The organism is Sphingomonas sp. HITSZ_GF (assembly GCF_029543155.1).
GTDB lineage: Bacteria > Pseudomonadota > Alphaproteobacteria > Sphingomonadales > Sphingomonadaceae > Sphingomonas.
In genome coordinates this window covers 168506-224644 of the sequence record NZ_JARQXA010000004.1, presented here as the reverse complement: position 1 = coordinate 224644, position 56139 = coordinate 168506, and the positions used below count along the sequence as shown (strand labels likewise).

The window sequence follows — 56139 nt, the reverse complement described above, 5'->3', positions numbered from 1 at the left end:
GTACTGGTCAGGAAGCGGAACTGGCTGCGCTACCTGAGCTGGGCGGTGGCGGGATTCATCCTGCTGTTCTTCCTGGCGGTCGGCTGGCTGGCGCTGACCGCACCGCTCTCCAAGTCGCTCCAGCCGCCGGCGCCTCCCTCGATCACCCTGCTCTCGGCCGAGGGCAAGCCGATCGCGCGGCGCGGTGCGGTGATCGCCGAGCCGGTCGACGCGAGCAAGCTGCCCGCGCATGTGCGCAACGCGTTCGTCGGCATCGAGGACCGGCGCTTCTACAGCCATTGGGGCGTCGATCCGCGCGGCATCATGCGCGCCTTCGTCCACAATGTGACGAGCGACGGCGGCTCGCAGGGCGGCAGCACGATCACCCAGCAGCTGGCGAAGAACGCGTTCCTGAACTCGCAGCGCACCTTCGGGCGCAAGGCACAGGAAGTGCTGATCGCCTTCTGGCTGGAGGCCTGGCTGAGCAAGGACGAGATCCTCTCGCGCTATCTCTCCAACGTCTATTTCGGCGACAACGTCTATGGCCTGCGCGCCGCGGCGCGGCACTATTTCAGTGTCGAGCCAGAGGATCTGAGCCTGAGCGAGGCGACCCTGCTCGCCGGCCTGGTGCAGGCGCCGAGCCGGCTGGCGCCGACGGGCAATCTGAAGGGCGCGCGCGATCGGCAGAAGCTGGTGATCGCATCGATGGTCGATGCCGGGCTGATCACCAAGGCACGCGCCGACACGATCCGCCCCGCCGTGCTCCACGTCACCAAATCGAAGGACGACCTGCCCAACGGCACCTATTTCGCCGACTGGGTGCTGCCCCAGGCGCGCGACCAGGCGGGCGGGGTGAGCACCGAGCAGACGGTGCAGACCACGCTCGAGCTCAACGCCCAGCAGGCGGCCGAGCGCGCGGCGAAGAATGCCGGGCTGCGCAAGTCGCAGATCGCGATCGTGGCGATGCATCCCGATGGGCGGGTGATCGCGATGGTGGGCGGCAAGAGCTATGGCGAAAGCCCGTTCAACCGCGCCACCCAGGCGCGGCGCCAGCCGGGATCGACCTTCAAGCTGTTCGTCTATCTGGCGGCACTGCGCGGCGGCATGGACCCGGACAGCATTGTCGACGACAGCCCCGTGCAGATCGGCGACTGGAAGCCCGAGAATTCGCATGGCAGCTATGCCGGGCAGATCACGCTGCGCCAGGCCTTTGCCAAATCGTCGAACGTGGTGGCGGCGCGGCTGACCCAGAAGTTCGGGGTGCGCGCAGTGACCCAGGCGGCGCGCGACCTGGGCATCTCCACGCCGATCGGCGACGACGCCTCGATCGCGCTCGGGACCTCCACGGTGTCGCTGCTCGAGCTGACCGCGGCCTATGCCTCGGTCGCCAACGGCTCCTATCCGGTGCGGCCGCAGGGACTGAGCGACGACGAGGCGGCGAGCGACTGGCTGGCGAAGCGGCTGGGCGCGCCGACGCGCTTCAACGGACGCCAGCTCGACGACCTCAGGAGCCTGCTCGGCACGGTGGTGGAGGACGGCACCGGGCGCGGCGCGGCGCTGCCGATCCCGACCTATGGCAAGACCGGCACCACCCAGGACAATCGCGACGCGCTGTTCATCGGCTATGCGGGCGGGATCGTCTGCGGCGTGTGGCTGGGCAATGACGACAATTCGCCCAATCCGGGGCTTTCGGGCAGCGGCCTGCCGGCACGCGTCTGGCGCGACTTCATGGCCCGTGCGCTCGACCTGCGAATCCCGCCGCCCGAGCCGACGGTGGAGCCCGACGGCAATGAAGTGACGCTCGACGACGTGCTCAACGGCGTGGGCGACTTCATCCAGGGGACGGGGATCGAGACGCAGGTGGTGCCCGAGGGCGTCGATCCCGACGAGCAGGGCGAGGCGCCGATCGATCGCCCGGCCGACCGCCGCCCGCGGCGCGACCCGGCGCCCGACGGCGCACCGCCGCCGGATCGCTTCCGGCCGGACGACCGGCGCGGCGAGGAGCGGTGAGCTCTTAGATCTTAGATCCTCTCCCGGAGGGAGAGGGGGACCGCGCCCGCAGGGCGTGGTGGAGAGGGAATGCGGCAGGCGGTGCTGCTTGGGGCTGGCCCCCTCCACCGGCTTCGCCGGTCCCCCTCCCCCTCCGGGGGAGGATTTTGGCTCAGTCTGTTGACGCAATGATCCCGCCCCCGCATGGACCCTTGCATGCGCTTCTTCTCCGACAATGCCGCCGCCGTCTGCCCCGAAGTGCTTGCCGCGCTGGGAAGCGTGAACCAGCTCGATACCGCCTATGACGGCGACAAATGGTCCAAGTCGCTCGACGGCGCCTTTTCCGAGCTGTTCGGCACGCAGGTGCGCGCGCTGTGGGTGCCGACCGGCACGGCGGCGAACAGCCTCGCCTTGGCCGCGCTGTGCCCGCCCTATGGCGGCGTGGTCTGCCACCGCGACGCGCACATCAATGTCGACGAATGCGGCGCGCCCGAATTCTACACGCACGGCGCCAAGCTGCTGATCGGCGAAGGCGAGGGATCGAAGCTGACCCCCGACGCGATCCGCGCGGTGATCGACCCGATCCGGCCCGACGTCCACCAGGTCCAGCCGCACGCGATCTCGATCACCAATGCCACCGAATATGGCCTGGCCTATACCCCCGACGAAGTCGCGGCGATCGGCGAACTGGCCAAGGCGCGCAAGCTGGGGCTGCACATGGACGGCGCGCGCTTCGCCAATGCCGTGGCGCATCTCGGCTGCCATCCGGGCGACGTGACCTGGCGCGCGGGCGTCGATGCGCTGAGCCTCGGCTTCGTCAAGAACGGGGGGATGAGCGCCGAGGCGCTGATCTTCTTCAAGCCCGAACTGGCGGACGCGACGCTGATCCGCCGCAAGCGCGCCGGGCTGCTCTTCTCCAAGGGCCGCTATCTGGCCGCGCAGATCCTGGCGATGCTCGAAGGCGATCTGTGGCTGAAGAACGGGCGCGCCGCCAATGCCGGTGCGGCACTGCTGGCGCAGGCCGCGGGGGATCGGCTGGTGCATCCGGTGCAGGCGAACGAAGTGTTCCTGAAGGTGAGCGCCGAGGAAGCCGCGAGCCTGCGCGCGCTCGGTTTCGACTTCTACGACTGGGGTGTCGGCGAAGCGCGGCTGGTGATCAGCTGGGACCAGAGCGAGGATGCGATACGGCCGCTGGCCGACGCGATCGCGCGGCTGTGAGGGGCTTCTCCACATTCCTCTCCCGGAGGGAGAGGGGGACCGCCGCCAAAGGCGGTGGTGGAGAGGGCACGCCGCAGGCGATGCAGCTCGTGGCAGACCCCCTCCACCGGCTTCGCCGGTCCCCCTCCCCCTCCGGGGGAGGATTTGAATGAACGAAGCCGCCCCGCGCTCCACTCGCCTTTCGGTGCTGATTCCCTTCGCGATCGTCACGCTGATCTGGGGATCGACCTGGATCGTCATCCGCGACCAGCTTTCGGTGGTGCCGCCGAGCTGGTCTGTGACCTATCGCTTCACCGTGGCCGGCGTGACGATGCTCGCCTGGGCGCTGCTGCGCGGCGAGAAGCTGGGCATGGACGCACGCGGCGTGCGCTTCGCGGTGCTGCTCGGGCTCGCCCAGTTCGTGCTCAACTTCAACTTCGTCTATCGCGCCGAGCAGCACATCACCTCGGGCGTGGTCGCAGTGGTCTATGCGCTGCTGCTGGTGCCCAATGCGGTGCTGGCACGGATCTTCCTGGGCCAGCGGATGGGGCGGCAGCTGATCGTCGGATCGGCGATCGCGATGGCCGGCGTGGCGCTGCTGTTCGTCCATGAGGCGCGACTGAGCCCGGTGGGGCCGCAGGCGGCGATGCTCGGCATCGGCATCGCGCTGGCGGGCGTGCTGTGCGCATCGGTGGCCAATGTGATGCAGGCGACGAACACCGCCAAGGCCTATCCGATGGCGACGATGCTCGGCTGGGCGATGCTGAGCGGCGCGGCGATCGACGCCGCCTTTGCACTGGCGACGGTGGGGGCGCCGGTGTTCGACGCGCGCCCGAGCTATGCCGGGGGTATCCTCTATCTCGGCGTGCTGGGATCGGCGGTGACCTTCAGCATCTATTTCCAGCTGATCCGCGCGATCGGGCCGGCCAAGGCCGCCTATACCAGTGTGCTTATCCCGGTGATCGCGATGCTCTTCTCGACGCTGTTCGAAGGCTATCGCTGGTCGGTGCTGGCGGCGGGCGGCGCGGTGCTGGTGGTCGCCGGGCTGGTGGTGGCGCTCAAGGCGCGCAGGCCCAACCGGTAATCGGCATAAAGCGGGCGCCAGCCCAGCACGCGCTTCGCCTTGCCGTTCGCGATCCGGCGGTTCTCGGCATAGAAGGCGCGGGCCTTGGGGCCGAGGTTCGCTTCTTCGAGCGCGAGCAGCGGCGGCACGGGCAGGCCGAGCAAGGTGCAGCCATAGGCGATGACGTCGCTCTGCGGGGCGGGCAGGTCGTCGGCAAGATTGTAGGCGCCCGGCGGGCCGTCGAACCCGGCGACCACGCCCGAGACGATGTCGTCGACATGGACGCGGCTGAAGACCTGGCCGGGCAGATCGATCCGGGTGGCGGCACCGGCGCGGATGCGATCGAGCGGCGAGCGGCCGGGACCATAGATGCCGGGCAGGCGGAACACGCGCGCGCCGGGCAGCGCCAGCCAGGCGGCATCGGCGGCGCTGCGCGCGGTGCGGCGGCCGGTGCCGGTGGGTGCGGTCTCGTCGACCCAGGCGCCGCCAGTGTCGCCATAGACGCCGGTCGAGGAGAGATAGCCGATCCAGGCACCCGAATACGCGATCTCGTCCTTATAGGCGGCAAGGACCGGGTCTTCCTCGCCGGGCGGGACAGTGGAGAGGATGTGCGTAGCCGTCACGATCTCGAAGCCGGTACGGCTGCGATCTTCGAAGGTTTCGCGAGTGACGGTGGCGATGACGGCGCGATCGGCCAGCCGGGCGATCAGATGGCTGGCGGTGTAGCCGGGGCCGAAGATCAGCAGGCGCATTCCCTAATTCCTCCCCCGGAGGGGGAGGATTTTACTCCGCCCCATAGCCTCCGAACTGCACCCCGAAGAAATCGCCCTTGTTCCAGCGCGGGCGATCGGGGGCATCGGTGAGGGCACGGGCGACGGCATAGTTCACCCGCATGTACTTCGCCGCCGACGCCCAGTCGAACGGCAGGTCGATCTGGTCCGAGGGCTTGTGGTAATTCTCGGCGAGGAACTTCTTCTGCGCCTCGGCGCCCTGCCCGCCCGGCCCGGTATCGAGCGACACCGCCGGGATGCCCGACTTGACGAAGCTGTAGTGATCCGAGCGGACGAAGAACATCTCCTCGGGCGCCGGATCGGGGACGACCTGGAGCCCCTCGCCCGCTGCCGCCGCGGCGATCACCGGGCCGAGGCTCGAGCGCTCGCCGCCCAATGCCACCAGATCGACCAGCGGATAGGTGAGGATCGGCATGTCCATGTTGACGTCCGCCACCAGCCGGTCCTTCGGCACCGGCGGATAATGGGCGAAATAGTCCGAGCCGATCAGCCCCTTCTCCTCCGCCGCCAGCGCCACGAACAGCATCGAGCGCTTCGGCTTCTCGCCCGATTCGATGAACTTGCGCGCGACTTCGAGCATCGTCGAGACGCCGATCGCATTGTCCATTGCGCCGTTGTAGATGCGATCGCCGTTCACCGGATCGCCGATCCCGACATGATCGAGATGCGCGGACAGGACGACATACTGGTCCTTGAGCGCAGGATCGCTGCCGGGGATCAGCCCGACCACGCTGCGGGTGGTCTGCGCGACGATCCGCGTCTTGCTGGCGACCTTCAGCGTGCCGACCAGCGCGCCGGTGGGGATACGCCCGTCCTTGCGCTGCGCGGCGAGTACGTCCGCCCATTTGATCTTCGCGCCCTGGAACAGCTTCTCGGCGCCGGCCGGGCCGACATAGCCGATCGCCGGCGCGCCTGGGGCAAGCGCGAAGGCAGTGCCGTCGGGCCGCGCCCAGCCGCTGCGCTCATAGTCGTAATAGCTGGCGAAGGTCTCGAAGGGGAATTGTTCGCGCTGCGCCAGCGATTCGATCACGATCACCGCGACCGCACCCTTTTTCTGGGCAATCAGCGCCTTCTGGTCGTCATCGCCGAAATGCGCCTCGACTTCATTGGGCAAACCCTTGGGAACGCCGGGCAGGATCGCGACGATCTTGCCCTTCACGTCGAGCCCCTTGTAGTCGTCGCGTTTCCCCTCGGGATAGACGATCCCGTAGCCGGCGAACACCACGCCGCCTTCCGCCTTGAAATCGGGCGTGGCGGGCGCCGGCGTGTTGGCGAAATCGATGCCGAACTGGAGCGGGATCTCGGTGCCGCCACGCACCAGGCTCCACTTGGCCTTCTCCGCCGGCTTGTAGCCGATCAGCTTGAACGGCTGGAACCAGCTGCCGCCCTCGGCGCCGGGCTGCAGCCCGAGCCGGAGCATCTCCGAGGCGACATATTCGGCCGCCACGTCATAGTCGCGCGTCCCCGCCTCGCGCCCGCGCAGGACATCGGAGGCGAGGAACTGGACATGGCTCTTCAGCGCCGCCTGCTCGGGCGGGAGCGGCTGGGGCGCCATCTGCGCCTGGGCGAGCGGCGCCGCGAGCAGCGCGGCGGCGAGGAGGAAGCGGCGCAGGATCATTTGGCCATCGGCCCCTTGTACAGCGTGCCGAAGAAGTCGCCCTTGTTCCACACCGGCCGATCCTCGGCATCGGCAATGGCGCGGGCGATCGCATAGTTGAGCCCGACGAAGCGCAGCCCCTGCTTCCAGTCGATCAGGCCGATCTCGTCCGAAGGCTGGTGGTAGTGCTTGTCGAGAAACTCCTTCGAGGCGGCCGCCCCCGCGCCGCCCGGCCCGAGATCGAGCGAGACCGCGGGAATACCCGCCTTGACGAAACTGTAGTGATCCGAGCGGACGAAGCTCGCTTCCTCCGGCGCGGGATCGGGGACGAGCTTGACGCCCTCGGCCGCCGCCGCCTGCTCGACGATCCTGCCCACCGTGCTGCGATCCGCGCCGTACGCGACGAGATCGACGAAATCATAGGTGAGGATCGGCATGTCGAGATTGACGTCGGCGACGATCGAACCCTTGGGCACCGTGGGATTGGCCGCGAAATATTCGGAGCCGACCAGGCCCTTTTCCTCCGCCGTCACCGCGACGAACAGGATCGAGCGGCGCGGCGCCTTGCCCGCCGCCTGGAAGCGCTTCGCCACTTCGAGCATCGAGGCGGTGCCGACGGCATTGTCCATCGCGCCATTGTAGATCGTGTCGCCCTTCGCATCGGGCCGGCCGACGCCGACATGATCGAGATGCGCGGAGATCACGACATATTCGCCCGCCTTGTCAGTGCCCGGCAGCACGCCGGCGACATTGTTGGCGGTGAGCGTACGGATCGCGGTGTTGGCGGTGCCGGTGACGGTGGCGCCGAGCGGGCCGGTGGGCAGCTTCCTGTCCGCCTTGTCGGCGGCGAGCACCGCGTCCCACCGGATCTTCGAACCGGCGAACAGCCTGGCCGCGCCATCGAAGCCGATATAGGCGAAGGGCGGCGCGCCGGCGCCGGCATCCGAACCCTGCCAGGTCATCGACTCGCTCTGGGCATAGCCGACGCTCGCCGCGAACGGGAAGATCGCGTGGCGGGCATTGCCCTCGATCAGGATCACCCCGATCGCACCGTGGCGGGCGGCGACCGCCGCCTGCTGATCGGGCTGCGACGAATGCGCGCGGATGTCGCTCGGCTGGTCGTGCGGCGAATCGCGCAGCACCGCGACGATCGCGCCCCTGGCGTTCAGCCCCTTATACTCGCCCTCGCTGCCATAGCCGGCGAAGACGACGGGCCCCGACACCGCGACCTTGGGATTGGACGGCACCGCGCGGGCGACATAGTCCTTGCCCCAGACGAGCGCAGTCTCGACGCCGCCGCGGGTGAACGACAGGCTGCCGTGATCGGCCGACTTGTAGGCGACGAGCGGCACCGGCTGGAGCCAGCCTCCGCCCACGCCCGCCGGCTTGAGCCCGGCCGCCAGCATCTGCGCGGCGACATATTGCTCGGCGATGGTCAGTTCCGGCGAGCCGGTGTCACGGCCCTTCATCGCATCGGAGGCGAGGAACTGGACATGCGCCTTGAGCGCCGCTTCATCCTTGCCCAGATCCTGGGCAAGGGCGGGAGTCGCCGCCAGCAGCGTGGCGGCGAGGAGCAGTGCGCGCTTCATGCTCACTTCGCCCCCGGGCCGTTATAGGTGAGGCCGAAGAAATCGCCCTTGTTCCACACCGGGCGCTGATCGCCATCGGCGATCTCGCGGGCGATGCGATAGTTGACGTCGACGAAGCGCACGCCCGATTCCCAGTCGATCGCCGGCAGCTGGCCGACCTCGTCCGAGGGCTGGTGATAATGGTTCTTCATGAAGTCATCGATCGCCGCGCGGCCCGGACCGCCGGCACCCGGCCACAGGAAGACCGACGGCACGCCCTTGCGGACGAAATTATAGTGGTCCGAGCGGACGAAGATGTTCTCGCCGGGCAGCGGATCGTCCGACAGCGGCACGCCGATCGCCTTGCCGGCGCGCTCGACGATCGGGCCCAGCGTCGAATGGCCGGCGCCGTACACGACGATATCCTGGAACTTGTAGGTGATGATCGGCATGTCGAGATTGACGTCGGCGACGATGTTCTCTGCCGGCACGGTCGGGTGGTTGGCGAAATAGTCCGAGCCGATCAGGCCCTTCTCCTCGGCAGTCACCGCGAGGAACAGGATCGAGCGGCGCGGCTTGGTGCCCGCCGTCTTGAAGCGCTTGGCCTCCTCGATCAGCGAGGCGATGCCGACCGCGTCATCGAGCGCGCCGTTGTTGATCGTGTCGCCGGTCTTGTCCGGACGGCCGACGCCGATGTGATCGAGATGCGCCGAGAGGACGACGACTTCCTTCGACAGCGTCGGATCGCTGCCCGGAATCAGCCCGGCGACATTGTAGCTCTGCACCGGGGTGAGCGCGGTCTTGGCGGCGACGGTGACGCTGGTCGCCAGCGCTTCGGCCTTGAACACGGCATTGTCGGCCTCGGCGGCCTTGAGCACCGCCTCCCACTTCTGCCGGGCGCCGTCGAACAGCCTGGCGCCGCCCGCCATGCTCACCGTGCCGAGCGAAGGCACGCCGGGCGCGGTGATGTGGCCGGTGCCGTCGGCATTGCCCCAGGTGAAGCGCGCGCGGGTGGCGAAATTGGCGAGGACCGCGAAGGGGCGCTGCTTGGCGGTGCGCGGCGATTCGAGCGTGATATAGCCGATCGCGCCGTGCCGGGCGGCGATCTCCGACTTGGCGCCGGCGCCGGAGAAATGCGCGCCGACTTCGCTGGGCATGCTCTCGGGCGCGCCGCCGAAGAAGGCGACGACCTTACCCTTCACGTTGACGCCCTTATAGTCGTCACGGCCTTCGCCGACGATGCCGTAGCCGACGAACACCACCGGCGCGGTGACGGTGTAGTTGGGCGTTTCGGGATTGGGCGAGGAGATGAAGTCCTTGCCGAACTCGAGCGCGACCGGCTGGCCCTTCCTGCGCGTCACTGCCATCGTGCCCGGCGCTTCGAGCTTGTAGTTCACCAGCGGCACGCCCTGCAGATAGCCGCCGTCATCGCCGGCCGGCTTGAGCCCCGCGGCATAGAATTGCGACGCGACATATTGCGCGGCGATGTTGAATTCCGGGCTGCCGGCCTCGCGGCCCTTCATCGCGTCCGATGCGAGGAACATCACATGGCTCTTGAGCGCGGCCTGGTCGGCGGGCAGCTCGGCATTGACGATCGCGTTGCGCTCGGCGGCGCTGGGAACGGGGGCGGGAGCGGGCGCTGCCGTCTGGGCATAGGCGGGTATCGCCAGCATCAGCGCGAGGGCCAGCGGCGTGGTGTTGCGGATCATGTCGGGGGGAACCTCTCGGTCGTATCTCGGTATGTCGCTTCGGTAGCACGGCTTGGCGCAGGCGCAAGCCGGCAGATTTTCGAGGTGGCGGCGTGCGCGCTTGCGCCTATATCCGGGGACATCATGGCAGACGCACGCACCGCACCGCAGGCCCCGCAGATCATTCGCCGCGAGGATTATCGCGCGCCCGACTGGATGATCCCCGAGATCGCGATGGACTTCGACCTCGATCCGACCGCGACCCGGGTGCGCACGGTGCTGAAGGTGGAGCGCAACGGCACGCATGACCGGCCGCTGGTGCTCAACGGCGACGGGCTGGCGGCGGAAGCCGTGCTGGTCGACGGTGCCGAAGCGCAGGGCTGGACGATGGACGGCCCCGACCTGGTGATCCCGCTGAGCGGCAACGCGCACACAATCGAGACGGTCGTGACGATCGCGCCCGAGCGCAACACCCAGCTCCAGGGGCTCTATGCCTCCTCGGGCATGCTCTGCACCCAGTGCGAGGCCGAGGGCTTCCGCCGCATCACCTTCTTCCCCGACCGGCCCGACGTGCTGTCGAAGTACAAGGTGAAGATGACCGCCGACAAGGCGCGCTTCCCGGTGCTGCTCGCCAATGGCGATCCGATCGCCCAAGGAGATTGTGAGGGGGGCGATGCCGAGGGCGGTCGCCACTGGGCCGAATGGCACGATCCCTTCCCCAAGCCGAGCTATCTGTTCGCGCTGGTTGCCGGCGACCTGGTGGCGAACAAGGGCAGCTTCACCACGATGAACGGCCGCACGGTCGAGCTGGGCATCTGGGTGCGCGCCGCCGACCTGCCCAAGACCGATCACGCGCTGCACGCGCTCAAGCTGTCGATGGCCTGGGACGAGACCGTCTATGGCCGCGAATATGATCTCGATGTGTTCAACATCGTCGCGGTGGACGACTTCAATTTCGGCGCGATGGAGAACAAGGGGCTGAACGTCTTCAACAGCCGCTACATCCTCGCCGATCCCGATACCGCGACCGATTACGACTATGACGCGATCGCCGCGGTGGTCGCGCACGAATATTTCCACAACTGGTCGGGCAACCGCGTCACCTGCCGCGACTGGTTCCAGCTCAGCCTGAAGGAAGGCTTCACCGTCTTCCGCGACCAGAGCTTCTCGGGCGACCAGGGCTCGAAGGCGGTCAAGCGGATCGAGGACGTGCGCGGCCTGCGCGCCAGCCAGTTCCCCGAGGATGCCGGCCCGCTCGCACACCCGGTGCGCCCCGACGAATATATCGAGATCTCGAACTTCTACACGGCGACCATCTACAACAAGGGCGCCGAAGTGATCCGGATGATGTCGACCATCCTCGGCCCGCAGAAATTCCGCGCCGCGACCGACCTCTATTTCGACCGGTTCGACGGCACCGCCGCCACCTGCGAGGATTTCGTGCGCTGCATGGAAGAGGCGGGCGGCGTCGACCTCACCCAGTTCCGCCGCTGGTACAGCCAGGCGGGCACGCCGCGCGTCACCGCCAACCTGACCCAGGAAGGCGGCCGCGCCCGCCTCAAGCTCGCCCAGGCCGTGCCGCCGACGCCGGGCCAGCCGGTCAAGGAGCCGATGGTGCTGCCGCTCAAGCTCAAGCTGTTCGGCGGGATCACCGGGCGGCCGATGTGCGAGGAGCAGCTCGTCCTCCTGAAGGACGCGGCGCAGGAGATCGTGTTCGAGAACCTTTCCGAAACGCCGGTGCTGTCGATCAACCGCGGCTTCTCGGCGCCGGTGGTGGTCGAGACCAACCGCACGGCGAAGGACCTCGCCTTCCTCTCGGCGCATGACGACGATCCCTTCGCCCGTTACGAGGCGATGCAGCAGCTGATGCTCGATACGCTGGTCGCCGCAGTGAACAGCGGCAAGGGCGAGCATGACGCCGTGATCGAGGCGGTGCGCGGCACGCTGCTCGACGCCGCGCTCGACAAGGCGTTCGTCGCCGAGGCGGTGCTGCTCCCTTCGGACAGCTTCGTCGGCGACCAGATGGCGATCGTCGATCCCGACGGTATCTTCGCGGCACGCGAGGCGCTACGCGCCGACCTGGGCAAGGCGCTCGAAGCCGAATGGCGCGCGGCCTATGACGGGGCGCAGGCCAACCGCTTCGAATATTCGCCGGCCGCCAAGGGCGCGCGGCGGGTGAAGACGGTGGCGCTCGGCTATATCGCTGCCAGCGGCGCGGCGGACGCGGCCGAGCTCGCCTATGGCCAGTTCGAGGCGGCGGACAACATGACCGATCGCCAGGGCGCGCTGACCACGCTGGTCAACGGCAGCTCGGAAAAGCGCGAGGCGGCGCTCCAGGCCTTTTACCAGCGCTACCAGGGCAATGCGCTGGTGCTCGACAAATGGTTCCAGACCCAGGCGCTGTCGTCGCGCGACGATGCCGCCGCCGCGGTCGAGGCGCTGGCCGGGCACAAGGACTTCACCCTGGCCAATCCGAACCGCGCGCGGGCGCTGATCGGCGCGTTCAGCGTCAACCAGCGCGCGTTCCACGACATCTCGGGCCGGGGCTATCGCTTCGTCGCCGACCAGCTGATCGCGCTCGACCGGCTCAACCCGCAGACCGCCGCCAAGCTGGTGCCGCCGCTCGGCCGCTGGAAGCGCTTCGACCTCGCCCGCGCGACCAAGATGCGCGCCGAGCTGGAGCGGATCGTCGCGACGCCGGGGCTGAGCAAGGACATGTTCGAGCAGGCGTCGAAGTCGCTGGACTGACCCCTCAATCCTCTCCCGGAGGGAGAGGGGGACCGCCGCCGAAGGCGGTGGTGGAGAGGGCACGCCCCAAGCGGTATCGCCCGTGGCGAGCCCCCTCCACCAGCTTCGCTGGTCCCCCTCCCCCTCCGGGGGAGGATTTGGTTTTGCTTTGGCCGCAAGGCGCAGGAAGCAACTGGCCGCCGCTGCGCGCATATCAGGGTCAAGGAGACCAGCCATGACCCTGTCGACCAAGACCATTGCCTCGCCCGTCGGCGAACTCACCCTCGTTGCGAGCGGCACGGGGATCGTCGCGATCCTGTGGGAGAATGACTCGCCCGATCGCGTGAAGCTGGATGCCACCACGGAAGATGCCGGGCACCCGGTGCTCGAGGCCGCCGAGGCGCAGCTGCGGGAGTATTTCGACGGCGCCCGCACCGCATTCGACCTGCCGCTCGATTTCCGTGGCACCGATTTCCAGAAGTCGGTGTGGGCCGAGCTGCTCGCCATCCCGTTCGGCGAGACGCGCTCCTATGGCGAGATCGCCGAGAAGCTCGGCCGGCCCAAGGCCGCGCGTGCGGTGGGCGCCGCCAATGGCCGCAACCCGATCTCGATCGTCGCGCCCTGCCACCGGGTGATCGGATCGACAGGCAAGCTCACCGGCTTTGCGGGCGGGCTGGCGGCGAAGGAATATCTGCTGACGCTCGAAAGCCGCGCCGCCTAGCGGGAGCGTTCCTGTCCCGCCGGCGTTGGCGGGGCATGATCAAGCTGATTGCCGCCACTGCCCGCGACCAGCAGCGGGTGCGCGAGATCGCCGGCGTCGCCACCCGCTTCGGGCTGGGGGTGCTGCTTGCCCGATTGGGCCTGGCCAGCGAAGGCGACGCGCCCGAAGGCGACCTGCCGCTGCCTCGCCGCACAAGGCTGGCGCTCGAGGCGCTGGGGCCGAGCTTCGTCAAGATCGGCCAGATCCTGGCGACGCGCGGCGACCTGCTCCCGCCCGAGTGGATCGCCGAGCTGGAGCAGCTCCACAGCGACGCGCCGACGCTCGACTTCGAGACGATCCGCGGCGCGGTGGAGGAGGCGCTGGGCGAGCCGCCTGAAGCCGCCTTCGCCCGCTTCGATCCCGCCCCGCTCGCCGCCGCATCGATGGCGCAGGTCCACCGCGCGCAATTGAAGGACGGGCGCGAGGTGGTGCTCAAGGTCCGCCGACCGGGGATCCGCAAGGCGATGGAAGCCGATATGCGGCTGATCGCCGAGCTGGCGGCCCTGGTCGAGCGGAGCAGCGCCGAGGCGCGGCGCTTCGAGCCGGTCGCACTTGCCCGGCAGCTCCGCCAGGCCATGCTCGAGGAGCTCGACTTCACCCAGGAGGGCCGCAACGCCGATCGCATCCGCGCCGACTTGGCCGGCCAGCCGGGCGCGGTGGTGCCCGAAATCCATTGGGACTGGACCAGCGAGACCTTGCTGGTGATGGACTATGTCGACGGCGTGAAGCCGCTCTCGCCGCAAGCGCTGGAGGCGCGCGGCATCGATCCGCAGGCGATCGCCGAGCTGGGCGCCGATCTCGTCATCGAGATGGTGCTGATCCATGGCCGCTTCCACGGCGATCCCCATCCCGGCAATCTGCTCTGCCTGCCCGGCAACCGGCTGGCGCTGCTCGACCTGGGATCGATCGGCCATGTCGGGCCGGGGCGGCGCGAGGAATTCCTGGGCTTCGTGATGTCGCTCGCCACCGGCAATCCGCGCGCGCTGGCCGAGACGCTGGCTTTATGGTCCGAGGGGCACGGCGTGCCCCGCCGCACGATCGACCGCGCCGCCGAGCAGATCGTCCAGCGCCATGGCGGCGGGCGGATCGTGATGGCCGAGATGGTGCCCGACTTCCTGCGGCTGCTGCGCGAGGAAGGGCTGGTGATGCCGCCCGACCTGCTGCTGGTGTTCAAGGCGTTCGTGACGATGGACGGGGTACTGGCGCGGATCGCGCCGGGCTTCGACCTGTCGGGCGCGATCCGCCGGGCGCAGGCGCGGCTGGTGGCGGAGCGGTTCGCGCCAGGCCGGCTGGCGGCGAGCGGCGGCATGCTCGCCTGGACGCTGGCAGGTCTGGGCGACGATGCGCCGCGGCTGGTGCGCGCCGCGATCCGGCGGATCGAGGCGGAGCCGGTTGGCGATGCGGCGACGGCTGCGGCGATCCGGGCGGGTGCCGGCTGGATCGCGGGCGCGCTGGTTGGCGGGGCGATTATTCTGGCGGTGACGATGCTCCTATAGCCCTCTCCCCATCGGGGAGAGGGTTGGGAGAGGGGCAGAACTGTGCCACCCCTCCCAACGCTCACGATTCAAAGACACACTGCCCCTCTCCCCGACCCTCTCCCCGATGGGGAGAGGGAGAAGAAAAGTTACGCCATCACATTCCGCCCACGCGCCACCGTCGCCGTGTGGCCCACGCTGGCCTTGAGCGAGCGCTCGGTGATCGTGTCCATCATCACCCAGTCGTTGCTCGCCTTTTCCGGAGTGAGGGTGAGCGCCATGTAGCCGCGGCGGCTGGTGTCGCACCATTTCAGCTCGGGATTGGCGGCAACCAGGCCGGCGGCGACGATCCTGGGATCGACTGCCACCGACTTCTCATAGCCCGGCGAGGTGACGCTGTGCCCGGCGAACTCGACGCCGGCGGGCTTGCCGTCCTGGCCGAGATCGAACGCCCAGGCATTGTGACTGTCGCCGCACAGGACGAGCAGATTGGCGCCGGCCGCCTGGGCCGATTTGAGGAAGCGCGCGCGCGCCGCCGGGAAGCCGCCCCAATTGTCGAGATCCGACGGCAGGCCGAGCTTGCTCGCCATCACGCCCGACTGAACATAGGCCCTGGTGCCGGCCGAGGCATCGGGCCTGAGCCAGTCGCCCGCCTGTTCGGGCATGCGCTGCTTGCCCATGATCGTACCGAAGCCGACGACCTGCCACTTCTGCCCGGCGCGCACCGACTTCTTCAGCGCATGGCCAAGCCAGGCCTCCTGCTCGGTGCCGAGCATGGTGCGGGCCGGATCCTGGAGCGCGCCGTCGCGGAATTCGATCAGCGCCTTCTGCGCATCGGCCGAGCGGAGGATCGCGCCGAGCTCGGGTTCGTCGCTGCGATAGAGGAGGCGGCTTTCGGTGCGGAACAGCGTGGCGAGGCCGCCGATATCGTAGCTGCCCCAGGGCGTTTCGGAGACGGGCATCCATTCCTTGAACGCCTGCATCGCCGCCGCCTTGCGATCGTTCCAGTCGGCCTCGCCCGGCTGATTGTTCTGCGCGCTCATCTCGCGGCTGTTATTGGCGCTCTCGTGATCGTCCATCTGGACGAGCATCGGCTTGACGCGGTGCAGCTCCTGCAGATCGGGATCGCTGCGATAGCTGGCATAGCGCAGGCGATAGTCGGCGAGATGGATCATCTCGGTCGCGGGCTCGGGCCAGCGATTGTCGACCGCGCCGTCGGCCGGCGCATAGCCGCCCTTGGCATATTCGTAGAGATAGTCGCCGAGATGGACCCACAGGTCTATGTCCGCACGGGTAGCCGCATGGCCATAGGCGTTGAAGAAGCCGAAGGGCATGTTCGAGCAGGAAAAGACGGCGATGCCGTATTTGCCCACATTGCCCGTCGGCAGCGTCCTGGTCTCGCCAACCGGCGAGAAGCTGCCGTCGGGCGCGACGAAGCGGTAGAAATAGCGCGTGCCCGGCTCGAGGCCCTCGACCGTGATCTTGAGTGTGTGATCGCGCCACGGGCCGGTGATCTGCTCGCCGCCCGAGACGATCCTGGCGAAGTCCGCGGTCTTCGAAATCTCCGCGCGGACCTTCACCGGGCCGCCACTTGCCGGCACGTAGCGCGACCAGAGCAGCATCGTGTCCGGACCCGGCTCGCCGCTCGCCACCGAATGGGTGAAGCCCGTCGCCAGCGTCTGCGCCAGCGCGAAGCCGGGGATGGCAAGCGCGCCGAGTCCGAGCGTGCCGGTGAGCAGGAGCGAGCGGCGATCGATGCGCAGTGTCATTTTGAAGCGTTCCCAAGCTATTTCACCGCAAGCCATGCCCATGGCTGATGTCGGGTTCGTGACAGCGGGCGCGGACGAGGCTAAGCACGCCTCCAGTCGCACGCAACAAGGCCCTGACAGAACCCGATGCCGCATCACCTCCTGCCCGGGGCTCCGCGCTCCTGATGGCAAGCAAGTCCGAAGTGCTGGGGAGCCGGACGACTCGCCTGACCGACTTTACCGCGACGATCGCCGCGCTGCCGCGCTGGTCGATCCTGCTGTTCGCCGCCGTGGCGGTGCGCGCGCTGACCTTTGGAAATCCCGTCGTCCATGTCGATGAGGAATTCTATTTCGTCACCGCGCAGCAGATGCTGCACGGCGCAGTGCCCTTCGTCGATGTGTGGGACCGCAAGCCCGTGGGGCTGTTCCTGATCTACCTGCTGCCCGCCGCCTTCGGCGTGCCGGCGGGAATCTGGATCTATCAGGCGATGGCGCTGGCCGCCGTGGTGGGCACCGCGATGCTGATCGCGCGGCTGGCCGAGAAGGCCGGCTGGGAGCGCGGCGCGCTGACGGTGGCGCTGCTCTACATCTTCCTGATCAACTTCGGCGACGGCCAGGGCGGCCAGGCGCCGGTGTTCTACAACCTGCTGATGGCCTGGGCCTTCCTGCTCGTCGTGCCCAAGCCCGACGATCGCAGCGACGACCATCGCCGCGTGCAGCGCGCGATGTTCGCGATGCTGATCGTCGGCGTGGCGATGCAGGTGAAATATTCGGTGGTGTTCGAGGCGATGTTCCTCGGCCTGTGGCTGATGTGGCGCGAGGTCCGGCTCGGCACCAGCACCGTGCATGTGATCCGCCGCGCCTGCCTATGGGCATCGGCGGTGTGGCTGCCGACCTTCATCGCCTGGGCCGCGTTCATCCTGATCGGGCATGGCGACGCCTGGTTCTACGCCAATTTCGGATCGATCGTCGATCGGCTGAGCGACCCGCCCGCCGTGCTGCTGCGCGCCTTCCTCAAGATCGCGCTGATCCTGGCGGTGCCGCTGATCGTCTCGGGCCTGTCGCGCCATGTGCCGGTGAAGGACCCGAGCGAGCATCCGGTGCGCGCGCTGTTCTTCGGCTGGCTGATCGCTTCGGTGATCGGGCTGCTCGTGTTCGGCAGCTGGTTCAACCATTATGCGCTGCCGGTGATGGTACCGGCGAGCCTGTGCTGCGCGGGCTATCTAGGCGGCACCGCCTTCGGCCGGAAATGGCTGGGGCCGGCGATGCTGCTCGCGGCGGGCGGCGGCGGCGAATATACCGCGTGGAGCGCGATGTGGCACCGCGGCAATGCCGAGCAGCTCGACGCGCTGGCCGACGGCATCGGCCAGGGCAGCGGCTGCATGTACGTCTATTCGGGCAATGCGATCCTCTACAGCTACACCAATCGCTGCACGGTGACGCCGTGGATCTTCCCGAGCCACCTCTCGCGCGAGCGCGAGAATGGCGCGCTGGGCGTCGATCAGCTCGACGAGATCAACCGGATCTTCAACCAGAAGCCCGAGATCGTGGTGATGCGCCCGACCTATTTCGGCGAGCGCATGGCTTCGCACCGGCTGGCCGTGAAGCGGATGGACAAGATGGGCTACCGCCTGCGCGGCCGCTGGCCACTGGGCGACCTGTACATCTCGGTTTACGAGCTGCCCGAAGCGCTCAAGGCGGCGCCGCCGCGCTTCGCTTCCAGCAAGCCCTGATAATAGGCCATCAGCTCGGCCGCATGATCGGCATCGCTGCGCACCTTGCCCGCAGCGATGCGCGCGGCCTTGCGCAGCAGCGTCGGCTCGCGCGCGAACATGCGGCGGATCGCATCGGCCGCCGAATAGGTATCGCGGGCGCGATAGGTCTCGGCGAAGAGCGGATCGGCGATCTCGGCAAAGCCGCCCTCGTCGGGCCCGATCAGCGGCAGGCCCGATGCGAGCGCTTCGGAGGCGACGAGGCCGAAAGGCTCGGCATCCGAGCCGTGGATCAGCGCATCGCAGCTCGCCATGATCCGCGAGAAGCGGACGCGGTCATATACGGGTCTGAAGATCTTGATGTGCGGGCTGCCGGCGATGCGCTGCTCGAGCGCGCCGCGCTGCGGGCCGTCGCCGATCAGCATCAGCCCGACGGGCAGGTCGTTGGCCGCGGCCTCGACCGCGTCGATCACCAGCGGCCAGCGCTTTTCCTTGTGGTGGCGACCCAGGCCGAGCAGCAGATGCCCCTCGGGCGGCAGCCCGAGCTGCGCCAATAGCGCCACGCGCAGCTTCTCGTCGCGCAGATCGGGCGAGAACCATTGCCGCTCGATCCCCAGCGGCATCGACGCATCGACATGCATCCCCCGGCGGCGGAAGCGCTTGGCGAGCGCCGGGCCGTTGGTGACGAACGCGTCGTAATATTTGAGGAAGTCGTTCATGTAGCGGGTGTACCAGGCAAAGGCCTGTTCCACCTGGATCGGCGTCGCCACGCTATCGAGCCAGCGCTGCGGATAGGCGCCGATCTGGTCGCCATGCGCGAAGAACACCTTCACCGCATCGCCCTTCCACTTGCCGACGGTCCAGCCGGGGCGCCAGGGCGAGCTGCATTCGACGATGTCGGGCTTCAATTCGTCGAGCAGGTTCCAGATCGGCTCGTCGAGGACGAAGATGCCGTAGTTGCGGTCGAGGATCAGCGGCGGCGCCTTGACCCAGTAGATCTTGCCGCCGCCCGGGCGCTCCTCGATCGCATTCTGCAGCGCCGGGGCGATGACGATCAGCTCATGGCCCATATCGGCCATGATCCCCATCTTGCGATCGAGATAGGTGCGCACGCCGCCCCCGGTGGGCGAGTAGAACTCGTTGACGTCGACGATGCGCATGCCGCGCTCCCCTTAGTCGTCGAGCGGGCCGAAGCCGCCCAGGCCCCGCAGATATTGGGCACGGATCGTGATCTGTCCACCGCCCGGGCCGACATTGACCAGCGCCTGGCGCACCTTGGGCCGGCTGCGGCCGAGCTTCTGGTTGCTCGGGAAGCCGGCGCCGTCTTCCCAGAAGTTGAACTTGTTCTTGCCGTCGCGGTCGTGCGTGAAGAGCACCGCCCAGGTGCCGGCCTGCGGCGCGCGGATGCACAGGCGGACGGGGCCCGACTGCGGCACCGTCGCCCAGATGCGGCGGAACGGCTTGTTCTCCTTCTTGAGCGAAGTGTCGTCGCGCAGGAAGTCGGTCTCGTTGGGCGGATAGAGCTCGAGCTTGAGCCGGCCGGTCCGGTCCTTGAGGCCGGTGACGTTGACGTAGAGCGAGACGCCGGCGCGGGTGGCGCAATTGCCGTCGACCGGATCCTGCTGCGCGGCAGCGGGCGTGGCGGCGAAGGCGAGCGCAGCGGCAGTGCCTGCGATCAGGGGGCGGATCATTGCTGCTTGTTCCTCGTGAGCAGGGCCTGGACGCTGAAGCCCCCGATCAGCGTGACATGGGCGAGAAGGGTGAGACCGGCGATCAGTGCCATCAGCTCGGACATCGACGAGCCCTGGCCGATCACCACGCCGGTGATCGCGGCGAAGGCGGCCTCCTTGCTCGGCACCAGCGGCAGGCGCCAGACCAGCAGGCGGCCGGCGGCCATCATCAGCCACACGCCGATCGAGACGTTGGGCATCGCCAGATGCCAGGCGATCGCGACCAGCAGCGAGCCGGTGACGATGCGCGCGCAGTGGACGAGGAAGACCCACCACAGCTCGCGGCGCGGCAGCGAGAAGACGCGCTTCGAGAAGATCAGGAAGGGCACCGACATCAGCACCAGCACGGCGACCGAGCCGACCACTGCCAGCTTCCAGCTGGGCGGCACCAGCCCGAGATAGAGCGGCAGGCCGAGGATCATCATGATCAACGTGATCGCGTTGCCGGCGATCGCCGACAGGATCATCACGTCCTTCACCGCGCCGAAGGGCGCCGCCACCATCTGGGTGCGCTGGCGCGCCCAGGCGTAGAAATAGGCCTCGCCCGAATAGCCGAACAGCACTTCGTTCGAGATGCGCTTCTTGTGGAGCGCGGCGAGCCCGGCGAGCGGGATCTGCCAGAGGCGCTTGAAGATGATGTAGTCGAAGGTCGGCGGGCCCACATAATAGAGCGCGAAGACCAGATAGAAGAGCGGGTTGGTCGGCAGGTTGCGATACAGCCCCGCCAGCCCCGAGCCGAACAGCTCGCGGCCCAGCGCCACGATCATGAGGAGTGTCAGCGCGCCGCCGACGATGGCCGGCCAGCGACGCTTGATCTTTTCGACGGGCTCCAGACCCGCAAGGTCGGGCCCGCCCGGGAGGGGGACGGCCTCGACAACGCTCGTGTTCACCGAAGCCTCCAGACTTGGTTCGTTCACCGAATCATATTCCGCAGCTCGAAAATTCGAGCGATTACAGCACTTTATCCGCGCTTCGCGGCGCTCAGCCCCCCAGATCACGCCAACGCGAAAATGGCTGGTGACAGCAGAATGCGGTTTATTGCGGGGGCGATTTGGGCCTAAGAGTGGCAATCCGCAAGGGCTTATGTTGCACCGCACCCATTCCGATACCGCACAGCATATCCTCACCTATGCCCAGCGACTGCAGGGCGGCGGGGTGGAGCGGGCGATGCTGCGCATGGCCGCGGGATGGCTGAAATCGGGGCGCCGGGTGACGCTGGTTCTGGGCAGCCGCGAGGGACCGCTGGCCGCCGAAATCCCGCAGGGGATCGAGCTGATCGAGCTGGGCGACGCGCGCTATTCGGCGCTGCTCTCGCTGGCGAGGCATGTCCGCGCGGTGCAGCCCGACCTGATCTTCTGCGCGGGCAACCACTATAGCGGGATCGCCGCGGCGACCCGGCTGCGGCTGGGCCGCACCTGCCCGCCGATCGTCGCCAAGGTTTCGAACGCGCTGGTCCGCCCCGAGCTCTCGCCGGGCGCGGCGTGGCGCTATCGCCGCTGGCTGCGGCTGCACCCGCGCTTCCTCGACCATGTCGTGGCGATGACCCCGGCGATGGCGGCGGAGGCGGTGGCCGAGATGGGCATGCCGGCGAACCGGGTGAGCGTGATCGCCAATCCGCCCGCCGCCACGATCGCCGATGCCGCGCCGGTGGTGCTGCCCGCGGGCCGCTACCTGATCGGCGTCGGCCGGCTTGAGCCGCAGAAGCGCTGGGACCGGCTGCTCGCCGCCCTGCCCCGGCTCGCCGATCAGGATATCCAGCTGCTGCTGCTCGGCGAAGGCGGCGCCCGCGCGGCGCTGGAGGCGCAGGTGGCGGCGCTGGGGCTCGGCGGCCGGGTGACGATGCCGGGCCATGCCGGCGATCCGCTGCCGGCGCTCAAGGGCGCCGCAGTCGCGGTGCTGACCTCGGACTATGAAGGCGTGCCCGGCGTGCTGCGCGAGGCGCTGTCGGTGGGAACGCCGGTGGTCTCGACCGAATCGAGCGTGGCGGTGCGCGAGATCGTGCATACGCCCGCGCTGGGAACGGTGATCGACCGCGAGGATGCCGACGGGCTGGTCGCGGCGCTGGACCATTGGCTGGGGCCCGAGGCGGCGCGGCCGGAGCCGGTGGTGTCGGGCGGCGATCCGATTGCTGAATATCTCGCGCTGTTCGACCGGGTGGCGGGCGGCCAATAGCCGTCATCCTCCCCCAATCCGTCCCCCGCCCCAATCCGTCATCCCGGCGAAAGCCGGGATCTCAGGCGAAGGCGCGGGGCAGGAGCCGCGCGAGATCCCGGCTTTCGCCGGGATGACGGCTATTGGGGATGGCGGTTATTGGGGGTGACGGATTGGGCCGGTACGCGGCCTAGAGCCGCACCCGCGCCCCGATCCACAAGGTCCGCGGCAGCGCCCGCTCGATCACGCCGGGGCCGCTGATCCCCGCCTGCACCTCGGCATCGAAGATATTCTCGGCGCGGGCCTGGAGCGCGAGATGGCGGGTGATCGGCAATGCCGCGGTGGCGTCGAGCGTGAAGGCGCCCTTCAGCACGCGCGTATTCTGGTCGTCCTCGAATTGCGGGCCGGCATAGCGCGCGGTGAGCGACGCCCCGGCATCGCCGCGGTGCCAGCCGAGCGTGGCGCTGGCCTGGTGCCGCGCGGTCTGGGCGGGGCGCAGCCCGTCGAGCGCCGCCGCGGCGCCCGAGGCGGAGACGCGCGAATCGGTGAAGGCATAGGAGGCGGCGAGGCTGAGAGCGCCGGCGCTCCAGCTGCCGTCGAGCTCGACGCCCTTGGCGGTCACCGCGTCGAGATTCTGGCGCTGGCGATAGAAGCCCGCCGCCGAGACCACGCCGACGCCGGGGAAGGTGCCCGGCCCCTGCGCGATCGTCACATTGGCGATAGCGGCGGTGAGGCGGTTCCAATAGCCGGTGGCGCGCAAGGTCAGCGACGGCGCCGGGCGCCAGTCCGCGCCGATCTCGGCGCCGGCAAGCCGCTCGGGATCGAGCGCGGCGTTGGCGGCGGTGGCGTCGGCCCCGACGCGAAAGGGACGGTAGAGCTCGTTGAGCGTCGGCAGGCGCCAGCCGCGATAGGCCGCCGTGCGCAGCGTCACAGCGCCGAGCCGGTATGCCGCGCCGGCGCGGCCGGTGGCTTCCCAGCCATGGCGATCGGGAAAGCGGCTGTCGGTGAGCGCCGCGCCGCCGGCGAGCGGTGTCTCAAGCAGCGCGCCATCGGTGATGTCCCAATGATCGAGCCGCCCGCCCAGGCTGAGCGTGAGCGGGCCGCTTTCATAGCTGGCGTCGGCGAAGCCGCCGAGCGTCAGGCTCTCGCCGCCCGCCACGCGTCGGCGCGTCGGGCTGGCGGAGACATAGGTGTAGAGTTCCTCGGTTCGGCCCGAGACGCGGCGCAGGTCGCTGCCGAGGCGCAGGGTGACGCCGCCGCCCATCGGCGGCGCGATCTCGACGCGGGCGCCGATCCCGGTGGCGGGCACGGCATATTGATCGAGCGTGGCGGTCGCGGTGGTGCGCGTGTCGTTGATGCTGGCAAAACCCGAGGCGAAGCCGCGCGTCTGCAGATAGGCGAGCGCCGACCAGCCCCATTCGCCCTTGCCGACGATGCGCAGGCTGGCATCGGCGCCTTCGCTCTTCACCCGAGTGAAGTCGACGCCGCGATCGCGGTGATCGGTGAAGGCGGAGAGATTGGCCTGGAGCTCGGTATCGCCGCCGAGATCGGTGACAGCGCGAATCGCGACCGCCGCCTGCTCATAGGGGGCAGGCCGGTCGGCTGGGCCGCGGCTGCGTTCGACGATCGGGGTGAAGCCGTCGCCACGCGCATATTGGCCGGCAAGCGTGACGAAGCCGCGCCCGAGCGTCGCCGCGCCGACGCCCGACAGATCGAGGCTGTTGCGGCTGCCATAGAGCGCATCGAGATCGAGGCTGCCGAGCTGGGCGGGGCCGCCGCTCTCCAGCTCGATCGTGCCGGCGAGCGCGCCCGGCCCGGCATAGCCGCTGCCCCCGCCGCGCACGATGCGCGCGCCGGCGAGGCGGCTCGGCAGATAGGCGGGGAAGGCAACCCAGCCGCCGAACGGATCGGCCTGGGGCACGCCATCGAGCAGCAGCAGCGCGCGGCTCGAGGCATTGCCGCCAAGCCCGCGCAGGGTGATCCCCTGCGAAGTCGGGTGCGCCGAGCGCGAATCGGAGCGGCGGAACTGGGCGAGCCCGGCGGCATCGCGCAGCGCATCCTCCAGCCGCCCGCTGGCGGTGCCGGCGATCCGCTCGCGGCCGATCGTCACTACGTCATAGGCGGCGTCGCCCGGCGGGGCTTCGAGCCCGCGGCCGGTGACGACGATCTGCGCTTCGTCCTGGTCCTGCGCGAAGGCGGGGAGCGGAAGCGCAAGCGCCATCGCCCAGATAAAGCCCCTCCCCTTCAGGGGAGGGGTTGGGGTGGGGCCTATCCGCAAGCGCCGGTCTCGATGAGACACCCGCCCCACCCCAAACCCCTCCCCTGAAGGGGAGGGGCTTAAAAGGGCGAGCCTCACTTCGGCGCCACGGCGTCGGGATGGGCGGCGGCGAAGGCCGGCAGCGCGGTGCAGGCGGCGTCGATCGCTACCAGCCGGGGAAAGGCATCGAGTGGCGTGTCGAAACGGCGGGCATTGTACATCTGGGGCACCAGGAAGACGTCCGCGACGCCGGGCGCGTCGCCACCGAGGAACGGGCCGTCGCCCGCCATCGCCTCCAACGCAGCGAAGCCCTCGACGATCCAGTGGCGCGTCCAGTCGTTGCGCCCGGCCTCGTCGACGCCCATCGCCTTGAGCCGCCGCATCACGCGCAGATTGTTGAGCGGATGCGTGTCCGCCGCGATCACCAGCGCGCGCGCCAGCGCCGCCGCGCGCGCATCGGGATCGGCGGAGATCAGCCGCGGCGCGGGATGCCGGGCATCGAGCCAGTCGATGATCGCCAGGCTCTGGGTGAGCACGGTGCCGCCCTCCACCTCCAATGCCGGCACGAAGCCTTGCGGGTTGCGCGCGAGATGCTCGGGGCTGCGCTGCTGGTTCTCGAGCAGCATCACGTCGCGCCGGTCATAGGGCAGCCCCTTCAGATTGAGCGCGATGCGCACCCGATAGGCGGCCGAGGACCGGAAATAATCATAGAGGATCATGCCGCGCCCGTGGGCGGATCGAGCTGGGTCGGTGCGTCCTGCTCATAATGGCGGCGCAGCCGGACGCGCCATTTCTGGCGGGGGCCATGCTCGGACGAGGCGCGGGCGGCGCGCTCGGCCTCGCTTTCCAGCGCGACCTTGATCATCGCGACGATCGGATCGGCAAGCGCCAGGCCGAGCACGCCGAACAGCGTGCTGGCGAGGATCTGCGACGACAGAGTGAGCGCGGGCGGCATGTCGACGGTGCGCTTGGCGACCAGCGGCAGCACGACATAGCCGTCGAAATTCTGCACGCCGAAATAGATGATGATCGCCCAGATGCCGGTATCGGTGCCGGCGCTGAAGCCGACCGAGACCATCAACACGCCCGAGATGAACGCACCGATATTGGGGATGAAGGCAAGCACGCCGGTGATGATGCCGAGCAGCAGCGCCATCGGCACGCCCGCCAGCCACAGGCAGATGGCGGTGAGCACGCCTTCGAACAGCATGCCGAGCAGGCGCCCGGCGAGCAGGCGGCGCATCGTGGTGGCCATGCGGCTGATGGTCAGCGCAAACTGGTCGCGCGCGTCGCTGGGCACCATCCATTGCAGCCCGCGCTCGTAGATGCGCGGCTCGAGCGCCACGAACAGGCCGATGATCACGATCATCAGGAAGCTGGAGACCGCACCGAACACCGAGCCGACCGCCGAGGTGAGCTTGCCGACGCTGCCCAGCGCCTGCTGGACCAGCCCGGTCAGGTCCGAGCGGCCGGGCATCAACCCCAGCTCGGACACCCATTGCGCGACCTTGTTGGCCTGAACCTCAAGCGTGGTGCGGAGCTGCTCGGCCTGGGCCGAGATCTGGACGCCGGTCAGGTAGAAGATGCCGCCGAAGAAGGCGATCACCAGCAGGATGACGATGAAGATGCGCAGCGCACGCGGGATCGGCAGGATGCGGCCGAGCAGGCGCGCACCGCCATCGAGCATTGAGGCGAAGACGAGGCCCCCGAAGATGATCAGCAGCGGCTGGATCAGCAGCACGACCAGCGCGACCGCGATCCCCATGCCGAACCAGACGCTCGCCTTCTTCAGCTCGGCGCGGACCATCGGATCGCGCAGCTCGTTCGGGCCGGGCTCGGTGACGACATGCACCTTGTCGGAGGCGAGCGGATCACTCATCACTGGCTGTCCCGTTGCGGATGGAGCGAGGTGCCGGCGCGGCCGGGGCGGAAGCTCTGCGGCCAGGTCAGCGGGTTCCAGCTGGCGCTGCCGTCGAGGCTGAAGGTGATGAACTCGGCGCGGCCGCCGATATTCTCCCAGGGCACCGGACCGCCCAGCCCATTCTCGGCAAGGGTGAAGCGGCTGTCGGCCGAGCGATCGCGATTGTCGCCCATCAGGAACACCTTGCCCTTCGGCACGCGGATCTCGGGATAATTGTCGCCACGGCCGGGGAAGAAGCCGAGATCGACGGTGTCGTAGGACCGGCCATTGGGAAGCGTCTCGCGGAAGATCGGCAGGCGGCAGTAGAGCCTGTCGCCGCGCATAACCCGGAGGCCGGGATATTGATCCGGGCTGCAACGCGTATTGGCGTCGACGGGAATATAGCGATCGGCCATCGCCCGGCGCGGGACCGGCTGGCCGTTCAGATAGACGATGCCGCCGCGCACGCCGATCGTGTCGCCGGGCAGGCCGATCACCCGCTTGATGTAATCGGTGTTGGTGCCGGGCGGCGTGACGATCACCACGTCGCCGCGCTCGGGCAGCTTGCCGAGGATCCGGCCGGGCATGTGCGGCAGGATGTGGAAGGTCGGCGTCACCCAGCTGAAGCCATAGGGATATTTGGTGACCACCAGCCGATCGCCGACGAGCAGGCCGGGCAGCATCGATTCGCTGGGGATGAAGAAGGGCTTGGCGATCAGGCTGTGGAAGCCGAGCACGGCGATCACGAGCCAGAGGATACCGCGCGCCTCGGCCCACCAATCGGTGTGCGGTCGGGCTTCGGCCTCCTCCTCGAACGCTTCGTGACTCAACGCGAGCTCGTCCGCCCCCATCAACCTTCCTTCACCGCCTCGATCATCACCATGGCGAACGCCCAGGGATGATCGTCCGTCAGCGTCAGATGCACCTTCGCGACGTGACCCGCGGGGGTGATGGCGTCAAGCCTCGCCTTTGCGCCGCCGGTCAGCGCCAGGGTGGGCGCGCCGGACGGCGCATTGACGACGCCGATGTCCTTCATGAACACGCCCGCCTTGAACCCGGTTCCCACTGCCTTGGAGAAGGCTTCCTTGGCGGCGAAGCGCTTGGCGAGCGTGGCGGCATAATTGTGCGGGCGGGTCTTCGCCTTGGCGACTTCGGTCTCGGTGAAGCTGCGCTGCTCGAAACGTGTGCCGAAACGGTCCAGCGAGCTCTGGATCCGCTCGATATTGCAGAGGTCGGAGCCGAGGCCGATGATCATGACGGCTTGACCGTCACCCCGGCGAAAGCCGGGGTCTCGTGCCGCGGGCGGCTCGCCCGCCTCCCTGAGATCCCGGCTTTCGCCGGGATGACGGAAGAGGCAGCGGTCACCGCGCCGCATCCATCAGCGCGCGCATCCGCGCGATCACCGGGGCGAGCCCGTCGAAGATCGCCTCGCCGATCAGGAAATGGCCGATGTTCAGCTCCATGATCTGCGGGATCGCCGCTACGGGCACGACATTGTCGAAGGTCAGGCCGTGGCCGGCATGCGGCTCGAGCCCGGCCTTCACCGCCAGCGCGGCGGCATCGGCGATGCGCTTGAGCTCGGTTTCGCGCGCATTCTCGGCGAGCTCGCAATAGCGGCCGGTGTGCAGCTCGACGACCGGCGCGCCGAGGCGGAGTGCCGCGTCGATCTGGCGCGCATCGGGCTCGATGAACAGCGAGACGCGGCTGCCATTGGCGCGCAGCTGCTCGACCATCGGCGCAAGGTGGTTGTGCAGCCCCGCGGCATCGAGCCCGCCCTCGGTGGTGCGCTCCTCGCGCTTCTCGGGCACGATGCAGACCGCGTGCGGGCGGTGGCGCAGCGCGATCGCCAGCATCTCCTCGGTCGCCGCCATCTCGAGGTTGAGCGGCACCGTGAGCTGGTCGACCAGCCGGGCGATGTCGTCGTCGGTGATGTGGCGGCGATCCTCGCGCAGATGCGCGGTGATGCCGTCGGCGCCGGCCTCGACCGCGAGCAGCGCGGCGCGCACCGGATCGGGATAGCCCGAACCGCGCGCGTTGCGCACGGTGGCGACGTGATCGATGTTTACACCGAGACGGAGCTTTCCGGTCATCGCGTCACACCCTTTCCTTAGTTCGGCCACGTAGGGAGGCGACCTCATGCGGGTCAAGTCCAGCGGAAGGACGCGCGATGAAAACCATCCTGGCCCTCCTCTTCCTTGCCGGCACGCTCGGCCAGAGCGAAGTCGAACTGGGCGAGCAGCGCATGCAGACGCACCGGGTCTATTGGAGCAAGACCCGCGCCTGCGCCGCCACCTACGAACGTAGCTATCCTGTCTGCGACAGCATCAAGGGCATGCGCGCGCTCAGGCAATGCCGCGCGCAGGCGCTGGACGACTTGCACAATTGCCAAGATAGCGCGCGCAAATGGCGCGACCGGGAACTGGTGCAACTTGGCAGCCCAAGGCGCTATCAAGGAGCCTATCGTTAGCCGACTATGCCGTGATCGCCCGGCTGCCCGGCTTGATCGCGGGGATCGCCGCCAGCTCGGGGGGCAGCTGGTCCGCCGGATAGGCGGGCACGTCCATCTTGAGCAGCGAGACCAGCGGCACGCCGACGTCCGCGGTGCCGTTCGAGCGATCGACGATGCAGGCGGCGCCGAGCAGCGTGCCCGGATGCTTGCGGATCGCGGCGATGCATTCGCGCGACGACAGCCCGGTGGTGACGATATCCTCGACCATGACGATGCGCGCGCCTTCGGGGATCTCGAAGCCGCGGCGGAGCTGGAACTCGCCGTCCTCGCGCTCGACGAACACCGCCTTGCAGCCGAGCGCGCGCGCCGTCTCATAGCCCGGGATGATTCCACCGATGGCCGGCGAGACGACCATGTCGACTTCGCCAAAGGTTTCGCGAATCAGCTTTCCTAGTGCACTGCACACACGCTCGGTTCGCGCAGGGTCCTCGAAAATACGCATCTTTTGCAGGAAGATGGGCGAACGAAGGCCAGAAGAGAGGATAAAATGGCCTTCGAGCAACGCACCTGCAGCACGAAACTCATCCAGAACTGCGTTGCCTTCCAATGCTCGCTCCAATCATCGCGGGGACTTGAATTTCCCTTAGGACCACCTCCTATCGACCGCAACGGGCGATCAAAAAGGGTTGAGAATGGATGCATGCCTCGTGTACCCCGGTTGCACTGGGGGCAATCCTTTCCCAGCCCGGGGCTCTCGCGGAACAGGGTGAAAATAGACGATGCGCATGCTTGGGTTGACTTCGACTCTCCTGGCAGCGGGGCTGGCCTTTGCCATGCCCGCTTCGGCTCAGGAGCCTGTTTCCAACGCGGCCGCCCCGGCGGCGACCGCCACCGCCGCTCCGGCAGCAGCCGCCACGCCGGCCGTCGCCGATCCCACGCTCGATGCCAAGGGCCAGCCGTTGACCAAGGCGGCACCCGGCATCGGCCAGCCGACCGCCGATGCGATCACGCTGCAGGAACAGGTGACCCCGACCGGGCGCGAGGCCCACTGGTTCCACAATTCGGTGCTGGTGCCGCTGATCACCGCGATCTCGGTGTTCGTGCTGATCCTGCTGCTCTGGGTGATCTTCCGCTATCGCCGCGCCGCCAACCCGACGCCGAGCAAGACCGCGCACAACACGGCGATCGAAGTGGTCTGGACGCTGGTGCCGGTGCTGATCCTGATCGCGATCGCGGTCCCCTCGATCCGCCTGCTCGCCGCACAGTTCAAGCCCGCGCCCAAGGATGCCGTGACGCTCAAGGCGATCGGCAACCAGTGGTTCTGGAGCTATGAATATCCGGACAATGGCGGCATCCAGCTGACCGCCAACATGCTCAAGGAGCAGAGCCAGGTTCCGGCCGGCCAGCGGTATCGCACCGATGCCGACGGCCCGCGCCTGCTCGCGACCGACCAGCGCGTCGTGCTGCCTTACGGCGTGCCGATCCGCCTCGTCACCACCGCACAGGACGTGATCCACAGCTGGGCGGTCCCCGCCTTCTGGATCAAGCTCGACGCGGTGCCGGGCAAGCTCAACGAGACCAGCTTCATCATCGAGAAGCCGGGCGTCTATTTCGGCCAGTGCTCCGAGCTGTGCGGCGCGCGCCACGCCTATATGCCGATCACGGTGGAGGCAGTGTCGCCCGCCGAGTTCGCGCAGTGGGTGAAGGCGAAGGGCGGCACCATGCCGGCCGAGGTCGCCGCTGCCGCAGCTGCCGAGGCGGCGCAGAACGCTGCCGCGCCGGCCGCCGAAACCAATGCCGCCGCCGAACCGGCCGCCACCAACGAGACCGCGCCGGCTGCCAACGCCGCCGCCGGCAACACGACGGGCAACTGAGACCATGACCGATATCGCCCTCCACGCGCATGACGACCATGCGCATGATCATCACGATGCCGATCACAAGCCGGGCTTCTTCGCCCGCTGGTTCATGTCGACGAACCACAAGGACATCGGCACGCTCTACCTGATCTTCGCGATCGTCGCTGGCATCATCGGCGGCGGCATCTCGGGCCTGATGCGCGCCGAGCTGATGCACCCGGGCATCCAGTATCTGCCCACCTGGCTGGGCATGCTGCACGGCCATGGCAGCTTCGACGACGCCATGCACTTCTGGAACGTGCTGATCACCGCGCACGGCCTGATCATGGTGTTCTTCATGGTGATGCCCGCGATGATCGGCGGCTTCGGCAACTGGTTCGTCCCGATCATGATCGGCGCGCCGGACATGGCGTTCCCGCGCATGAACAACATCTCGTTCTGGCTGCTGATCCCGGCCTTCCTGCTGCTGCTCGCCTCGCCCTTTGTCGGCATCGGCGCGGGCACCGGCTGGACGGTCTATGCGCCGCTCTCCACCTATGGCGAGCCGGGGCCGTCGGTCGACATGGCGATCCTGTCGCTCCACGTCGCCGGCGCCAGCTCGATCCTGGGCGCGATCAACTTCATCACCACCATCTTCAACATGCGCGCGCCGGGCATGACCCTGCACAAGATGCCGCTGTTCGTGTGGTCGGTGCTGATCACTGCCTTCCTGCTGCTGCTGGCGCTGCCGGTGCTCGCCGCCGCGATCACCATGCTGCTGACCGACCGCAACTTCGGCACTGCCTTCTACGATCCGCAATATGGCGGCGACCCGATCCTCTACCAGCACCTGTTCTGGTTCTTCGGCCACCCCGAAGTGTACATCATGATCCTGCCGGGCTTCGGCATCGTCAGCCAGATCATCGCCACCTTCAGCCGCAAGCCGGTGTTCGGCTATCTCGGCATGGCCTATGCCATGGTCGCGATCGGCGTGGTCGGCTTCGTCGTGTGGGCGCACCACATGTTCACCACCGGCATGAGCGTGCAGATCAAGATGTACTTCACGGCCGCCACGATGATCATCGCGGTGCCGACCGGCGTGAAGATCTTCTCGTGGATCGCGACGATGTGGGGCGGCTCGATCAGCTTCAAGACCCCCATGGTCTGGGCGATCGGCTTCATCTTCATGTTCACCGTCGGCGGCGTGACCGGCGTCGTGCTCGCCAATGGCGGCGTCGACGACTATATGCAGGACACCTATTACGTCGTCGCGCACTTCCACTATGTGCTGTCGCTCGGCGCGGTGTTCTCGCTGTTCGCCGGCTTCTACTACTGGTTCCCGAAGATGTCGGGCCGGATGTACAACGAACTGCTCGGCCAGCTGCATTTCTGGGTGTTCTTCATCGGCGTGAACGTGATGTTCTTCCCGATGCACTTCCTGGGCCTGCAGGGCATGCCGCGCCGCTACCCGGACTATCCCGATGCCTATGCGCATTGGAACCAGGTCGCGACCTATGGCTACATGATCATGTTCGTCGGCATGCTGATCTTCTTCTTCAACATCGCCTGGTCGCTGTTCGCCGGCCGCAAGGCCGAGGGCAATCCCTGGGGCGAAGGCGCGACGACGCTCGAATGGACGCTGTCGAGCCCGCCGCCGTTCCACCAGTTCGAGACCCTGCCGGTGATCGAGGACGGCGGCCACCACTGAGCCGCGCCGAAAGGCTGAAACGACAAGCGCCCCGGGGAGGAAACTTCCGGGGCGCTTTCGTTGGCGCGGCGGAACCCTGCGGCAAAGCGTCCACTTCCCCCCAACGCCGCGCGCGCCTATAGCGCTTGCACGACCATGAGTACTTCCGCAGCAACCGTGACCCTGCCCGCCGAATGGCGCGATTTCCTGGCGCTGACCAAGCCGCGGGTGATGACGCTCGTCGTCTTCACCGGGCTGTGCGGCATGCTCGCCGCGCCCGCGCATATCCATCCGATCCTGGGATTCACCGCGATCCTGTGCATCGCGCTGGGCGCCGGTGCCGCCGGCGCGCTCAACCAATGGTATGAGGCCGATCTCGACGCCAAGATGAAGCGGACGCAGGGGCGGCCGCTCCCCGCGGGCCGCATGGAGAAGCAGTCGGCGCTGCACTTCGGCGTCGGCCTGGCCTGTTTCAGCCTGGTGCTGATGTATTTCGCGATCAACCTGGCGGCGACGATCATCCTCGCCGCTTCGATCCTGTTCTATGTCTTCGTCTATACGATCTGGCTCAAGCGCCGGACGCCGCAGAACATCGTCATCGGCGGTGCCGCCGGCGCCTTTCCGCCGATGATCGGCTGGGCGGCCGCCACCGGCGACGTGACGCTGATGCCGGTGCTGCTCTTCTCGCTGATCTTCCTGTGGACGCCGCCGCATTTCTGGGCGCTCGCACTGTTCGTGAAGACCGATTACGCCAATGCCGGCGTGCCGATGCTGCCGGTGGTGGCGGGCGAACGCTCCACCCGCATCCAGATCGGGCTCTACACGATCCCGATGATCCTGTGCGCCGCGGCGCCCTGGCCGCTCGGGCTGGCGGGCCCGGTCTTCGGGATCACCGCCGCAGTAATGTCCGGCCTGTTCCTCGCAATGGCGGTGCAGGTGGCGATCCGCCGCACCGAGCCCGGGGACGACATGGCGCCCGAGAAGCGGCTGTTCAAATTCTCGATCCTCTATCTCTTCGTCGTTTTCGGCGCGCTCGTTGTCGACAGGTGGTTCGCATGACCGATGATCTGATCCAGGCCCCGCCGCCCCCGCCCGGCCCCGCGGAGGAGGCCGAGTTGGTCCGCGCCCGCCAGCGCAGCCGCGCGCTGGTGATGGCGCTGCTGCTCGGGCTGTTCGTGGTGCTCGTCTTCGCCATCTCGATCGTGAAGATCCAGCTGGGCCACGGCGGATGAAGTGGCCGAGCCGCAACCTGCGCGTCGCAATCCTCGCCGGCATCGGCGTGTGTTCGATGACCGGGCTCGGCTTCGCGGCGGTGCCGCTCTACCGGATGTTCTGCGAGGCGACCGGCCTCAACGGCACCACCCAGCGCGGGCTGCGCGCGCCCGGCAGCGTCGGCCAGAAGATCACGGTGGCGTTCGACAGCAACGTCGCCAAGGGCATTCCCTGGAAGTTCCAGCCCGAGCGGCGCGAGGACACGATCGACATCGGCGGGCGCGACATGGCGTTCTTCACCGCCACCAACACCGGCGACCATGAAGTGACCGGCACGGCGACGTTCAACGTCACCCCCATCTATGTCGGCAAGTATTTCACCAAGATCCAGTGCTTCTGCTTCACCCAGCAGACGCTCAAGCCCGGCGAGACGGTACGCATGCCGGTGATCTTCTATGTCGACCCCAAGATCCTCGACGATCCCGATGCGCGCGACGTGCAGGAGATCACGCTGTCCTACACTTTCTATCCCGCCGAATCGCCGGCGATCGCCGCCGCCGCGGCCAAGGCGCATTGAAGCCGTAGCGATCGCCGCATCAGGGTTGTTGCGGGAAGCGAATTGCCGCCCTAAGCTCCGCCGAAAAGCTTAGGACAGGGAAGATCGATGGCCGGGGCAAAGAACCACCAATACCATATCCTTCCGCCCAGCATCTGGCCGCTCTTCGGCGCCTTTTCGGCGCTGGTGCTGGCCGCCGGCGGCATCATGGTGATGCACAGCTATCCCAGCGCCTATTTCGTGTTCTTCATCGGCGTCGGGCTGGTGGCGATCACGATGTTCGGCTGGTGGGGCAAGGTGATCCAGGAAGCGCATGCCGGCGATCACACGCCGATCGTCCAGCTCCACCTGCGCTACGGCATGATCCTGTTCATCGCTTCCGAAGTGATGTTCTTCGTCGGCTGGTTCTGGGCATGGTTCGACTTCTCGCTCTTCCCCAGCCATGTCGAGGCAGTGGGCGGGCAATGGCCGCCCAAGGGCATGGAAGTGCTCAACGCCTGGCAGTTCCCGCTGCTCAACACGCTGATCCTGCTCTGCTCGGGCTGCACCGTGACCTGGGCGCACCACGCGCTGATCCACGGCGATCGCGAGGGGCTGAAGAAGGGCCTGTGGCTGACGATCCTGCTCGGCATCTCGTTCAGCTGCTTCCAGGCGTATGAGTATATGGAGGCCCCCTTCCCCTTCAAGGCGGCGAGCGAGGGCGGCTCGAGCTATGGCGGCGCCTTCTTCATGGCGACCGGCTTCCACGGTTTCCACGTGATCGTCGGCACGATCTTCCTGATCGTGAACCTGGTGCGCGCCTACAAGGGCGACTTCACGCCCAAGCAGCATTTCGGCTTCGAGGCGGCCGCCTGGTACTGGCACTTCGTCGACGTGGTGTGGCTGTTCCTCTTCGCCTCCATCTATATCTGGGGCGGCTGGGGCGCGCCGGTCCACGGCTGACGTGACCGACAGCGACAAGGATATTCCCGGGGGAGGCGGCCCAGTGTCGCCTCCCCCGATCCTTTCGGGGACGAAGGGCGCCTGCCCGCGCTGCGGCGCGCCGACGCTGTTCCGCAGCTTCACCGGCTTTGCCGAAAAATGCGGCGCCTGCGGGCTCGACTTCACCCGCTTCAATGTCGGCGACGGGCCGGTGGTGTTCCTCACCCTCGGCATCGGCGCATTGGTCACCGGCCTCGCGCTCTGGGTCGAGTTCACCTTCCAGCCGGGGCTGCTGATCCACGCGCTTCTGTGGATTCCGATCACCGCCGCGCTGGTCATCCTGTCGCTGCGCGTCTCCAAGGGGCTGCTGCTCGCGCTCGAATATCGCAACCGCGCCGGCGAAGGGCGCATTCGGAGCGAATGATGCCGCGCTTCCCGCTGATCCCGACGATTATCGCCTCCCTTGCCGTCGCGCTGATGATTGGCCTCGGCATCTGGCAGATCGAGCGCCGGGGCGAGAAGCTTGCCGCGATCCAGCGCTACGCCGCCAATTTCGGCAAGCCCGAAATGGCGTTTCCCCGCCTGCCGGTGGGCGACGCGTATCTGTTCCGCCGCGCCAGCGCCTTCTGTCTCCAGGTCGTCGGCTGGCAGAGCCAGGGCGGACGCGCCACGGATGGCAGCAACGGCTATCGCCACCTCGCACAGTGCCGCACCGGCGCCGAAGGCCCCGTGCTGCTGGTCGACATGGGCGTGGCGGCCGATCCCAAGTTCCAGCCGGTGTGGAAGGGCGGCAAGGTGACCGGCACGATCACCCATGCCCCCGATCACCGCCCGATGCTCGCCGGGCTGTTCGACAGCGAACCCAGGCACCTGATGCTGATCTCGGAAACCGCCGCGCCTGGGCTGCAGCCGACGGCGAAGCCCGACCTGTCGAGCGTGCCGAACAACCATCTCTCCTATGCGGTGCAATGGTTCCTGTTCGCGCTGGTGGCGTCGGTGATCTACGTGCTCGCGCTCAAATGGCGGCAGAAGCCGAAGCAGGCGGAGCCGAACCAGGAAACGTCGGACCAATAACCGTCATCCCGGCGCCCCTTTCCGTCATCCCGGCGAAAGCCGGGATCTCGTGCAATGACGCGATGCAGCCGGACAAATCCCTCGTCACCCTGAACTTGTTTCAGGGTCCAACTTTCCACGAGCGGTATCGCTGGAGGAGGGTTGGATGCTGAAACAAGTTCAGCATGACGGAGAAGGCTGACGGGTGAATTGCCAACCGCAGGACGCTGGGGAGGCGCGCAATGGCTATCCTAAACATAGCCTATCTTGTCCGCCTCCCCGCTCCCCGCTAGGCCCCGCCCTCATGCGATACCAGAGCACCCGTGGCAGCGCGCCGCTGCTTGGCTTCCGAGACGTGACCCTTGCCGGCCTGGCCAGCGACGGCGGACTCTATGTGCCGGCCGAATGGCCGCGCTTCAGCCACGAAGACATCGAAGCCCTGAAGGGCCTTTCCTATGTCGAGACCGCCGTGCGGGTGATGGCGCCGTTCACCGGCGACGACCTGAGCGAGGCCGATCTGCGCGCGCTGTGCGAGCAGGCCTATGGCCGCTTCTCGCAGGCCGCGGTGACCCCGCTGGTCCAGCTCGACCATCGCCACTTCCTGCTCGAGCTGTTCCACGGCCCCACGCTCGCCTTCAAGGACGTCGCGCTCCAGCTGCTCGGCCTGCTCTTCGAGAAGTTCCTGACCGGCAGCAGCGAGCCGCTGACCATCGTCGGCGCGACCTCGGGCGACACCGGCAGCGCCGCGATCGACGCAGTCGCCGGCCGGCACGGCGTCGACATCTTCATGCTCCACCCCAAGGGCCGCGTGTCCGACGTGCAGCGCCGCCAGATGACCACGGTGCTGGCGCCCAACGTCCACAACATCGCGATCGAGGGCAGCTTCGACGATGCCCAGGCGATGGTGAAGGCGCTGTTCAACGACGCCGACTTCTCCACCCGCTTCCGGCTGAGCGCGGTCAACTCGATCAACTGGGCCCGGCTGATGGCGCAGGTGGTCTATTATTTCTACGCCGCCGTCCGCTTGGGCAGCCCGGCGCAGAAGGTCGCCTTTGCGGTGCCGACCGGCAATTTCGGCGATGTCTTCGCCGGCTATGTCGCGGCGAAGATGGGCCTGCCGGTCGAGCGGCTGGTGGTCGCAACCAACGTCAACGACATCCTCCACCGCGCGCTTTCGAGCGGCGACTATTCGGCCGGCACCGTGACGCCGACCGCGGCGCCGAGCATGGACATCCAGGTGAGCTCGAACTTCGAGCGGCTGCTCTCCGACCTCGCCGGCGGCAGCGTCGCCGAGCAGATGGCCGGCTTCGAAGCGAGCAAGGCAATGCGCCTGACCAACGCGCAGCGCGAAGGCGCGGCGAAGATCTTCGCCAGCGACCGGATCACGCCCGAGGAGATGAACGAGGCGATGCGCTGGGCCGCGGCCGAAGCGGCGCAGGTGATCGATCCGCACAGCGCGATCGGCCTCGCCGCCGCGCGCCGGGCAGACCTCCCCGCCGATGTGCCCGTCGTCACGCTGGCAACGGCGCACCCCGCCAAGTTCGCCGACGCAGTCGAGCGCGCCACCGGCATGCGGCCGGCGCTGCCGACGCGCGTCGGCGACCTGTTCGACCGGCAGGAGCGCTACGACGTGCTGCCGGGCACGCTCGACGCCGTGCGGGATTACATCGCCGAGCGGGCCAAGCCGCGCACTTGATAATTCCTCCCCCGGAGGGGGAGGGGGACCAGCGAAGCTGGTGGAGGGGGCCTGCCACAGGCGGGTCGCTTGGCGCGTTCCCTCTCCACCACCGCCTTCGGCGGCGGTCCCCCTCTCCCTCCGGGAGAGGAATTGCGGTGGATGACGGCGCCCTCCTCCCCGTCTAAGAGACCCCCCATGGACCTGATCACTCTCACCGGCGAGCCCTGGGCCGATTACGGGCTGGTCGACAGCGGCCATGGCCGCAAGCTCGAGCGCTACGGCAAATATCGCTTCATCCGCCCCGAGCCCCAGGCGATGTGGGCGCCCGCGTCCGAGAATTGGGACGCGCATGGAGAATTCGTCCCCGGCGCGGACGAGGATGGCGGCGGCCGCTGGAACTTCACCAAGCCGGTGCCGCAGGGCGGCTGGCCGCTCGCCTGGGAGGAAGTGCGCTTCACTGCGCAGAACACCCCCTTCCGCCACCTAGCCTTCTTCCCCGACATGTCGCCGGTCTGGCACTGGATGCGCGCGCAGATCGACGGGATGGAGGCGCCCGAGTGCATGAACCTGTTCGGCTATACCGGCGTCGGCAGCCTCGCGCTGGCGGCAAAGGGCGCGAAGGTCACCCATGTCGATGCCTCGAAGAAGTCGGTGGCGGAGGGCAAGGCCAATGCCGCGCTGTCGGGCATGGAAGACCTGCCGATCCGCTGGATGATCGACGATGCCGGCAAGTTCACTGCGCGCGAGGTGCGGCGCGGGCGGCGCTATGACGGGATCATCCTCGATCCGCCCAAATGGGGCCGCGGCCCGAACGGCGAGGTGTGGAAGCTGGAGGAAGGCCTGCCCGGCCTGATCGCCGACACTTGCCGGCTGCTCGACGCCAATTCGCGCTTCCTGTTCCTCACCGTCTATGCCGTGCGCATGTCCGCCCTGGCGATCGGCGAGCTGCTCCGCCAGCATGTCTCGCACCTGCCCGGCAAGGTGGAGTGCGGCGAGCTGGCGGTGCGCGAGGAAGCGCGCGGGCTCGAGCTGCCGACCGCGATCTTCGCGCGCTGGAGCCGCGACTGATGGGCCTCTCGGTATTCCTCGCCACCGCAGTTGCCGACACCGTCGAGGGCCGCCGGCCCGGCGGGCGCCACGCGATGCTGATCTATGTCTCGGCCGACAGCTTCGAGGAAGCCCAGGCCAAGGCTGCCGGGGTCGCGCTCGGTACCGGCTGGATGCTGGTGCGGCTGGAAAAGGGCATGGAAGTCGCCGATCCGGGCGCGACCGAAGACCCGGTGCTGCGCGCCGCGGCCACCGATGCGCTGGCGGATGGTTCGGCAATGGTCGTGTACGGCGACGAGCTGCCGCCCGAGGCGTGACCAATAGCCGTCATCCCGGCGAAAGCCGGGATCTCGTGCGGCTCCTTCCCCGCGCCATTGCCTGAGATCCCGGCTTTCGCCGGGATGACGATGGGCTTGCAATGTAGGATTTCACCTGCTCGGCTTGCCTGCCTTCGGGCCGCTCTTTGCCTTGTTGGAAAGATAGGATCACCTGCGCGCAAGGATGTTGCGAGATGCGGCGCGTTTGCGGGAACTGTGTCACCCTAAGGCCCGCGAAAAGCCGCTCCTGGCGTGACCTTCGTGTCCTTTGCCGAGTCGACCGGCGCGCTGCTGTAGGAACAGCTAGCTCCGCCCCATCCGCACCGCCGCGCCCGCCACGAACGGGCAGCCCGCGACCAGCAACAGGCTCACCGCGCCGAGCAGCTTGAGCGCGCCGGGCTGATCAGCGGTGGCGCCGAAGATCAGCAGCGGCACGGCGAAGGGCAGCATCACCAGCCCGGCCAGCGCCCCGGCCCCGCGCAGCCCGGCAACCAGCGCGGCGGTGGCGACGCCGAGCGCCGCCAGTCCCGGCGTGCCGATCAGCAGCGCGAGCAGCAGCGGCACCAATGCGTCACCGGGAAGCTGGAGCAGGCCCGAAGCGATCACCGTGGCCGCCAGCAGCGCCGGCGCAAAGCCCAGCCAGTGCCCGGCGACCTTGGCGGCGGCGACCCCGGCATCGGGCAGCCCGCGCACCGCCAGCTGATCTAGCACGCCGCTCTCCAGATCGGGCGCCACCAGCCGCTCGACCGGGAGCAGCGCGGCGAGCAGCGCCGCCGCCCAGATCACGCCCGGCGCGATCCGCGCGAGCAGCTCCGCATCGGGCCCGACCGCGAAGGGGAACAGGATCGCGACGAGCAGGAAGAAGACGACGGGCAAGGCGAGCCCGCCGGTACTCCAGGCACGGCGAAGCTCGCGCCAGACGACTGAGAGATATGGGCTCATGACCAACCCTCTCCCCGTTCGTGCTGAGCTTGTCGAAGCACCGCTCTGCTTGTGCAACGGAAGAAGTGCAGCCCTTCGACAAGCTCAGGGCGAACGGAGTTGGGCGCGCTCACAGCGCCACCTCGCGCGCGTCCGGCAGCGTGATCGGCAGGTGCGTGGCCACCAGCGCGATGCCGCCCACGGCACGGTGGCGGGCGATCAGCCCCTCGAGCAGCGCCACCGACGCGACATCCAACCCATTGGCCGGCTCGTCGAGCAGCCAGACCGGAGCGCCGCTCGCCACCACCCGCGCGAGCGCGGCACGGCGGCGCTGGCCGGTGGAAAGCAGCCGGACCGGCACCGGCGCGATGTCGGCCATGCCGACCGCCGCGAGCGCTTCGGCCACGGCTGCGCGCCGCCCGTCGAGCCCGGCCCAGAAGCGCAGCGCCGCGCCGAGCGACTGCTCGGGATCGAGTGCCGGCGCCTCGGCCATCAGTGCGCGCGTGGCATCGCATTCGACCCGGCCGGCAGCAGGTGCGAGCAGGCCGGCGGCGATGCGGATCAGGCTCGACTTGCCGGCGCCGTTGGGGCCGGTGACCAGGGCGGCCTCGCCGGGTGCGAGCGCAAGGTCGAGCCCTTCGAACAGCAGCCGCCCGGCGCGGATGCACGCCACCCCGCGAAGCGCGAGGCCGCTCACTCGGCGCTGTCCTCCAGCGCATGCATGTCGTCGTCGGAAAGCCCGAAATGATGGCCGACCTCGTGCACCACGACATGCGTGATCAACGCTTCGAGCGTGACGCCGCTATGCACCCATTCGTCGAGCAGCGGGCGACGATAGAGATGAATCTCGTCGGGCATGGTCACGCCGTCCCAGGCCGATTTCTCGCCGACCGGGCGGCCGCGATAGAGGCCGGTCAGGTCGAACGGGTCCTCGATGCCCACTTCGTCGAGCGTCTCGTCATCGGCGAAATCCTCGACCACCAGCACGATATCGGCGAGATAGTTCTGGAAGGGCTCGGGGATGCGCGCGAGCGCGGCGCGGGCAAGGCGCTCGATCGCGGCGGCGTCTGGGGCTTGCCCGGTCATGTCGCCGGGAATAGGCCGGGGAACGGAGCTACGGCAAGGAGGCAGTGATGGTGGCGCGGTTGACCGACGGACTTCGCGAGGAATCGCTCGCGGCGCTGCCCGGCTGGACCTGGGAGCCCGGGCGCGACGCGATCACCCGCAAGTTCGCGTTCAAGGACTTCAACCAGGCCTTCGGCTTCATGACCCGCGTGGCGCTGATCGCCGAGAAATCGGACCATCACCCCGAATGGTCGAACGTGTGGAACAAGGTCGAAATCCTGCTGACCACGCACGATGCCGGCGGGCTCTCCACCCGCGACATCCAGATGGCGCAGGCGATCGACGCGCTGCTTTAATTTGTTTCCGCACCGGTCCGCTCCCCCACCCGACCACCCATAGAATACTGGCGTTGGGTGGCCGGGTGGGGGAGCGGGCCGGTGCCGCGTGAAGGCGCGTTACTTGAACGCGCGGCCCTGGAGCTTGCGCAGCGTGCCGGGCAGCCAGCGCTGCATGAACCACAGCCGATGCGCGGTCTTGCCGACGCGGGTGTGCACGTCGCGGCGGATATCGAGCATGTGGCGGACGGTCTTCACCACTTCCTCGACCGGCGTGATCTCAAGCCCCGCCGCGGTCACCGATTCGCGCACGTTGCGGTTCGAGTCCTGCGTCACATGGTTGAGCAGCGGCGTGTCGATGAAGCTCGGCATCAGCGAGCCGACATAGATGCCCTCATGCCCCCATTCGGCGTTGAGCGCCTCGGCAAAACCACGCATCGCGAACTTGCCGGCGCTGTAGATCGCCATGCCGGCATTGCCCGAGATACCGGCCGCCGAGCTGGTGATGATCATCGCCGAGCCGGGCGTCGCCTTGAGCAGGGCGTGCGCGGCGCGGGCGCCGTTGACCACGCCGTTGATGTTGATCGACAGGCCGCGATCGATATCGGCATCGGTCATCGTCTCGAGCTGCCCGCCGACGGCGATGCCGGCATTGTTGAACAGGAAATCGAGCCGGCCGCCGCTCTTGCCGGCAAAATCGGCGAGCGCCGCCTGCCAGGCATCGCGGTCGCGCACATCCATGGTATAGGTCTGGGCGCCGGGGATCTCCGCCCTGGCCGCGTCCAGTCCCGCCGCATTGACATCGGCAAGGCCGAGTAGCCAGCCGTCCGCCGCCAGGCTCTTCGCAACTGCCAGTCCGATGCCCGAAGCGCCGCCGGTGATGAATGCCGCCCTGGCCATTCCGCCTCTCCTGTTCTTTTGACCTTTGCCACTTCATCCCGCACAAACGCGCACGATGCCAGAGCAAAGCCGCTCCGTTACCTTCAAAAATGTCAGCAAGGTCTGGCCGGGGGGCGTGAAGGCCGTGGACCGCGTGTCGCTGGAGGTGGCGGCGGGCAGCTTCGTCGCGCTGGTCGGTGCCTCGGGATCGGGCAAGTCGACATTGCTCAAGATGGTCAACCGGCTGATCGCGCCGAGCGAAGGCCTGGTGCTGGTGGGCGGCGTACCCGTGGACGCGGGGCCGGCACCCGAACTGCGGCGGCGGATCGGCTATGTCTTCCAGAATGTCGGGCTGTTCCCGCACATGGCGGTGGGCGAGAATGTCGCGATCGGGCTGCGGCTGGCCGGCGAGAGGGACAATAGCGGGCGAGTGGCCGAGCTGCTCGACCTGGTCGAGCTTTCGCCCGAGATGGCGGCGCGGATGCCCGATGCACTTTCGGGCGGCCAGCGCCAGCGTGTCGGCGTGGCGCGCGCACTGGCGACGGGGCCGGGCATATTGCTGATGGACGAACCGTTCGGCGCGCTCGATCCGGTGACGCGCGACGGGCTGGGCAAGGCGATCCGCGCGCTGCACGACCGGATGGGACTGACCACGATCCTCGTCACCCACGACATGGCCGAGGCGCTGCTGCTCGCCGACCGGGTGCTGGTGATGGAGAAGGGCCGGATCGTCGCCGATGCGGCACCGCGCGACCTGCTCGCCGGCAAGGGCGGGCCGGCGGCGGACGCGCTGGTCGCGGTGCCGCGCGAACAGGCGCACCGGCTGGCGGAGCTGGAGAAATGAGCGGCCTCGCGCGCGTGCCCGAGCTGCTGGCCCAGCATCTGCTGCTGGCGCTGGCGGCATTGCTGCTGGGGCTGGCGATCGCGCTGCCCCTGGCGATCCTCTCCGCGCGAAACCGGTTCCTGGGCAGGATCGCGCTGGGGTTCGCCAGCCTGGTGCAGACCATCCCGAGCCTGGCCTTGCTCGCGCTCTTCTACCCGATCCTGCTCTCGCTCTCGACGCTGGTCGGCGGCGGCATCCCCGCGCTGGGCTTCCTGCCGTCGCTGCTCGCGCTGTCGCTCTATGCGCTGCTGCCGATCCTGCGGAACGGCGTGACCGGGCTGGCGACGATCGACCCCGCCGTGATCGAGGCGGCGGACGGCGTCGGCATGACTGCGTGGCAGAAGCTGCGACTGGTCGAGGCGCCGCTGGTGCTGCCGGTGCTAATGGCAGGCATCCGCACCGCCGCGGTCTGGACGATCGGCGCGGCGACGCTCTCCACCACGGTCGGCCAGCCGAGCCTGGGCGACCTGATCTTCGCCGGGCTCCAGACGCAGAACTGGTCGCTGGTGCTGACCGGCTGCGTCGCCGCCGCGGCGCTGGCGCTCGCCGTGGACGGGCTGCTGGGGCTGGCCGAGTTCGGCATCTCGAAGCGCCGGCGCGCGCTGGTCTGGGCGAGCCTGGGCACGTTGCTGGTGGCGGTCGCCGTCGCGCTGGTGCCGGCGCTGCCCGCGGCGCGCGGCACCGTGACGATCGGCGCCAAGGGCTTTTCCGAGCAGTACATCCTCGCCCGGCTGATCGGGCACCGGCTGCAGGCGGCGGGATATCAGGTGCGCTACCGCGAGGGGCTGGGATCGGCGGTGGCGTTCAGCGCACTCGCGAGCGGCGATATCGACGTCTATGTCGACTATTCAGGTACGATCTGGACCAACGAGATGCGGCGCAGCGACGTGCCGCCGCGCGACGCGATCGTCTCCGGCGTCGCCAAATGGGCGCGGGACACGCGCAAGGTCACCCTGCTCGGCAGCCTCGGCTTCGAGAACGCCTATGCCTTCGCGATGCGCGGCGACGATGCGAGGAAGCGCGGGATCGCCTCGATCGCCGATCTGGCGCCGATCGCGGGCAGCCTGAACCTGGCGACCGATGTCGAGTTCCTCGAGCGGCCCGAATGGGCGGCGGTGAAGAAAGCCTATGGGCTGAGCTTCAAGTCCGCCCATCCCTATCAGCCGACCTTCATGTACCGCGCGCTGACCAGCGGCACCGCCGACGTGATCCCCGCCTTCTCCTCCGATGGGCGGATCGCGGCAGACAAGCTCGCGGTGCTGCGCGACCCCAAGGGCGCGATCCCCGGCTATGATGCAATCCTGCTGCTCGCCCCCGGCAGGGTCGATGATCTGCGCTTCCAGGCCGCGCTCAAGCCCCTGGTCGGCGCTATCAGCGTAGAGCGGATGCGCGAGGCCAATTACATGGTGGATCGCGACAGTAACAAGGCAAGTCCCGACGAAGCAGCAACCTGGCTCGAGCGTGGACTTGCCCGCTGAATTTCTGTTATCGCTACCAGAATATAAGAACGAGGAGAGTGAAATGCGGCCTGGCCTGAAGCTGTTGCTGTCGACCACGATGATCTGGGCCGCATCGCCCGCATTTGCGCAGCACGCGCCGACAGCGCTGTCGGGATCCAATGTCGCGCACCCCGAGAAGTGGCCGGCTGCCAGGTCGCAGGGGCTGATCGATCCCGCGACCGAAGCATTCATCACCGAGCTGATGGCGACAATGACGCTGGAGGAGAAGGTCGGCCAGATGATCCAGGCGGACATCGGCGCGATCAAGCCCGAGGAGCTGCGCCAATATCCGCTCGGCTCGATCCTGGCCGGCGGTAGCTCGCCGCCGCTCGGCGCGCCCGACCGCTCGCCCCAGGCCGCCTGGGTCGCAACTTCGGAGGCGTTCCGCAAGGTGGCGATGGAGCCGCGCGGCAAGCATGCGCCGATCCCGCTGATCTTCGGCATCGACGCGGTGCATGGCAACAGCAACGTCGTCGGCGCGACGATCTTCCCGCACAATGTCGGGCTGGGCGCGATGCACGATCCCGCGCTGATGCGCCGCATCGGCAAGGCGACTGCCGAGGAAACCGCCGCGACCGGCCCCGAATGGGCATTCGGCCCGACGCTGACCGTGCCGCAGGACGATCGCTGGGGCCGTGCCTATGAAGGCTATTCGGAAGACCCCGCGGTGGTGCGCGCCTATGCCGGCGAGATGGTCCGCGGGCTGCAGGGCGAGCCGGACACGAAGAACCGGATCCAGCAGGGCCTGGTCGCGGCATCGGCCAAGCATTTCCTGGGCGATGGCGGCACGCTGGGCGGTGTCGACCAGGGCGATGCGCAGATCGGCGAGGACGAGCTGATCGCGATCCACGCCCAGGGCTATGTCCCCGCGATCGACGCAGGCACGCTCACCGTAATGGCGAGTTTCTCGAGCTGGAACGGTGCCAAGATGCACGGCAACAAGTCGCTGCTCACCGACGTGCTGAAGGGCCGGATGGGCTTCGAAGGCTTTGTCGTCGGCGACTGGAACGGCCATGGGCAGGTGCCGGGCTGCACCACCACCGATTGCCCGCAGACCTTCAACGCCGGACTCGACATGGCGATGGCGCCGGACGGCTGGAAGGGCCTGTTCGAAAGCACCGTGGCGCATGTGAAGGCCGGCACGATCCCGATGTCGCGCATCGACGATGCCGTGCGTCGCATCCTGCGCGTGAAGGCCAGGCTGGGGCTGTTCGATCCTGCGCGGCCCTATGAAGGCAAGGCCGGGGTGATGGGGAATGCCGAACACCGCGCGATCGCGCGCGAAGCGGTGGCCAAGTCGCTGGTGCTGCTCAAGAACCAGGGCGTGCTGCCGATCAAGGCTTCCGCGAAGGTCCTGGTGACCGGTTCGGGAGCGGACTCGATGGCGCAGCAGACCGGCGGCTGGACGCTGAGCTGGCAGGGCGACGGCAACGACAACGGGATGTTCCCCAACGGCCAGACGATCTTCTCGGGCATTGCCGAGGCAGTGAAGGCGGGCGGCGGCACCGCGACACTGTCGGCGGACGGCAGCTTCGCCGCCAAGCCCGATGTCGCGATCGTGGTGTTCGGCGAGCAGCCCTATGCCGAGATGCGCGGCGACATCGCCACGCTCGAATTCCAGCCGGGCGACAAGCAGGCGCTGGCGACGCTCCGGAAGCTGAAGGCGGCAGGCGTGCCGACCGTGTCGGTGTTCCTCTCGGGCCGGCCGCTCTGGGTGAACCCGGAGATCAACGCGTCGGACGCGTTCGTCGCCGCCTGGCTGCCGGGCAGCGAGGGCGCTGGCGTGGCGGACGTGCTGATCGGCGACAAGGCCGGCAAGCCGCGCCGCGACTTCACCGGCACGCTCTCGTTCAGCTGGCCCAAAACTGCCGCGCAGTTCACGCTCAACAAGGGCAAGCCTGGATATGATCCGCTGTTCGCGCTGGGATACGGGCTGCGCTACGCAAAGCCGGGCACGGTCGCGGCGCTGAGCGAGGAGCCCGGCTTCGACGCCTCTTCGCTCAACACCAGCGTCTATTTCGCCAAGGGCGTGACGCCCAAGCCCTTCTCCTTCGCCACCGAATCCAGGATCACCCGCGCGCCGATCGACGGGCCGCAGACGCAGGAAGGCGCGCAGCAGCTGCGCTGGACCGAGGGCCCGGCGCGGCTGAGCATCGGCGGCGGCGCACCGATCAATCTTTCGCGCGAAACCAATGGCGACCTGTCGCTCCAGATCCTCTACAGGCTCGACAGCGCAGCGACGGGACCGGTGAGGTTGACGATGGGGGATAGCGGAGGCTTCGATGCGACCAGCCTGTTCACCGGCGAGACCGGCACCTGGCGCACGGCGAAAATCCTGCTCAAATGCTATCAGCAGAATGGCGCCGACATGAATGCGGTCGGTGCGCCGTTCGTGGTGCAGGCAGCGGCCCCGCTCGCCTTCAGCCTGGCCGATGTCCGCATCGTCTCCGATCCCGCCAACTCGACCTGTCCCGGCAGCAAGTGATCGAAACGGTTGCGATCGCGCGTGGCCCCTATCGCGCCGAGCTGATCACGCTCGGCGCGGCGCTGCGCGTGCTGCAGGTTCCCGACCGGAACGGCAACCGCGCCAATGTGGTGCTGGGGTTCGCCGATCTCGAAGACTATCGCGGGCCGCCGCGCTTCTACGGCGCAGTGACCGGGCGCTATGCCAACCGGATCGGCGGCGCGCGTTTCGCGCTCGACGGGGTCGAGCATGCGATCACCGCGAATGACGGTGCGAACAGCCTGCATTCGGGCCCGCTCGGGCTCGACCAGCAGCTTTGGGACGTAGTGGCGCTGACCGAGGACGCCGTGACTTTCCGCCATGTCAGCGCGGCCGGCCACAACGGCTTTCCGGGCACGCTGACGGTCGAAGCGCGCTACCGGCTGGAAGAGGACGGCCTGGCCATCCTGCTGACCGCGACGACCGATGCGCCGACGGTCGTGAACCTGACCAACCACGCCTATTTCAACCTGGCCGGCGAAGCGAGCGGCTCCAACATCCTCGATCATGTGCTGCGCATCCCGGCGCACTGGACCACGCCGGTGGACGCCGGGCTGATCCCGACGGGTGCATTGAGAGCGATTGCCGACACGCCCTTCGATTTCCGCACGCCCCGGCGGATCGGCGAGCGGATCGACGCGGACGACGAGCAGCTTCGCATCGGCCAGGGCTATGACCATAATTTCGTGGTCGAAGGCGCGGACAGCGCAGTGCGGCTGGTGGCGACGCTGTTCGATCCTGCATCAGGACGCGTGCTCGATCTCCATTCGAGCGAGCCAGGCCTGCAATTCTATTCGGGCAACCACCTGGCCGGCGGCGCGCCGGGAACGAGTGGTCGCGTCTATGCGGCGCGCGACGGCCTGTGCCTGGAGCCGCAGAAATTCCCCGACAGCCCGAACCAGCCGGGCTTCCCCTCGCCGCGGCTCGATCCGGGCCAGCTCTATCGCCACGACATCGCCTTCCGCTTCCGGACGGCCGAGAGCGCGGACGACGCTTTCGCTTCTTAGCCCCCCTCCCTGCAAGGGAGGGGCTGGGGGTGGGTGGTTGACCGCGATACGGCAGCCGTCACGCTTGGCGCATCCGTATCGCCCGGACCCGACCCACCCCTCACTCCCCTCCCTTGCAGGGAGGGGAAGTAACCTCAGAGCGTCGGCTTGCCGTCGATGCGGCGCGGGACGCCGGCATCGCCGTCGCGCAGCTCGGCCGGGAGCAGCGCCGCCGGCAGGTCCTGATAGGCGACCGGACGCAGGAAGCGATCGATCGCCAGGGTGCCGACCGAAGTGCTGCGGCCGTCCGCCGTCGAAGGGAACGGGCCGCCATGAACCTGCGCATCGGTGACTTCGACGCCGGTCGGCCAGCCATTGGCGAGGATGCGCCCGGCGAGCCGCTCGAGGATCGGCAGCAGCTTTGCCGCGACTTCGGTGTCGGCATCGTCGAGATGCAGCGTCGCGGTGAGCTGGCCTTCGAGCAGCGAGACGACCTTGAGCAGCTCGTCGAGATCGGCACAGCGCACCAACAGCGAGGCCGCGCCGAAGACTTCCTCGGCATGGCTCGGATCGGCGATGAAGTCGGCGCCGGTCATCTCGAACAGCGCGGCGCGGCCGCAACTGGCCGAGCCTTCCTGGCCCCGCGCGACCTGCTTCAGGCCCGGCGCCGAGGCCCAGCGGGCGACGCCGTTCTCATAGGCCTTGAGGATGCCCGGGGTGAGCATGGTCTGCGCCGCAGCGCCCGACACCGCCTCGGTCGCCGCTGCAAGGAAGCGGTCAAGCGCAGGGCTGTCCAGCGCCAGGACGAGGCCGGGATTGGTGCAGAACTGGCCGGCACCCATGGTCAGGCTGCCGATATAGGCCTTGCCCAGCGCCTCGGCGCGCGCTTCGAGCGCGGCAGGGAGCAGGAACACCGGGTTGATGCTGCTCATCTCGGCATAGACCGGGATCGGCACCGGACGGCTCGCGGCCAGCTTCATCAATGCCGTGCCGCCGCCGCGCGACCCGGTGAAGCCCACCGCCTTGATGACCGGATGGCTGACCAGCGCCGAGCCGACCTCGTTGCCGGCGCCGTTGATCAGCGAGAACACGCCTTCGGGCATGCCCGTCTTGGCCACGGCGCGCTGGATCGCCCCGGCGACCAGCTCCGAAGTACCCGGATGCGCCGAATGGCCCTTCACGATCACCGGGCAGCCCGCCGCCAGCGCCGAGGCAGTGTCGCCACCGGCGACCGAGAAGGCGAGCGGGAAGTTCGAGGCGCCGAACACCGCGACCGGACCGAGCGGGATCATGCGCAGGCGCAGATCGGGCTTGGGCGCGGGCTGGCGATCGGGGATCGCGTGGTCGATGCGCGCGCGCAGATATTCGCCGAGACGCAGCTCCTTGGCGAACAGGCGCAGCTGGCCCGAGGTACGGCCGCGCTCGCCGGTGAGGCGGGCGTGCGGCAGGCCGCTTTCCTGCATCGCGCGCTCGGTGAGCGTCTCGCCCAGCGCGTCGATTTCGTCGGCGATCGCTTCGAGGAAGGCGGCGCGCTGCTCGCGCGGCAGGGCGGAATAGACCGGGAAGGCAGCCTCGGCGGCAGCGGTGGCAGCCTCGACATCCGCCTTGGTGGCCAGGGTGAAGCTCGGCTCCAGCGGCGTGCCGGTGGAGGCGGCCACGGCCTGGAAGCCCGGCCCGTCATGGCCGACGCGCTTCGATGCAATGAACAATTCGCCGGTCAGCGCCATGCCTGCTCTCCTGTCGTGCGTTCTAAAAGTTAGCGGTAACATTGCCCGAGGGGCACTTAGGCAGCGCCATGGCAAATTGCAATTGGCGATGCCCCCGAAGTTGCGGTGCGAGGGGATCGGAAGCGCGCGCGCTTCAGCAGGAAATGCGCAGGCGCGGTACCTGGCCGCCAATGGGTTTGCGCGCTTCCATCGTGTCGGCGAAGCCGCGCTCGACGAGCCGGGCCATGGCGGCATGGGCGCGCTCGGCATCCTGCACCTCGATCGCCTCGAGCACTGCCAGGTGCACCGGCAGCGCATCGTGCGGCGCGGGCAGATGCTGCTGCTTGAACGCCGTGGTCAGCTCGATCGCGGCAGCGACGCCGCTGGTCAGCGAAATGATGAAATCATTGCCGGAAGCCTCGAGCAAAGCCGAATGAAAGGCCTCGTCGCAGCACCGCCCCTCCTCGGAATCGAATCCATGCCGATCAACCCCCGCCAACCCTTCCTGCATGCGGGCGAGCTGCTCAGGCGTGCGGCGAAGCGCCGCCAGGCGCGCGGCGTCGGGCTCGACGATGCGGCGCAACTCGAACAGGCTCTCGATCAGCGCATCGTCAGGCTCGCCGGCGAAGATCCAGGCGAGCACGTCGGGATCGAGCAGATGCCATTCGCGGCGCGGGCTCACCTGCGTGCCGATCTTGGGGCGCGAATGGACGAGGCCCTTCGCCGCCAGGATCCGGATGGCCTCGCGATAGGCGGTGCGCGAGACCTTGAACTGCTCGCTCGCGGCGATTTCGCCTTCGAGGATTTCGCCGGGGGCGAGCTGGCCGGAGACGATCCGGATGCCGAGCGTGCGCGCCACCGTGCCGTGCAGACGCAGCGAGCGCGGCCGCGGCTTGCGGGCCCGGGACTTTTTCTCAGTGCGCGGGATCGACGCTTTGCTCTGCCAGCTGGGCATGCGCACTGCCTAGGCGCTTTGCCCCCTACTGCCAAGACCTGCGCGAATCGTTGGAGATGTAGGAAACCTCACCCGCGCAAAAGCGCCGATTTGCGTGCCTCCCCCGGAAAGGAGGTCAATGATTTCAATGGCTTGGAATGATGGCGGAGACGGAGGGATTCGAACCCTCGATACGGTTTCCCGTATGACGCTTTAGCAAAGCGTTGGTTTCAGCCACTCACCCACGTCTCCGGTCAACGGCTTGAAGGGGGGTCCTATAGCAGGGGTTTCGCGGCAATCAACGCCCAGCTTGACGCGAAATCGACTCAATTTGCCGCTCGTTCATTGCCGCGACAGCCGCGCCACCTATAGACGAACCATCTGCTGGGCTGGGGTATTTCGACCATGCGCGTTCGTGATCTGGTGCTGACGGCGGCCGTGGCCGCGCTTGGGATGAGCGCCCTGCCGGCCGCCGCCCAGCAGGAACAGCCCCAGCAGATGACGACGATCGACCCCAACACCGCGATCGATTCGGACCTGAACACGCCCCCGCCGGCCAAGGACCCCTATGCCACCCCGGCGCAGCAGCAGGACGTGCCGCCCCCGCCGCAGGACAACAACTATCCGGCCCAGCCGCAGCAGCAGCCCGGCCAGCCGCCCTACAACCCCGCCGGCGCGCCGCGCGACCAGGCGACCACCTATCGCCAGGACGAGCTGGTCGGCGCAGCCGAGGGCGTGTTCGGCAAGGGCGCATCGGGCCTGGCCAAGCTGATCGAGGACATCCTGAAGGACCAGGGCCAGCCCAACGGCTATATCGCCGGCAGCGAAGCCTCGGGCGCGGTGGGCGTGGGCCTGCGCTACGGAGCGGGCATGCTGTTCCACAAGGTCGAGGGCCAGCGTAAGGTCTATTGGACCGGCCCGTCGATCGGCTTCGACCTGGGCGGCGACGCCAACAAGGTGTTCGTGCTGGTCTATAACCTCTACGACAGCCAGGAACTGTACAAGCGCTTCCCCCAGGGCGAAGGCCGCGCCTATTTCGTCGGCGGACTCTCCGCCTCGTACCTGCGCCGCGGCGACGTGGTGCTGATCCCGGTGCGACTGGGCGTCGGCTGGCGGCTGGGCGTCAACGCCGGCTATATGAAGTTCAGCGAAAAGAAGCGCTGGCTGCCCTTCTAAAAGGGCGCCCTTCCCTCTTCATGCTGCTCCCACGAAACCGGTCGCATATATTACAACGAACCATATAGGCCCTTTTTGCTTGACATCGTCACGCTGATGTGGCACAAGTGGAGCACGCTGAAGAATTGCGAGTCGGGCCGGGGCGGCAACGCCTACCGGCCCTTTTTCTTTTCGGGAGAGGAGCCGTGGAGAAGAAAAGGCGGCGCTGGGTGCGCTGGAACAAGACCAAGCGCGACACTTTCCTCGACCACCTGGCGGGAACCTGCAATGTGCGCGAGGCGGCGGCACTCGCCGGGATGACGGCGCCGAGCGTCTATCATCTGCGCCGCAAGGACGAGGACTTTGCCGAGGAATGGCACAAGGCGCTGCTCGTCGGATACGAGATGCTGGAGACCGAGCTGCTCGGCCATGTGCTGGCCGGCGGCGGCGACACGATCGCGCGCGCCGATGGCCGCATGATCGACGTGGAGAAGGCGATCCGGCTGCTCGGCCTGCACCGCACCAGCCTGCAGGGCAAATGGAAGGGCGGCCCCAAACTGCGGCGCGCGCGGCCCGAGGATACCGATGCGGCAATCCTGCGAAAGCTGGATGCGATCGACAGGGCCCGCGCGCGCGCGGCTGCGGAGAAAAGCGGTGCGCAGTGAGGATGTGTTCGAGCGCCTGCTGACCTATCCGCCCGAGGACCGCGCCAAGGCGATCCGCAGGCTGAGCGGGCCGCAGAAGCGCGAATATGCCGAGCGCTGGTGGCAATGGGCACATGAGGGCCAGTTCGAGCCAAAAGGCGCATGGCGCATCTGGCTGATCCGCGCGGGCCGCGGCTTCGGCAAGACACGCGCCGGCGCCGAATGGGTGCACGCACGCGCCCGCGCCAATCCGGAGGCACGGATCGCGCTGGTGAGCGGCAGCGAGGCGGACGTGGAGCGCGTGATGATCGAAGGCGCGGGCGGACTGCTGGCAGCCGCGCGTGAGGACGAGGAGATGCTGTGGCGCCGCAGCAGCGGCGAACTGATCTTTCCGAGCGGCGCGCGGGCGCATGTCTATTCGGCGGGCGCCGCCGAAGGGCTGCGCGGGCCCGAGCATCATTTCGCCTGGTGCGACGAGCTGGCCAAATGGGGCCGCGGCGGCGAGACGGCGTGGGACAATATGATGCTGGGCATGCGGCTGGGCGATGCGCCGCAGATCCTGGTGACGACGACCCCGCGCCCGGTGAAGCTGATGCGCAAGGTGATGGCGCTGCCAGGCCTGAAGGAAACGCAGGGGCGGAGCGCAGGTAATCCCTGGCTGCCGGCGAGCTTCATCGAGGCGATGACCGCCGAATATGGCGGCACCCGGCTGGGCCGGCAGGAGCTGGACGGCGAGATGATCGACGACGTGCTGGGCGCGCTGTGGACGCGCGCGCTGATCGAGCAATGCCGGGCAGACGCAACGCCGGCGCTGGCGCGCGTGGTGATCGGCGTCGATCCGCCGGCGGGCGTGGGCGGCGATGCCTGCGGGATCGTGGCGGCGGGACTGGGACGCGACGGCAAGGCCTGGGTGCTGGAGGATGCAAGCGTGCAGGGTGCGACACCCGAGGGCTGGGCGCGCGCGGTAGCCGCCTGCGCCGCGCGCCACGGCGCCGACCGGGTGGTGGCGGAGAAGAACCAGGGCGGTGCGATGGTGAAGAGCGTGCTGCTGGGCGCCGACTCCGCGCTTCCGGTGACGTTGGTGCATGCGTCCCAAGGCAAGGCGGCGCGCGCCGAGCCGGTGAGCCTGCTCTACGAAGCGGGCAAGGTGCGGCATCTGGGCAGTTTCCCGGCGCTGGAGGACGAGCTGTGCGGGCTGGTGCTGGGCGGCGGCTATGAAGGGCCGGGACGATCCCCGGACCGGGCGGATGCACTGGTCTGGGCGCTGACAGAACTGATGCTGCGCCGGCGACGACGGGCTGCAGTGCGGGGGTTGTAATGCCCGCTGCCCATCACCGTCATCCCCGAAGGCGGGGATCCAGAGCGAAAGAGCGCCGTCCTTTGTAACCCTGGATCCCCGCCTGCGCGGGGATGACGGCAGAAGAAAACGGGAGAACCACCATGACGGGACCGAATTGGGCCCGGCAGGCGATCGCGCTTGCCGGGATACTGAGCCTGTGCGGCTGCGCGATCAGCGGAGCGGCGTTGCTGCAGGCGGGAGGCAACGCCGTGATCGGGCGCTTCGATGCCGACAAGGACGGCGCGCTCGACGGTGCGGAATTGGCGGCGCTGGTCGCCGCTGCCGTGCCGGGCGAGGGCGCGCCGCTGGACCTGCTGCGTGCGGGACTGCTCGCAGGCTATATGGCGCGCGACTGCGACGCCGATGGACGCGTGACCCCGGCGGAGCTGGCCACGGGGCAGGCATGCGTGGGCACCGGACCATGAACGGTAAAGCGGGATTTGGCACCAGGCGGGCGTGCGATAGAAAGCCCGCATGACCAATCGCACCATGCTCCAGTTCGACTATGCGACAGTCCATGGCCATACCGTGACTGCGGTGCTGGGTGAAACCCGATATGGCGCACCGGGCTGGTGGGCGATCGCGATCCAGCTGGGCAGCACAGCCATCGTGTTGCGCGTCGACGAGGATAGCGACGAGATCATTGCGCTGCTGGATGAGGAGCCGCTGGCGCGGAACGACCGGAAGCCCCTTACAACCGCTCGGTGGGAACCGGTGGCAGCGCTGGCGGAGGCGATCGGATCGACGCTCGGCTGGTGCTGGATCGGCCGCAACTATCTGGGCTATCTCGACATGTTCACGCTGTCTTTCGACGGGCTGGAGCCGCAATTCTGCTTTGTCGGGGTGGCCTCGCAAGTCGAGATAAAACGGATCACCGCGATCCACTGAGCGCGCCTCGGCGAGACCCGGGTCCAAGGACCATAAGCGACACGGCATAGACACGCTGGGCCCCGGCTTTCGCCGGGGAACGGCCAGGAACGTCCGGCAATCAGGAGAGCGAGATGAAATGGTTCGGGCGGAAGTCCGCGCGCGAAGGCGCGCGGCCGGCCTTGTCGCGCGCGGGAAGCTTCGCGGGCACGGCAGGCGAATGGCCGCGCAGCTACGAGGCGCAGCTGCGCGAGGCCTATTGCCACAATCCGGTGGCGCAGCGCGCAGTGAAGCTGGTCGCCGAGGGTGCGGGCAGCGCGGCGCTGAAGGCAAGCGCCCCGGAGCTGCTCGCGCTGGTGGGCGCGCGCAGCGGCGGCCAGGCGCTGATCGAGACGCTGGCGGCGCACCTGCTGCTCCACGGCAACGGCTATGTGCAGATCCTGATCGACGACGCCGGCGCGGTGCGCGAGCTCTATGCGCTGCGCCCCGAGCGCGTGACCGTCGAGCCCGATGCGCGGGGCTGGCCGGTCGCGTATCGCTACAAGGTGGGCGAGAATGTCGCGCGGCTGGCGGCAGAGGATGCGGCGGGGCGGCCGGCGCTGGTGCACATCCGCGCCTTCTCGCCGATCGACGACCATTATGGGCTGGGCTGCCTGGGCGCGGCATCGGGGCCGGTGGCGATCCACAATGCCGCGGCGCGCTGGAACAAGGCGCTGCTCGACAATGCCGCCCGCCCCTCTGGCGCGCTGGTGCATGATCCGGGCGACGGCAGCGTGCTGGCGCCCGACCAGTTCGCGCGGCTGAAGGCCGAGATGGAGACGGGGTTCGCCGGCGCGGCCAATGCCGGGCGGCCGATGCTGCTCGAGGGCGGGCTGAAATGGCAGGCGATGAGCCTGACGCCGGCGGACATGGATTTCGTCGGGCTGAAGGCGGCGGCGGCGCGCGAGATCGCGCTGGCCTTCGGCGTGCCGGCGATGCTGCTCGGGCTGCCGGGGGATGCTGCCTATGCCAATTACCGCGAGGCCAATCGCGCGCTGTGGCGGCTGGCGATCCTGCCGCTCGCCGAGAAGATATTGAGCGCGCTGGCCGAGGGGCTGGCGGGCTGGTTCCCGGAGGCGAGCCTGGCGGTGGACCTGGATGCGGTGACCGCGCTGGCCGAGGACCGCGAGCGGCTCTGGGCGCAAGTCAACGCGGCGATGTTCCTGACCGACGACGAGAAGCGCGAAATGGTGGGGATCCCGGCGCCCTAGAGCTGCACGCCAAGGCTCGCCGCCGTCGCCGGGCCGACCTTGCCGTCGGGATCGAGGCCATGCTGGCCCTGATAGGCGCGGAT

Annotated in this window: 52 protein-coding genes, 1 tRNA gene and 1 pseudogene (2 of these 54 only partly in view); 31 read left to right on the top strand and 23 right to left on the bottom strand. The window is 68.3% G+C overall.

Features of this window, described 5'->3' with window-relative positions; translation table 11 throughout:
• From P6144_RS12830 to P6144_RS12820, 3 genes are all read left to right on the top strand, one after another.
• Nucleotides 1-1989 carry the 3' portion of a PBP1A family penicillin-binding protein gene (locus P6144_RS12830; RefSeq protein ID WP_277768158.1) on the top strand. 342 nt of this gene lie to the left of the window's left edge, so the window shows 1989 of its 2331 coding nt (coding positions 343-2331); its start codon lies off the left edge, out of view; it ends in the stop codon at nt 1987-1989.
• 195 nt (nt 1990-2184) lie between these two features.
• The gene (locus P6144_RS12825) at nt 2185-3186 is read left to right on the top strand and encodes a beta-eliminating lyase-related protein (protein WP_277768157.1); all 1002 of its coding nucleotides are present in this window, start codon (nt 2185-2187) and stop codon (nt 3184-3186) included.
• 148 nt (nt 3187-3334) lie between these two features.
• Nucleotides 3335-4249, top strand: a complete 915-nt coding sequence (locus tag P6144_RS12820; RefSeq protein ID WP_277768156.1) for an EamA family transporter — start codon at nt 3335-3337, stop codon at nt 4247-4249.
• Here P6144_RS12820 and P6144_RS12815 read toward each other — a convergent pair.
• The 4 genes from P6144_RS12815 to P6144_RS12800 are packed head-to-tail and all read right to left on the bottom strand — an operon-like array spanning nt 4159 to nt 9893.
• The gene (locus P6144_RS12815) at nt 4159-4980 is read right to left on the bottom strand and encodes an NAD(P)-dependent oxidoreductase (protein ID WP_277768155.1); all 822 of its coding nucleotides are present in this window, start codon (nt 4978-4980) and stop codon (nt 4159-4161) included. The two genes, P6144_RS12820 and P6144_RS12815, sit on opposite strands and share 91 nt — an antisense overlap.
• Nucleotides 4981-5011: 31 nt before the next feature.
• A complete protein-coding gene (locus tag P6144_RS12810) occupies nt 5012-6637 on the bottom strand; it encodes a M28 family metallopeptidase (RefSeq protein WP_277768154.1) in 1626 nt (541 codons plus the stop codon).
• Complete coding sequence (locus P6144_RS12805) at nt 6634-8205, bottom strand: M20/M25/M40 family metallo-hydrolase (protein ID WP_277768411.1); 1572 nt, start codon at nt 8203-8205, stop codon at nt 6634-6636. The genes P6144_RS12810 and P6144_RS12805 overlap by 4 nt, the downstream gene beginning before the upstream one ends.
• Before the next feature lie 2 nt (nt 8206-8207).
• Nucleotides 8208-9893, bottom strand: coding sequence for a M28 family metallopeptidase (locus P6144_RS12800; protein ID WP_277768153.1), 1686 nt, complete (start codon nt 9891-9893; stop codon nt 8208-8210).
• 123 nt (nt 9894-10016) lie between these two features.
• On the opposite strand from P6144_RS12800, the gene pepN reads away from it, so the two are divergent.
• The 3 genes from pepN (at nt 10017) to P6144_RS12785 (ending at nt 14855) form a co-directional block, all read left to right on the top strand.
• Complete coding sequence (gene pepN, locus P6144_RS12795) at nt 10017-12620, top strand: aminopeptidase N (RefSeq protein ID WP_277768152.1); 2604 nt, start codon at nt 10017-10019, stop codon at nt 12618-12620.
• Nucleotides 12621-12834: 214 nt separating this feature from the next.
• Entirely contained in the window at nt 12835-13320 is a 486-nt protein-coding gene (locus tag P6144_RS12790; RefSeq protein WP_277768151.1) for a methylated-DNA--[protein]-cysteine S-methyltransferase, read from the top strand.
• A gap of 35 nt (nt 13321-13355) precedes the next feature.
• Nucleotides 13356-14855 carry an AarF/UbiB family protein gene (locus P6144_RS12785; RefSeq protein WP_277768150.1) on the top strand — a complete coding sequence of 500 codons (1500 nt, stop codon included), beginning with the start codon at nt 13356-13358 and terminating at the stop codon, nt 14853-14855.
• 128 nt (nt 14856-14983) lie between these two features.
• Here P6144_RS12785 and P6144_RS12780 read toward each other — a convergent pair whose 3' ends face one another.
• The gene (locus P6144_RS12780) at nt 14984-16603 is read right to left on the bottom strand and encodes an alkaline phosphatase D family protein (protein ID WP_277768149.1); all 1620 of its coding nucleotides are present in this window, start codon (nt 16601-16603) and stop codon (nt 14984-14986) included.
• A gap of 164 nt (nt 16604-16767) precedes the next feature.
• Between P6144_RS12780 and P6144_RS12775 the strand changes: the two genes are divergently transcribed.
• Nucleotides 16768-18315, top strand: a complete 1548-nt coding sequence (locus tag P6144_RS12775; RefSeq protein ID WP_277768148.1) for a hypothetical protein — start codon at nt 16768-16770, stop codon at nt 18313-18315.
• Here P6144_RS12775 and P6144_RS12770 read toward each other — a convergent pair.
• The 3 genes from P6144_RS12770 to P6144_RS12760 are packed head-to-tail and all read right to left on the bottom strand — an operon-like array spanning nt 18255 to nt 20914.
• A complete protein-coding gene (locus P6144_RS12770) occupies nt 18255-19454 on the bottom strand; it encodes a glycosyltransferase (protein WP_277768147.1) in 1200 nt (399 codons plus the stop codon). The two genes, P6144_RS12775 and P6144_RS12770, sit on opposite strands and share 61 nt — an antisense overlap.
• Nucleotides 19455-19466: 12 nt before the next feature.
• Nucleotides 19467-19985 (bottom strand): DUF2141 domain-containing protein, encoded by a 519-nt coding sequence (locus P6144_RS12765; protein WP_277768146.1) that lies wholly within the window; start codon nt 19983-19985, stop codon nt 19467-19469.
• Nucleotides 19982-20914 carry a hypothetical protein gene (locus P6144_RS12760; RefSeq protein WP_277768145.1) on the bottom strand — a complete coding sequence of 311 codons (933 nt, stop codon included), beginning with the start codon at nt 20912-20914 and terminating at the stop codon, nt 19982-19984. Before P6144_RS12760 ends, P6144_RS12765 begins: the two co-directional genes overlap by 4 nt.
• 193 nt (nt 20915-21107) lie before the next feature.
• Between P6144_RS12760 and P6144_RS12755 the strand changes: the two genes are divergently transcribed.
• Complete coding sequence (locus tag P6144_RS12755; RefSeq protein ID WP_277768144.1) at nt 21108-22196, top strand: glycosyltransferase; 1089 nt, start codon at nt 21108-21110, stop codon at nt 22194-22196.
• Nucleotides 22197-22365: 169 nt separating this feature from the next.
• Here the strand turns inward: P6144_RS12755 and P6144_RS12750 are convergent, their stop codons facing one another.
• The 6 genes from P6144_RS12750 to P6144_RS12725 form a co-directional block, all read right to left on the bottom strand.
• Complete coding sequence (locus tag P6144_RS12750) at nt 22366-24396, bottom strand: TonB-dependent receptor (RefSeq protein ID WP_277768143.1); 2031 nt, start codon at nt 24394-24396, stop codon at nt 22366-22368.
• Between the two features lie 131 nt (nt 24397-24527).
• Nucleotides 24528-25151 (bottom strand): maleylacetoacetate isomerase, encoded by a 624-nt coding sequence (maiA, locus tag P6144_RS12745; protein ID WP_277768142.1) that lies wholly within the window; start codon nt 25149-25151, stop codon nt 24528-24530.
• On the bottom strand, nt 25148-26311 hold the full coding sequence (locus P6144_RS12740) for an AI-2E family transporter (protein ID WP_277768141.1): 1164 nt from the start codon (nt 26309-26311) through the stop codon (nt 25148-25150). Before P6144_RS12740 ends, maiA begins: the two co-directional genes overlap by 4 nt.
• Nucleotides 26311-27183 (bottom strand): signal peptidase I, encoded by an 873-nt coding sequence (gene lepB / locus P6144_RS12735; protein ID WP_277768140.1) that lies wholly within the window; start codon nt 27181-27183, stop codon nt 26311-26313. The genes P6144_RS12740 and lepB overlap by 1 nt, the downstream gene beginning before the upstream one ends.
• Complete coding sequence (gene acpS / locus P6144_RS12730) at nt 27183-27587, bottom strand: holo-ACP synthase (protein WP_277768139.1); 405 nt, start codon at nt 27585-27587, stop codon at nt 27183-27185. Before acpS ends, lepB begins: the two co-directional genes overlap by 1 nt.
• Nucleotides 27588-27693: 106 nt before the next feature.
• Nucleotides 27694-28422 (bottom strand): pyridoxine 5'-phosphate synthase, encoded by a 729-nt coding sequence (locus P6144_RS12725; RefSeq protein ID WP_277768138.1) that lies wholly within the window; start codon nt 28420-28422, stop codon nt 27694-27696.
• 77 nt (nt 28423-28499) lie between these two features.
• Between P6144_RS12725 and P6144_RS12720 the strand changes: the two genes are divergently transcribed.
• Nucleotides 28500-28799: a hypothetical protein gene (locus tag P6144_RS12720; RefSeq protein ID WP_277768137.1), complete on the top strand. Its 300-nt coding sequence runs from the start codon at nt 28500-28502 to the stop codon at nt 28797-28799.
• A gap of 4 nt (nt 28800-28803) precedes the next feature.
• Here the strand turns inward: P6144_RS12720 and pyrE are convergent, their stop codons facing one another.
• Nucleotides 28804-29388, bottom strand: coding sequence for an orotate phosphoribosyltransferase (gene pyrE / locus P6144_RS12715; protein ID WP_277768136.1), 585 nt, complete (start codon nt 29386-29388; stop codon nt 28804-28806).
• 172 nt (nt 29389-29560) lie between these two features.
• On the opposite strand from pyrE, the gene coxB reads away from it, so the two are divergent.
• The 11 genes from coxB to P6144_RS12660 all read left to right on the top strand — a co-directional run bounded on the left by coxB (nt 29561) and on the right by P6144_RS12660 (nt 39090).
• Nucleotides 29561-30655, top strand: coding sequence for a cytochrome c oxidase subunit II (coxB, locus tag P6144_RS12710; RefSeq protein ID WP_277768135.1), 1095 nt, complete (start codon nt 29561-29563; stop codon nt 30653-30655).
• Between the two features lie 4 nt (nt 30656-30659).
• Complete coding sequence (ctaD, locus tag P6144_RS12705) at nt 30660-32327, top strand: cytochrome c oxidase subunit I (protein ID WP_277768134.1); 1668 nt, start codon at nt 30660-30662, stop codon at nt 32325-32327.
• Between the two features lie 135 nt (nt 32328-32462).
• The gene (locus tag P6144_RS12700; RefSeq protein ID WP_277768133.1) at nt 32463-33365 is read left to right on the top strand and encodes a heme o synthase; all 903 of its coding nucleotides are present in this window, start codon (nt 32463-32465) and stop codon (nt 33363-33365) included.
• Complete coding sequence (locus P6144_RS12695; protein ID WP_277768132.1) at nt 33362-33538, top strand: hypothetical protein; 177 nt, start codon at nt 33362-33364, stop codon at nt 33536-33538. Before P6144_RS12700 ends, P6144_RS12695 begins: the two co-directional genes overlap by 4 nt.
• Nucleotides 33535-34095, top strand: a complete 561-nt coding sequence (locus P6144_RS12690) for a cytochrome c oxidase assembly protein (protein WP_277768131.1) — start codon at nt 33535-33537, stop codon at nt 34093-34095. The genes P6144_RS12695 and P6144_RS12690 overlap by 4 nt, the downstream gene beginning before the upstream one ends.
• 87 nt (nt 34096-34182) lie before the next feature.
• Nucleotides 34183-35016 (top strand): cytochrome c oxidase subunit 3, encoded by an 834-nt coding sequence (locus P6144_RS12685; protein WP_277768130.1) that lies wholly within the window; start codon nt 34183-34185, stop codon nt 35014-35016.
• 43 nt (nt 35017-35059) lie between these two features.
• Nucleotides 35060-35419 carry a DUF983 domain-containing protein gene (locus P6144_RS12680; RefSeq protein ID WP_277768129.1) on the top strand — a complete coding sequence of 120 codons (360 nt, stop codon included), beginning with the start codon at nt 35060-35062 and terminating at the stop codon, nt 35417-35419.
• The gene (locus P6144_RS12675) at nt 35419-36069 is read left to right on the top strand and encodes an SURF1 family protein (protein ID WP_277768410.1); all 651 of its coding nucleotides are present in this window, start codon (nt 35419-35421) and stop codon (nt 36067-36069) included. The genes P6144_RS12680 and P6144_RS12675 overlap by 1 nt, the downstream gene beginning before the upstream one ends.
• Nucleotides 36070-36352: 283 nt before the next feature.
• Nucleotides 36353-37744, top strand: coding sequence for a threonine synthase (gene thrC / locus P6144_RS12670; protein WP_277768128.1), 1392 nt, complete (start codon nt 36353-36355; stop codon nt 37742-37744).
• A gap of 177 nt (nt 37745-37921) precedes the next feature.
• Nucleotides 37922-38794, top strand: a complete 873-nt coding sequence (locus P6144_RS12665) for a class I SAM-dependent methyltransferase (RefSeq protein ID WP_277768127.1) — start codon at nt 37922-37924, stop codon at nt 38792-38794.
• Nucleotides 38794-39090, top strand: coding sequence for a hypothetical protein (locus tag P6144_RS12660; protein ID WP_277768126.1), 297 nt, complete (start codon nt 38794-38796; stop codon nt 39088-39090). The genes P6144_RS12665 and P6144_RS12660 overlap by 1 nt, the downstream gene beginning before the upstream one ends.
• A 303-nt stretch (nt 39091-39393) precedes the next feature.
• Here the strand turns inward: P6144_RS12660 and P6144_RS12655 are convergent, their stop codons facing one another.
• The 3 genes from P6144_RS12655 to P6144_RS12645 form a co-directional block, all read right to left on the bottom strand.
• Nucleotides 39394-40032, bottom strand: coding sequence for a heme exporter protein CcmB (locus tag P6144_RS12655; protein WP_277768125.1), 639 nt, complete (start codon nt 40030-40032; stop codon nt 39394-39396).
• Between the two features lie 109 nt (nt 40033-40141).
• On the bottom strand, nt 40142-40708 hold the full coding sequence (ccmA, locus tag P6144_RS12650; RefSeq protein WP_277768124.1) for a heme ABC exporter ATP-binding protein CcmA: 567 nt from the start codon (nt 40706-40708) through the stop codon (nt 40142-40144).
• Complete coding sequence (locus tag P6144_RS12645; protein ID WP_277768123.1) at nt 40705-41097, bottom strand: metallopeptidase family protein; 393 nt, start codon at nt 41095-41097, stop codon at nt 40705-40707. The genes ccmA and P6144_RS12645 overlap by 4 nt, the downstream gene beginning before the upstream one ends.
• A gap of 38 nt (nt 41098-41135) precedes the next feature.
• Between P6144_RS12645 and P6144_RS12640 the strand changes: the two are divergent.
• Nucleotides 41136-41432 (top strand): annotated as a pseudogene (locus P6144_RS12640) (4a-hydroxytetrahydrobiopterin dehydratase); the annotation flags it as partial.
• A 99-nt stretch (nt 41433-41531) separates the two neighbouring features.
• Here the strand turns inward: P6144_RS12640 and P6144_RS12635 are convergent.
• Nucleotides 41532-42311 (bottom strand): SDR family oxidoreductase, encoded by a 780-nt coding sequence (locus P6144_RS12635; protein WP_277768122.1) that lies wholly within the window; start codon nt 42309-42311, stop codon nt 41532-41534.
• Between the two features lie 55 nt (nt 42312-42366).
• Between P6144_RS12635 and P6144_RS12630 the strand changes: the two genes are divergently transcribed.
• The 4 genes from P6144_RS12630 to P6144_RS12615 are packed head-to-tail and all read left to right on the top strand — an operon-like array spanning nt 42367 to nt 48182.
• Nucleotides 42367-43134: an ATP-binding cassette domain-containing protein gene (locus tag P6144_RS12630; RefSeq protein WP_277768121.1), complete on the top strand. Its 768-nt coding sequence runs from the start codon at nt 42367-42369 to the stop codon at nt 43132-43134.
• On the top strand, nt 43131-44651 hold the full coding sequence (locus P6144_RS12625) for an ABC transporter permease/substrate-binding protein (protein WP_277768120.1): 1521 nt from the start codon (nt 43131-43133) through the stop codon (nt 44649-44651). The genes P6144_RS12630 and P6144_RS12625 overlap by 4 nt, the downstream gene beginning before the upstream one ends.
• A gap of 43 nt (nt 44652-44694) precedes the next feature.
• Nucleotides 44695-47157, top strand: coding sequence for a glycoside hydrolase family 3 protein (locus P6144_RS12620; RefSeq protein ID WP_277768119.1), 2463 nt, complete (start codon nt 44695-44697; stop codon nt 47155-47157).
• Nucleotides 47154-48182: an aldose epimerase family protein gene (locus tag P6144_RS12615; protein ID WP_277768118.1), complete on the top strand. Its 1029-nt coding sequence runs from the start codon at nt 47154-47156 to the stop codon at nt 48180-48182. The genes P6144_RS12620 and P6144_RS12615 overlap by 4 nt, the downstream gene beginning before the upstream one ends.
• Nucleotides 48183-48316: 134 nt before the next feature.
• Here P6144_RS12615 and P6144_RS12610 read toward each other — a convergent pair whose 3' ends face one another.
• From P6144_RS12610 to P6144_RS12600, 3 genes are all read right to left on the bottom strand, one after another.
• A complete protein-coding gene (locus P6144_RS12610; protein WP_277768117.1) occupies nt 48317-49888 on the bottom strand; it encodes an aldehyde dehydrogenase (NADP(+)) in 1572 nt (523 codons plus the stop codon).
• A 133-nt stretch (nt 49889-50021) separates the two neighbouring features.
• Complete coding sequence (locus tag P6144_RS12605) at nt 50022-50822, bottom strand: FadR/GntR family transcriptional regulator (RefSeq protein ID WP_277768116.1); 801 nt, start codon at nt 50820-50822, stop codon at nt 50022-50024.
• A 141-nt stretch (nt 50823-50963) separates the two neighbouring features.
• Nucleotides 50964-51053, bottom strand: a tRNA-Ser gene (locus P6144_RS12600).
• A gap of 201 nt (nt 51054-51254) precedes the next feature.
• On the opposite strand from P6144_RS12600, the gene P6144_RS12595 reads away from it, so the two are divergent.
• The 6 genes from P6144_RS12595 (at nt 51255) to P6144_RS12570 (ending at nt 56056) form a co-directional block, all read left to right on the top strand.
• Nucleotides 51255-51977 (top strand): DUF1134 domain-containing protein, encoded by a 723-nt coding sequence (locus P6144_RS12595; protein WP_277768409.1) that lies wholly within the window; start codon nt 51255-51257, stop codon nt 51975-51977.
• Between the two features lie 185 nt (nt 51978-52162).
• Nucleotides 52163-52621 carry a hypothetical protein gene (locus P6144_RS12590; RefSeq protein WP_277768115.1) on the top strand — a complete coding sequence of 153 codons (459 nt, stop codon included), beginning with the start codon at nt 52163-52165 and terminating at the stop codon, nt 52619-52621.
• Nucleotides 52611-53918 (top strand): terminase family protein, encoded by a 1308-nt coding sequence (locus P6144_RS12585; protein WP_277768114.1) that lies wholly within the window; start codon nt 52611-52613, stop codon nt 53916-53918. Before P6144_RS12590 ends, P6144_RS12585 begins: the two co-directional genes overlap by 11 nt.
• A gap of 122 nt (nt 53919-54040) precedes the next feature.
• The gene (locus P6144_RS12580; RefSeq protein ID WP_277768113.1) at nt 54041-54364 is read left to right on the top strand and encodes a hypothetical protein; all 324 of its coding nucleotides are present in this window, start codon (nt 54041-54043) and stop codon (nt 54362-54364) included.
• A 49-nt stretch (nt 54365-54413) separates the two neighbouring features.
• Nucleotides 54414-54827 carry a DUF6334 family protein gene (locus P6144_RS12575; RefSeq protein WP_277768112.1) on the top strand — a complete coding sequence of 138 codons (414 nt, stop codon included), beginning with the start codon at nt 54414-54416 and terminating at the stop codon, nt 54825-54827.
• Nucleotides 54828-54940: 113 nt separating this feature from the next.
• Nucleotides 54941-56056, top strand: a complete 1116-nt coding sequence (locus P6144_RS12570; protein WP_277768111.1) for a phage portal protein — start codon at nt 54941-54943, stop codon at nt 56054-56056.
• Here P6144_RS12570 and P6144_RS12565 read toward each other — a convergent pair.
• Nucleotides 56053-56139, bottom strand: partial view of a peptidoglycan-binding protein gene (locus P6144_RS12565; protein ID WP_277768110.1) — the 3' end only. The gene runs 525 nt beyond the window's last position; only the last 87 of its 612 coding nucleotides appear in the window; the start codon falls outside the window, past its right edge — the gene reads right to left on this strand; its stop codon occupies nt 56053-56055. The genes P6144_RS12570 and P6144_RS12565 overlap by 4 nt on opposite strands.

Excerpts from the sequence above, each read along its gene's own strand:
- P6144_RS12635 (WP_277768122.1), bottom strand. The coding sequence starts at position 42,311 with ATGGCCAGGGCGGCATTCATCACCGGCGGCGCTTCGGGCATCGGACTG.
- P6144_RS12775 (WP_277768148.1), top strand. The coding sequence starts at position 16,768 with ATGGCAAGCAAGTCCGAAGTGCTGGGGAGCCGGACGACTCGCCTGACC.
- P6144_RS12805 (WP_277768411.1), bottom strand. The coding sequence starts at position 8,205 with ATGAAGCGCGCACTGCTCCTCGCCGCCACGCTGCTGGCGGCGACTCCC.
- P6144_RS12700 (WP_277768133.1), top strand. The coding sequence starts at position 32,463 with ATGAGTACTTCCGCAGCAACCGTGACCCTGCCCGCCGAATGGCGCGAT.
- P6144_RS12595 (WP_277768409.1), top strand. The coding sequence starts at position 51,255 with ATGAGCGCCCTGCCGGCCGCCGCCCAGCAGGAACAGCCCCAGCAGATG.
- P6144_RS12785 (WP_277768150.1), top strand. The coding sequence starts at position 13,356 with ATGATCAAGCTGATTGCCGCCACTGCCCGCGACCAGCAGCGGGTGCGC.
- P6144_RS12810 (WP_277768154.1), bottom strand. The coding sequence starts at position 6,637 with ATGATCCTGCGCCGCTTCCTCCTCGCCGCCGCGCTGCTCGCGGCGCCG.
- P6144_RS12625 (WP_277768120.1), top strand. The coding sequence starts at position 43,131 with ATGAGCGGCCTCGCGCGCGTGCCCGAGCTGCTGGCCCAGCATCTGCTG.
- P6144_RS12570 (WP_277768111.1), top strand. The coding sequence starts at position 54,941 with ATGAAATGGTTCGGGCGGAAGTCCGCGCGCGAAGGCGCGCGGCCGGCC.
- P6144_RS12620 (WP_277768119.1), top strand. The coding sequence starts at position 44,695 with ATGCGGCCTGGCCTGAAGCTGTTGCTGTCGACCACGATGATCTGGGCC.
- lepB (WP_277768140.1), bottom strand. The coding sequence starts at position 27,183 with ATGGGGGCGGACGAGCTCGCGTTGAGTCACGAAGCGTTCGAGGAGGAG.
- P6144_RS12690 (WP_277768131.1), top strand. The coding sequence starts at position 33,535 with ATGAAGTGGCCGAGCCGCAACCTGCGCGTCGCAATCCTCGCCGGCATC.
- acpS (WP_277768139.1), bottom strand. The coding sequence starts at position 27,587 with ATGATCATCGGCCTCGGCTCCGACCTCTGCAATATCGAGCGGATCCAG.
- P6144_RS12750 (WP_277768143.1), bottom strand. The coding sequence starts at position 24,396 with ATGGCGCTTGCGCTTCCGCTCCCCGCCTTCGCGCAGGACCAGGACGAA.
- P6144_RS12720 (WP_277768137.1), top strand. The coding sequence starts at position 28,500 with ATGAAAACCATCCTGGCCCTCCTCTTCCTTGCCGGCACGCTCGGCCAG.
- P6144_RS12575 (WP_277768112.1), top strand. The coding sequence starts at position 54,414 with ATGACCAATCGCACCATGCTCCAGTTCGACTATGCGACAGTCCATGGC.
- thrC (WP_277768128.1), top strand. The coding sequence starts at position 36,353 with ATGCGATACCAGAGCACCCGTGGCAGCGCGCCGCTGCTTGGCTTCCGA.
- maiA (WP_277768142.1), bottom strand. The coding sequence starts at position 25,151 with ATGATCCTCTATGATTATTTCCGGTCCTCGGCCGCCTATCGGGTGCGC.
- P6144_RS12755 (WP_277768144.1), top strand. The coding sequence starts at position 21,108 with ATGTTGCACCGCACCCATTCCGATACCGCACAGCATATCCTCACCTAT.
- P6144_RS12580 (WP_277768113.1), top strand. The coding sequence starts at position 54,041 with ATGACGGGACCGAATTGGGCCCGGCAGGCGATCGCGCTTGCCGGGATA.
- P6144_RS12630 (WP_277768121.1), top strand. The coding sequence starts at position 42,367 with ATGCCAGAGCAAAGCCGCTCCGTTACCTTCAAAAATGTCAGCAAGGTC.
- P6144_RS12780 (WP_277768149.1), bottom strand. The coding sequence starts at position 16,603 with ATGACACTGCGCATCGATCGCCGCTCGCTCCTGCTCACCGGCACGCTC.
- P6144_RS12790 (WP_277768151.1), top strand. The coding sequence starts at position 12,835 with ATGACCCTGTCGACCAAGACCATTGCCTCGCCCGTCGGCGAACTCACC.
- coxB (WP_277768135.1), top strand. The coding sequence starts at position 29,561 with ATGCGCATGCTTGGGTTGACTTCGACTCTCCTGGCAGCGGGGCTGGCC.
- ctaD (WP_277768134.1), top strand. The coding sequence starts at position 30,660 with ATGACCGATATCGCCCTCCACGCGCATGACGACCATGCGCATGATCAT.
- P6144_RS12765 (WP_277768146.1), bottom strand. The coding sequence starts at position 19,985 with ATGATCCGCCCCCTGATCGCAGGCACTGCCGCTGCGCTCGCCTTCGCC.
- P6144_RS12740 (WP_277768141.1), bottom strand. The coding sequence starts at position 26,311 with ATGAGTGATCCGCTCGCCTCCGACAAGGTGCATGTCGTCACCGAGCCC.
- P6144_RS12655 (WP_277768125.1), bottom strand. The coding sequence starts at position 40,032 with ATGAGCCCATATCTCTCAGTCGTCTGGCGCGAGCTTCGCCGTGCCTGG.
- P6144_RS12695 (WP_277768132.1), top strand. The coding sequence starts at position 33,362 with ATGACCGATGATCTGATCCAGGCCCCGCCGCCCCCGCCCGGCCCCGCG.
- P6144_RS12605 (WP_277768116.1), bottom strand. The coding sequence starts at position 50,822 with ATGCCCAGCTGGCAGAGCAAAGCGTCGATCCCGCGCACTGAGAAAAAG.
- P6144_RS12665 (WP_277768127.1), top strand. The coding sequence starts at position 37,922 with ATGGACCTGATCACTCTCACCGGCGAGCCCTGGGCCGATTACGGGCTG.
- P6144_RS12825 (WP_277768157.1), top strand. The coding sequence starts at position 2,185 with ATGCGCTTCTTCTCCGACAATGCCGCCGCCGTCTGCCCCGAAGTGCTT.
- P6144_RS12770 (WP_277768147.1), bottom strand. The coding sequence starts at position 19,454 with ATGCGCATCGTCGACGTCAACGAGTTCTACTCGCCCACCGGGGGCGGC.
- P6144_RS12815 (WP_277768155.1), bottom strand. The coding sequence starts at position 4,980 with ATGCGCCTGCTGATCTTCGGCCCCGGCTACACCGCCAGCCATCTGATC.
- P6144_RS12645 (WP_277768123.1), bottom strand. The coding sequence starts at position 41,097 with ATGACCGGGCAAGCCCCAGACGCCGCCGCGATCGAGCGCCTTGCCCGC.
- P6144_RS12685 (WP_277768130.1), top strand. The coding sequence starts at position 34,183 with ATGGCCGGGGCAAAGAACCACCAATACCATATCCTTCCGCCCAGCATC.
- P6144_RS12610 (WP_277768117.1), bottom strand. The coding sequence starts at position 49,888 with ATGGCGCTGACCGGCGAATTGTTCATTGCATCGAAGCGCGTCGGCCAT.
- P6144_RS12800 (WP_277768153.1), bottom strand. The coding sequence starts at position 9,893 with ATGATCCGCAACACCACGCCGCTGGCCCTCGCGCTGATGCTGGCGATA.
- P6144_RS12675 (WP_277768410.1), top strand. The coding sequence starts at position 35,419 with ATGCCGCGCTTCCCGCTGATCCCGACGATTATCGCCTCCCTTGCCGTC.
- P6144_RS12725 (WP_277768138.1), bottom strand. The coding sequence starts at position 28,422 with ATGACCGGAAAGCTCCGTCTCGGTGTAAACATCGATCACGTCGCCACC.
- P6144_RS12820 (WP_277768156.1), top strand. The coding sequence starts at position 3,335 with ATGAACGAAGCCGCCCCGCGCTCCACTCGCCTTTCGGTGCTGATTCCC.
- P6144_RS12660 (WP_277768126.1), top strand. The coding sequence starts at position 38,794 with ATGGGCCTCTCGGTATTCCTCGCCACCGCAGTTGCCGACACCGTCGAG.
- pepN (WP_277768152.1), top strand. The coding sequence starts at position 10,017 with ATGGCAGACGCACGCACCGCACCGCAGGCCCCGCAGATCATTCGCCGC.